Source organism: Tissierella praeacuta DSM 18095, from assembly GCF_900128955.1.
Taxonomy (GTDB): domain Bacteria; phylum Bacillota; class Clostridia; order Tissierellales; family Tissierellaceae; genus Tissierella; species Tissierella praeacuta.
Window position 1 is genome coordinate 1 of sequence record NZ_FQTY01000005.1, and the last position, 57,671, is coordinate 57,671.

Consider the following 57,671-nt stretch of genomic DNA (forward strand, 5'->3'; position numbering starts at 1 on the left):
CAACCATGGTTCATACTCTGTTTTCCCATGTCCATGAGACCTCCCCAGGTAAGAACAACAACCTTCCTCCCATGTAACCGTCACATTTACTGTAAAGAGTTCGGGTAGTATTGGACTTTGTTTTGTTAAGCAAACTCATCCTCCCTAAATCAGCCTTATGTGATTTCTGTTCGTCGGTTCAGGATTTTGCCTTCGGCTTCCTTCAGATTCCACGTCGCCATGGACACCCTTGCCTTCAGCTAACGGTTCCTACTACCAAGCCCGTAGTGGACTTTCACCACCAAGTTGTTGCCCATGCTGGGCACACTTAAAAAAGGAAGAGCCATATAAGCTCTTCCTTTTCCAAATTATTTTGCTAATAAATTGTCTATTTTTTCTTTATCGAACCCAACTATTTCTTCGCCATCAATAACTAATACTGGCACTCCCATGTGTCCCATAGCCATTAATTCTTTTCTGGCTTCCTTATCTGTTTGAACATTTTTCTCAGTATAAGATACACCTTTTTCTTTTAAATAATCCTTAGCCGAAACACAGTATGGGCAAGTACTGCTTGTATAAACTATTACATTGGACATTTTAATTCCTCCTTTAATATATTACTAATTTAGATTATACCCTATAGGGGTATATAAGTCAATAGCTTTTACGATAATATTTTACCCATAGTTCCTTTTAATAATCATAATATAGAACTTAGCTATGATAATTGTAATGGGTTTGACAACAATATTTATAAATAATATAATGATTTTTGTGCAAATTAATTTTTAAGGATGATAATTGTGATAAAAAATTATATGGAAATTTTAGTTGATGAAATCTTTCGTGAAATGAAAAATAGTTATAAAATTTGTGATGACAAAAAATGTGAACACGATATTAAGTCTATTGCTTTAAATAATCTTCCAACTGCTTATTTTAAATACGATGCAACAGAAGCAACTAAAAAAGCATTTTTATTAGAGCGTCAAAGAAGAATATCTGTATTAGCAAAGGTTGCTGAAGCATCTGATATTGTATGCTCCGAATGTACTAGAAAGCAAAAATAACCCCACAGTTTTTCTGTGGGATTTATTTATGTTTAACATGGTCTAATCCTTGTTCAAATAATCCCAATACATGTTCATCATCTAATGAATATATAACTAACTTACCTTCTTTTTTGAACTTCACCAATTTCAAATCCCTTAATATTCTAAGCTGATGGGATATTGCTGATTGGCTCATTTCAAGTATATTAGCTATATCACATACACATAAAGACGATTTAGATAATACATAGATTATCTTAAGTCTAGTGGGGTCTGACAACGCCTTGAATATATTGGACAAAAGGTAGATTTCTTCTCCAAAGTTTAAACTTATTTTTAAATCTTCAATGGTTTTCTCATCTGATAAATGTCCCATACATACTAATTTTTCTTCTGTTTCTCTCATTGTTTTACCTCCCCTTATTTCTCACTAGTTTACTGGAATCATTGGGATTACAGGTTTTATAGGTCTTCCAGTCATTGGATCTATATATAGAATCCAGTATCCTTCTATATTCTTACCTTGATACCAAGTATTAAATCCATTAGTTCCTCTATATGGGTGCTCACTTATAGTAAAACTTCCTGGAATTCCATATACAAAATATTTAACTGCTTCTCCTTCATTGTATAAACCAAATAAGTAATGTCCATATTTACTCATTAGGTGATTACAAGTAACCATATCACTATTATAATATTCTTTATTATTTCCTCCAACTATATATGAAAAATATGGAAGGAAAGCCCTATATTCATTTTCTTTATCTAATTCTACAAGCCACCAGTTATATCCTTTTATATTATGTGTAAAAGGCTCAATATATGGAAAAAATCTTAAAATGCTTAATACATAATTAGTAGTTTGATTTTTTTGATTTAATTTCTTTATATAATCTAAAGTTTTGTAATCTGGCTCCATAGAATCCTCATCTAAGACTTCGAGTTCAAACTCATTATTCTCTTTTTCTTCAATAATTTCCTCATTGTTTAATTCTATTATTTCTTCTTCATATTTTTTTACTTCAGTTTCTTGTTCTTGTAACATAGGCTCTATATCTACTTGCTGCTCCACTTCATCAATTTCTAAAATTTCCTCCAATATTTCTTCTGCTTCTACAAATTCTTGAACTTCTTCTAATTTCTCCATTTCTGGAACTTCAGTTACTTCTACCTCATCTAACTCTAGTATTTCTGGTATTGGATCAGACTCAGGTTCAGATTTAGACTCCATCTCTAAGTTCAATGGCATGGACTTTATGTATCTTTCAATACTACCATCTTCCTTAGTTAGGTAGCCTCCTAAACAAACTTGATTTTCTCTAGTTATTAAAATACCACTTATTCTGTCTATTGGAAAGTTTTTATTTTCTAGTTCTCTCTGAATAAAAGAATATTCTCCCTTTCCCCTTCCTAAATCATCTGTAAATATTTTACCCAATTCCCAAACTGGATTTGCCTTATCATCAGAGATAAATAGAACATTATAAAAGTTATCTACTTCTGCATTCTCAATGTTCACTGTAACTATCCCCTTAAGTCCTCTTATCTCTAGTTTACAATGTCCCTTTGGATTTCTTCCTGCCATAGTAGAAAACTCTTTCTTTAGTATTATAAACTTTCTGGTATATGCCAATGACATAAAACTACCCCCTTTTTACACTTTATTTAATTATATGTCTAATGGGGGCAATGTTTTACTAATCTTTATAAAATCTTCCACTGATAAGTTTTCTGCTCTTGAATCTAAGCTAATATCCAAGCTTTCTAAAACTTCTTTTATAGTTCCTTTTTCAATATTGAATCCATAGGTAGATAGTGAATTTAATATGGTTTTTCTCCTCTTAGAAAAAGCAGCCTTTACAATTTTAAAAAACTTTTCCTTGTCTACTTCTGGTAATTCTTTATTTATAGTAAGTTTTATTACGGCAGAATCTATCTTTGGCTGTGGCATAAAAACTGTCTTTGGTACTTTTAGGACTATTTCTGGTTTGCTGTAAAAATTCACAAATACAGATAAAGAGCCATATTCTTTACCACCAGAACCTGCTGCCATTCTTTCTGCAACTTCTTTCTGAACCATAACTATAATAGATTCTAGATTCAAATTATCCTCTATTAATTTAGCTATTATTGGAGTAGTTACATAATAAGGTAAATTTGCTACTACTTTAACTGGTCCACCATCTAATCTTTCTTCTATTATTTTTTGCAAATCAATTTTTAATATATCTCCATTAATTATTTCAACATTATTATATTTTCCAATTGTTTCTTCTAATATAGGTATCAAAGTATTATCAATTTCAATTGCCAATACTTTTTTCGCCTTTAATGCTAATTCTTCTGTAAGAGTACCCATACCAGGTCCTATTTCTATTACATAATCCTCCGATGTAATATTCCCATTTTCTACTATCTTCCTTACAATATTGCCATCTATTAAGAAGTTTTGACCTAAGGATTTTGAGAACTTAAATCCATGTTTTTCTAAGATTTCTTTTATATATTTTGGTGAATAAAGCCTTTTATCTTCCATGGTCTCCTTCAATCCTTTCTAGAGCTTCTTCAAATTCTTTTCTAGTTATTCCAAAATTATTTAACCTATTGAGAAATTGTTTAGAGTTTGCATATCCTATTCCTAATATTTCTCCTAGCCTTTCTCTTTTCTCTCTTGATTTTGAACCACCAGCTAATCCCAAGGCAATAAGTTCTTCCTTTGTAAATTCTTCTTTTCTTTCTATATTACTTGGTCTAGCCTTTAATATTGCCTCTAATATATCTTCCTTATTTGCATTTTCTACTCCAATATCTCCTTTTTTTAAAGCCTTACCTTGAGGTAAAAATGCGTGTTTACAATTTTTTATATGTTTAGATAAATCTCTTCTAATCTGCTCTCCAGCATAATCTGGGTCTGTAAGAATAATAACGCCTCTTTTTTCTGCTATATTTTGAAGAGTTTTAATAAATTCTTTTTTATATCCAAATCCACCAGTAGCAATAACTTCTGCCTCTAATGCTGCCTTCACAACAGTTATATCATCTTTTCCTTCTACCACTATTATTTCCTTTATCAAAATAACACCCCTTATTTTAATTGACAATTGAAAATTGACGATAGACAATAGAAACCTTAGATTCTTATACTGTCGTCCTGAATTAAATAAAGAATCTAGTTCATAATCTTTTCATCCTTTAGTCTTTTAATTGTCAATTGTACATTGTCAATTCCAACTATTTAAAATTAAACAATTTTAAATAGTTTTCTCGTGTTTCTATTAGTAGCCTTTGCTAATTCTTCAAAGGATATTCCTCTAGTTTCTGCTATGGTACCTGCTACATATCTTACAAATATAGGTTCGTTTCTTTTACCTCTATAGGGTTCGGGAGTTAAATAGGGGCTATCTGTTTCTACTAGAAGTTTATCTAAAGGAACTGCTTTAGCTACTTCTTTACTTACCTTAGAATTTTTAAATGTAACAGGTCCTGCTAAGGATATATAAAATCCCATCTTTATATATTCCATTGCCATCTCAACGCTACCAGAATAACAATGCAGCACTCCTTTTAATCTTCCATCCTGTGCATTCTTTAATATATCAAATGTATCCTGTGCCGCATCTCTAGTATGAATAATCACTGGTAAATCTACTTCTTTTGCTAATTCAAGTTGTTCTTTAAACCATTTTTTTTGTATATCTCTAGGGGAATTATCATAATAAAAGTCTAATCCTATCTCCCCTATTGCCACTACTTTATCTCTTTTAGCAAAGGTTTTCAATATTTCTATAGTTGAGTTATCCATTTCCTTTGCAGAGTGAGGATGTACTCCAACTGCTGCATATATATTATCATATTTTTCAGCTAAGGATACAGATGCAATACTTGAACCTAAATCGGCACCAATATTTATAACCATTTCTATACCATTATTTTTTAAATCCCTAATTAATACATCTCTATCGTTATCAAATCTTGAATCATCAAGATGTGCATGACTATCTATAAGCATAATTAACTCTCCTAGTTTCATTATATTTGAAATTTACGAATAGCATATCTATATTTTCCTGAAGCTGTTACTGGTATATCATCTACAAATTTTACATCTATTTTTGATTTTGGCAATAATTCCTGAACTCCAATAATAAATTTATCTATTTCTTTTACATCATAACCTTCCCTTTTAATTATCTTTAGTTCTGCTTGTAAAGGACTATATTGTATAATCTGAAACTTTTGAATTGCCTCTATGGATCGGGAGATATGATTAAATATATGACCATGAATTAATTCACCATCTACAGTTACAAACATATCATCTTCTCTACCATCAATTTTCTCTAATATGGGCAGTCCCATTTTACATTGACAATTTCTATCAGTTAAAACTGCCCTATCGCCTATTTGATATCTTAATCTAGGCATTGAAAAATTATTTAAATCTGTTACTAAGAGAATACCACTTTCTCCAAAAGCCAAAGGCTTAAATGTCTTAGGATCAACTACTTCAAGTATAGCATTTTCTGCAGTAATATGCATATTTCCACAGGGACATTGATATGCTAAAATCCCTCCATCCCTAGCACCATATTCATTTACAACTGGACAGTTAAAGGCTTCTTCTATTATTTCCCTTTGAAAATCATGTAAGGTTTCAGATGTAGAAATAATTGCCTTTAATTTTAATGGGAATTTTAGCTTTTCTTGCAGCATTAAAGATGCAAAGGCATGTAAAGCAGAAGCATAGCCATATAGATATTCAGGTTTAAATTTAATAATTTTATTTACATACTCTGCCATATTCTCTGGTTTTAAGGAGTATGCAGGTATTATTATTCTATTCTTGAGCCATTTTTCTTTCATGCGATATTTCTTCTGCTCAGCTTGGTTTAATTCCAAGGGATTTCCCCAAATCATTACACTTCTACTTCCTGGAGTAATCCCCCACCAAGAAAGTCCTCTCCATCTTGCTGCTTCATAATACTCTACAGTATATCTATCCATAAAAAACTTAACTGGCTCACTGGTTGAGCCACCAGTAATATTAGGTATCAGTTTAGATTTTGGAGTTGTATTGTTTAAAAACGTCTCCGAATTATTTCTAAATTCAACCTTATTCAATACAGGAAACTTTAAAAAGGCACTCCTTACATCAGATTCAATCTCATCTAATAGACAATCATATTTTTTATAAGCAGGAACATTCTTTATACATTCTAGTAAAAGTCTTTTAAGCTTTTCTTCTTGTAGCATTTTTAATTCTATAGTATCTAATTTTTGAGAGTTAAGAAGTTCCTTTATATTTTCTCTTATTTTATTACCATTTTTCTTTTCCATAATTGGATACAATATATTTTCAATAAAAGGTTTCACCATATCCATATTATCACCCCCATGGTAAGTTGCGGCAAGAAGATGGTTCTCCTGCTAGTTTTCTTGCAACATGAGAACCATACCCCTGTCCTATTATGATATTGTTGCTCCTGACTTTAAATCTTCTAGGGTAGACACTAGGCTAAGTTTACCGTCACTATCTTCTGCTGCTAATATCATTCCCTTTGATTCTATACCTCTTAGTTTTACAGGTTTTAAATTTGTAACTACTACTACTTTTTTACCCACTAAATCTTCTGGTGAATAATATTCTTTTATTCCTGATACTACTTGACGTTCTTCCTCACCTAACTTTAATTGTAACACATATAATTTATCTGCCTTTGGATGATTTTCACAGGAAATAACTTCTGCTACCTTTAACTTTATTTTATCAAATTCATCTATTGTAATTTCCTCTACCTTTTCTTCTACTTCCTTAACTTCTTCCACATTTACAACCTTCTTTCCTTTACTTCTTAAATCTATAAGTTTTTGATTTTCATCATTTAATTTAACTAATTCCTTTTCTATATCAAGTCTTGGGAATATAATACCTCCCCTTGCTACTTTTGTTCCTGTTTCTAGTATTCCCCAAGTTTTAGCATCATTCCATAATATATCATTTTCCAGGCCAAGTTGTTTCCTTATCTCTATTGATGTTTTTTCCATAAATGGTTTAATTAGTATAGATACAATTCTTAGGGATTCTGCCAAGTTATATAATACTGTATCTAGTCTTTCCTTATTCTCTTCCTTTGCCAAAATCCATGGAGCTGTTTCATCTACATATTTATTAGTTCTTCTAATTAATTTCCATATTTCTTCTAAGGCATTGGAAAAGTTTAATTTGTCCATATACTCTTCTACTTTAGATGCTGCTTTTATTCCTATTTCCTTTAGAGAATCATCAAACTCTCCTTCCTTCACAGGTGCTGGAATTACTCCTTCATTATATTTTTCAATCATTGTAACTGTTCTACTCACTAGATTTCCTAAATCATTAGCTAAATCTGAATTAAGTCTTTGTAGGAACTTATCCCTATGGAAAGAACCATCCTGTCCGAAGGAAAATTCTCTAAGAAGAAAATATTTGAATGCATCTATACCATATAATTGAATTATTGGCTCTGGATATATTACATTCCCCTTTGATTTAGACATTTTATCATCTTCAAATAATATCCAACCATGACCAAATACCTTTTTTGGTAATTCTAAATCCATTGCCATTAAAAGTGCTGGCCAAATTATAGTATGAAACCTTACTATTTCTTTACCTACTAGATGAACATTTGCAGGCCAAAACTCTTTAAAGTTTTTATCATCATCAGTACCATATCCTAAGGCTGTAAGATAGCAAGATAAAGCGTCTATCCATACATATACTACATGGGATGGATCAAAGGGAACCTTAATTCCCCAATCAAAGCTAGTTCTAGACACACATAAGTCCTCTAAACCATCCTTTAAGAAATTGTTTATCATTTCGTTTTTTCTTGATTCTGGTTGAATAAACTCTGGATTTTCTTCATATAATGCTAATAATTTATCTCTATATTTTGAAAGTCTAAAAAAGTAAGCTTCTTCTTCTGCAAGATGAACTTCTCTACCACAATCTGGGCATTTTCCATCCTTTAGTTGCGATTCTGACCAAAATGCTTCACATGGAGTACAGTAATGTCCTTCATATTTTGATTTATATATTTCACCTTTTTCATATAGCTTTGTAAATATTTCTTGTACTGCTTTTTCATGGTGAGAATCTGTAGTTCTTATAAAAGTATCATAATCTATCTCCAAAGTTTTCCACAATGCTTTTATATCTGCAACAATTTTATCCACATATGCCTTTGGTGTAACGCCATTTTCTTTGGCTTTCTCTTGTATTTTTTGCCCATGTTCGTCTGAGCCTGTTACAAAATATACATCATATCCTTGCATTTTCTTAAACTTTTTTATTGCATCTGCTGCTACTGTAGTATAGGTGTGTCCTATATGCAGATTATCCGATGGATAATAAATTGGTGTTGTCAAATAATATTTTTTCATCTCTATACCTCCCGTTTATTTAATTAATAAATAGTAATTTGCGTTTGACCTACATCAGCTCACTACCGTTCGCTGTGTTAGGTCATAAAAAAGCCTTCGTCTCTTATAGAGACGAAGGCTGTCTTCGCGGTACCACTCTAATTTATCTAAATCTCACGATTTAAATCTCACTAGGTTATTAAACCTTGCAGTGTAACGGCTGCTTCCGTCATAGCTTAAAATCTTCGGCTATAAAGTTCAGGGGCCATCTTCGGAATAACATTAATCACTGGTTTTCACCTAAATCCAGCTCTCTGTAGAATAACCTTAATCCTACTCTTCCCTTCAACACCTTATTGTATCTTTCCTTATTTGATATATAATTATACTCTAAGTATAGAGTCTAGTCAACTAAATAATTAATTTAGGAGATTTTTATAGCCATTGTTATCTACATGAAGATGTATTAAGTTTAAATCTTGTTTTAAACTATCTATATTTACTCAAGGGGTCCATTAACATTTATAGTATATGATCCTGTTCCTGAGTATTTATAAATATAAAGATAATATCTACTTGGTGCTGAATCATAAGAGCCTGTTAATCTCCCACCTGTTGTCGATGTTGGATACATTACATAATTTGTAAAATCTGGTGCTTTGTAAAGCATCCAACTAATTCCTAAATCACTATCTGGCATTACATTGATATCAACTTCTCCATTGGAAATTACATCAAAATAGTATACATCTACATTGTCATCCCTATCAAAACTTGCCGAAACTGTAAGATTATTCTTTATAGGTCCATTTGCATCATCAAATGTATCATTAGGTTCAGTCTCAGATGTAATACCATCACTAGGGTTAGCTCCAGGTTCACTAATTATAACCTGTGCTTCATCTGTACTTTTTGCTCCCTTATCATCGGTTACTGTCAAAGTTGCTATAAATATACCTGCTTCAGAATACATATGGCTTGGATTTTCTTCAGTACTTGTATTACCATCTCCAAAGTTCCATAAATATGATACAATTGTTCCATCATTATCTTTAGAACCTGCACTGCTAAAGCTTATTGCTGTTCCCTTTGTTCCTTCATAGGGACCATTTGCCTTTGCTACTGGAGGATTATTTACTGGTGTTGTTCCATCTCCTGTAAGTATTCCATGAAATACTACATCAAATTCTACTTCATTTGATGAGTTTACTTTATAATTTGTAAAGTAACATACTACTGTTTTATATCCACTCCAAGGATATGATGTAAGTGTCTTTAGGGATTCATTCGCCATTAAATCCATGTATTTCCAATCTTCTACACGACCTTGAGATGATGTCTTTTTATATGTTCCACGCAATGTAAATGTATTGAAGAATTGTGATTGTGATTGAGTCATTGTAACATCCCTAAGATTTATAACTGAAGTTATATCTGAATATAATGCTTCTAAGTCTTTTCTTGGATGAGTTGCTAAATAATCATCAGATACAAGAGGAATATAGTAACTGTTACTATTGTCTACTAGATATTGCATTTGATTCTGATACTCTGTATTTAAACTGGCATTATTACTATACTGACTTATTAAATTATCATATGCCCTTACATTGTTTGTTTTTACAGCATCATTTAAACTGTTGAGCATATCCATATTTTTTTCATACATATAATTATAAACAACAAAACTGTAAGTATAAAAAGTAAATCCGCTGTTATATGATGAATATAAAGTCTTAGCTAAAGAGTATCTCTCTGACTCTCTACCAATATTAGATACCATGGATTTTCTTGGCACTACACCATCCGTACGAGTAGAACCAGCAAACCATTCAGCTCCGCCTTCCTCAAACCAAGTCAATCTATCATTCTGATAAATTTCTGACTCTCCCCACATACCAGGTACTAAATATCTACCTTGTAAATAATGAGTAAATTCATGGCGGAATAACTCTTCTAATGTATATATACTATCTTCAGGAGTTCTTTCGTAAGTGTAGAAAGATCCCCAGCTCTCTATATATATACCACCATTATTAGTATCTAGCCCAAACAGATATCGATTCATACCATATTCATCAGGATTATTATAAATATAGCATTTCAATATTTCATCAGTATTATTGGCTTCAAGAGGAGTATCTCTTCCTACTGCCCTATAAAATTGTGCCCTAACTTCATATGAAGCCCAATAAAGTCTTTTAACTTTATCAATTGTAACATCATTTCCTGTATATATTATTAATTTTCCATCATCAAAAGTATAAGTTCTAGGTAAGTATTTATTTATCCCATCTTGTTTGATTTTATTAATATCTATTTTTCTGCCATAATAATCTAATCCATTATAATTATCTACTATGGATGAAGCAGCTTGGAAATACTGCTCTCCCAAATATGGATATAAATTCATTGCCTCTGTAAGAACTCTATTTCCTTCACTTGAATTACTGTGAACCTTTCCCAATGTCCCCATCCAATATAATCCATTATTTATTAGCCATCCATTATCTGAAGTAAGGTTTCCTAATAATGCTATATTTGATACCTGTGCTATATAGTTATCAATTCTGCCATACCAAATAGTTTTCGATGGTGTAACACCCTTATAAAGTTCTTCACTAATATCATATTCTATACCACCACCTAAATTATAAATAGCAGTTCCTTTTCTATTATCCTTGATATAGGTATCTATATTTGATTTGAATTGTTGAAATACAGGAATGGTACGATTAATTACATCTACATTAGTTGAAGCATTCCACATAAGAAGACCTATGGCAGATACTAAGTCGTCTTGCTGTGCTGTTCCCAGTTTGAAGTTAGGATTATTCATAACTGAAACTATTGCTGGCAAACATTTATCATGATAACTTCTATTATTAAGTTCACTTAATTGACTATTGTAAAAACCCAAATAAAAACCTGCTCTAGTTACTTCGCAAAGTGTAGGTATACCTTTGTTATCAGTGCTGGTATATTGTGTTCCACGAACATTTATTGCATCAATAAGTGCTTGCATACGACTTTGATTGGAATAAAATTCATATGCATCTTGGCTATACTGAAATAAATCTGTAATATCGCTGTACTCAATAGTAACTAGCAAATTTACTAAATCAGTATAGTTTAATGTCTTTAAATAAGCCATTGAATAGGTGTTTTTCATTGCAGCAAATGAGTTTTGGCTGCTAGATTCCAATTTTGGAGGTTCAGGTGGTTTTATTGTTAATGAATCTTCAGTAATTTTTTTTGAAAATATAGTAGTCTCTATTTTTTCTTTAGTGTCTATTTTTCCCATAGGTGATTGATATGACATTGATAATACAGGGACATTATCATCTATGGCTAAAACTAAACTACTGAAAATATTACTTAACAGCAAAGTAACAATGCATAACAAGCATATAATTTTAGATAATTTATGCCTGTTTAATAAAATCTTTGTTAGATTTTCACTAATTGTTTTTTTCATAATAGAACTCTCTCCTTTAAAATAATTTTATTTTACAAATAATTCTTTATGAAAATGCAATTATCGCCTCCTTAGAAATAATTTGTATTATAATAATCCTTGATGAAAATATAATTGTCACCTCCTGGGATAATATAGTTACAGTTCAATTGCTGCATTCTCTAACTTTGCTATATTAGGTTATAATCTTAATGTACTAATACGGGGAAGATAATATTAAATGATAGAAATTACAATATATATTCCAAGTAGTGCTGGATAATGTTTTTAATAAACCATGAACTAACTTTTTCAAAGAGTTATGCACTAAGAATTCAGTGTGAAAGATATAATTTGAAATGAAAAACCTTAAATTTTAAGAACCTATCTTACGAAGAATAAGTTCTATTCCTAATTTAAATATTGTTACAATTTCCCTAGGTCAAAAGCAATAATCATATTTAATTATTTATCTTGCAATCTTTATGCCATTTTTTTATTTTAATGAAATATAGCAATATCAATAATATTCCTTTATTGATATTAAAAAAAGTATTAAATTTAATACTTTTTTTAATTATTTTAATATTAGTACCAAATTTCATACTAAATTGAATTTTAGATTTAGGCTATCCTACATATATACCAAATTTAATAATTAATTTATTAACCAATATATATATACTGATATATTTTCTGCTGCAATACTATCTGGTAGTACAATAAAAAATAATAATTCCCATTTTCATGAATAGTTTTCCATTTATTGTATATGATATTCATATATAAATAAATGAACATAGTATGGCTGTCTGAATATTATGTATATTGTATCAAAAATTTGACAAATAATAAGTTTTTGATTACAATACAAGAATAGTTAAATTATAGGAGGTATATTATGGAAAATTTTACAGTCAATAAGACTTGGAAATTTATAGTCTTGACTGCCCTCGCTATAGCTGTAACTGTATCTTTAGGGTTTTACTTGTACCAAGGTAGTAGAGTTAATATTACCTTACAACTGGAAGATGAAGTTAGAGAAATAGCTTCACATTCCAAAACAGTGGGAGAATTACTTGAAAAAGAATCCATCCCATTTTATAAAGGTGCCTATATTAATGTAGGCTTAGACAGAGAACTTGAAGACAATATGAATATAATTATAAAGAATCCAAAGTCATACACTATTTTATCAGCAGGATTAGAATTAGATGTAGAGTCAACTTTTAATACTGTAGGTGAAATTCTAGATGACAACGGAATTGTATTAGGAGAAAAGGATTTTACCAATCCAAAACAAGGCGATACAATTACAAATGGAACAACGATTGAAATATTTAAAGTTGAGGAGGTGGTTGAAACCGTTGAAGATATTATTCCTTTTGAAAAAATTGTAAATAAAAGCAATAAAATAGATATAGGAACATCAAAAATTGTTCAAGATGGTAAAAATGGACTTAAAAAGTCTTATTTCAAAAAGGAATTTATCAATGGCAAACTTCACTCAACTGAGTTTGTAAAAGAAGAAGTAATTACCCAACCAATTTCTGAAATTATAGAAAAGGGCACTAAGGATTTAATCGTTACATCCAGAGGTAATACTAGCTACAGGAAAGCTATGACGATGACAGCCACTGCCTATGACTTATCATTTGAAAGTTGTGGAAAATCACCAGGCGATAGATATTATGGTCTTACTGCCTCAGGTACAAAGGTTAGACCTGGTGTAGTTGCTGTTGACCCTAGGGTAATACCATTAGGCACGAAACTTTATGTTCAAAGCCTTGATGGAACTAAAGATTATGGTTTTGCTATAGCAGAAGACACTGGAGGAGCAATTAAAGGAAATAAAATTGATTTATTTTTTGAAAGTTCTAGTGCAGTTAATAGATTTGGAAGAAGGAAAGTTAAAGTATATGTATTAAAATAAAATCTAGGCTCCTGTTGGGAGCCTAGATTTTATTTTAATATTGTTTTCATTTTATCCTAAGAAACTTTTCTACAAATATTTTTACTAAATTAGGATCAAATTGAGTCCCTGAATTTTTCATAAACTCTTCTAATATTTCTTCATCTGATAAAGCTTTTCTATATGCCCTGTCACTTGCCATTGCATCATAGGAATCTGCAATAGTTATAATTCTTGATATTAGAGGAATCTCTTCCCCCTTTAATCCTTTGGGATACCCTTTCCCATCATATCTTTCATGATGATAAAGTACATATTTAGCTATTTGAGACATTTCATTTACTGTACTAAGTATTCTATATCCAATTTCAGGATGCTTCTTCATTTCATGATATTCTTCATCAGTAAGGTATCCAGGTTTATCCAAAATAGCTTCATTAATTGCAATTTTACCTATATCATGTAATAATCCAGCATTTTCAATTTCCTTTAGTTTTTCTTCTTCCATACCTAAAGCATTGCCCAGCTCTTTAGAAATAATTGCTACTCTTTTAGAATGTTCTTCTTCTCTTTTATTTTTTTCATATAAGGTCATCATTATGGTTTCTATGGTCTTGCTTCTCATACTAGGACCTTCAAATAGTTTATGAGCATACATATTATCTTCTGCTTTTTTAAATATATTTGAAATATCAGTATCAAAATTATATTTAGTTCCAACTCCAAATGATACTGATAGCTCTATATTAGTTAACTTCTCATCTGAAATATTTTTTTCCTTACTTAGTTTTTTTATTCTCTTTATAATTTCTTCTGCTTCTGTTTCATCTGTCTGAGGTAGAATAATTAAAAATTCATCTCCACTTATTCTTGCTACAATATCATTTTCCCTACAACCTTCTTCTATTATATCTCCTATATCCTGAAGCAATTTATCTCCTGTTTTATGACCAAAAGAGTCATTTATGAGTTTAAGTCCATTTACATCTGCCATTACAAGGGTTAAAGGAAGATTTTCAGGTGTATCTAATCTTCTTAGCTCTTCTTCAAAGAACCTTCTATTATATAATCCTGTTAGTTGATCTCTATAAGATAACTTTATTAATTTATCTTCCATTTTCTTTTTATCCGTTATATTCCTAGTTATAGAAACTACTTCATTATCATTAAGTTTTACTATTCTAATTTCATAATTCTGAATATCTCCCGACTCCTCAAATTCATATTCAAAATTTTCCACTGTATTATTCTCTAATGCCCTTTTTATTTTCTTCATTGCAATATCCCCTATTTCAGATGTAAATACTTCTCCAACTGTTTTATTTAGAAACTCTTCTCTTGCAAAGTACAACTCCTTACTATAGGACGCTTCTGCTTCAATAAACTTTCCATCTTTATTAATTATAAATAGTATATCTGGTAAAACCTCTATTATAGCTTTATTCTTTTCTAATGCTTTCTTTAATTCCTTTTCAGATTTAATAAGCCTTTCATACTGATCTCTTATTTCTTCTTCCATGGCTGCTAGTTGTCCATATGAAGCTTCTAATTCTTCATTTTGAGCCATTATTTCTTCTGTACTTTGTTCAGTTTGTTCAAAAAAATCTTGTGTTTTACTTAATACTAAATTAATGGTCTTTCTCAGTTCTATGAAGGGATCATTTGTTTTTATTGGTATTCTATATCCAATATTTTCTTCAATATTGATTACACTAATATCCTTGTCCAAATTATGTACAGGGACTAGAAAATTTACTCTTTGTAAATAAGTAAATGAAGTAAATATAATTATGGCTATAGCTAAAGCAATCAAAAAAATTCTTAAAGCATTTCTATCTTTCCCTCTAAATTCTTCTAAAGACATGAAATTTCCAATAATCCAATCAGTTTTTTCTACAGGCTGATATGATAAGTAGCCTAAAACTCCATCTAACTCTACCTCTATTTTCCCACTCTTAGTTTCTTGTAGTTCTTCATGTATATTATCACTTATTGAATTTATATTAATTAATTCAGACTCTAGGTCATATTTATATCTAGGATGGGCAATTATATTTCCTGCATTATCTATTAAAAAAGAATATCCTAAATCTTTAATTCTAGTATCCTTCATTATTTCCATAATTCCTTCCATACTAATATCAGAAGCTACAACACCTAATAGTTCTCCATTTTTATTATATATAGGTTTTGATATGGAGACTACTAAATTTCCATCTACGGCATCTACATACGTATTTGAAAATACTAATGCTTTTTCTTCCTTTGCCTTTATATACCACTCTCTTTTTCTTGAATCATAATCATCGGGAGGAATCCAATCATTGGAGATTATAAATTTATTATTTGTATCGCCAAAATACATATATTTGATTGCTGAATTATTTTCTACAAGGGCTTTAAAATATTCTACAATTTCATTGTCTGAATAATGTCCTGTAGATATAAAGGCTGAAGCTGCAATAGTATATTGACTGTGATATTCTAAATTACTATTTATTTGAGCCCCTAAATGTTCTATAGATTTAGTCATATCCAATTCCTTATGATTAGTTATAGCCTTATTTAGATATGTATATTGAATTACTAATCCTATAGCCACAATTAAAGTAAGTATTATACCAAATAAATAAAACTTTTTCTGTATGATTTTCATATTAGCCACCTCAACATATTAATATTAAGCAGAAGTTTATTTTAATATAATTACTTATACCCAGTATTTACCTATTTCTCACTTAAATAGATAGTTTTTTCTGAATATTATATAGAAATAAAAAAGATTGTTTGATAATTCAAACAATCTTTTTTATTTCTATATTTGTTTATATCTATATCCAAATATGGTTTCTTCTTTTTTTAAATATCCCTTCTCTACCATTTGTTTTAATCTCTCTTCTAAGGATTCTATAGTCATGGTAATATTTTCTTCTTTTTCTATTTCCATAATTACATGGATTAAGTCTGTATCATTTATAGGAAATTTTTCAGCTATAATCTCCATGAATTTTTCATCATCTTCTTTTCCCTTGTTTTTCAACTCATCAAATGGATTTTCAGCATGGGGAGTAGAACTAATGGCGGCTCTAATTCTTGCAAATATTGTTCTTCCCATGGAAGCAGATGAAATAAATACATCTCCTGTTCTTAAATATGGAAGTCTTCTAGTTTCTTCCATTGTAAGGTCTGTTTCTTCCTTTATAGTCTGTATATCTGATGCTCTAACAGTTCTAAATATAAATTTAGTATTTAGCTGGGCTGTAATGGTTTCATCTAATAATGTAGGTCTTTGAGTTGCTAAAATTAGAAATGCACCATATTTTCTTCCTTCTTGAGATATTTCCTTTAATATAGATTTAGATGGGGAGTCATATCCCTTTGGTGCAAAATTATGAGCCTCATCTGTAACTACTATAAATGGTGGAAAATATTCAGCATGAGTCTTTTTATATAGTGCATCCTTATAATCTCTCCTCTTATGATAAAGATTATTTAATAAATAGGTACTAAAGACTTGTAATATTCTAGTATTCCCCTGAATTACCATTAGTTTTCCTCGTTGAAGTCCTTCCTCTATTTCACGTATATCTTTAGAAAATATGCCTTCATTATCTAATCTCTTTAATCTCCACATTATTCCTTTTACAGAATTATATGGACAAGTTTTGTCATATTTTAGATAAACTTCTTTTCTTCTCTCCCATGCCTTTTTTTCTTCATCTGAATCAGCATAATTAATTCTATTATCTATTCTATCAATAGAGCCTTCTTCTTGGGCATCTGTTAACATCTGCATTCTTGTATAAAAACTATGAAGAGAATCTTTTCTTTTAAATAATATATCTACTACATTGTTCATAGCATCAGTGAGATTTGAGGCAGCATCTAATAAATTTTTCAAATCCTGAGCATTTAAATCTTCAAATTTAACTCCCACATGATATCCTACTTGTAAGCACTTAAATTTGTCTTCAAAACTTATTGTATTTTCCTCTAAATATGGGGCTATTTGACTAAAATCCATTTCAAAATGGGGATCCAATACTATGGTAGGTATATTTTGCTTCATCAATTCCTCTAACAGCACTCTAAGTCCAAAGGATTTACCTGAACCCGATCCACCAAATACTCCTATATGAGGATAATGATGCATAGACTTTATATCTAAAATATAGGGTATCTCTCTTTGAGGACATAGTCCACTTTCTTCAAATGTATATAAAAGATTTTTATACTCATCATCCATTCCTATTGCCATATCATCTGTATTTCTAATTACTCCTAATACTAATCCTTCTTCTTTTTTAGTTCTGAGCATTAGTTCCTTTACCTCATGGAATTCTGGCAATCTAATATCTGAGCCAGTTTGTACTGGATATAAAGCTTCATTTAAAAGCCTTACCTTTGCTATATAAATGGTTTCTTCATCTATGTTATATCCTAAAGTCTTTAAGGATTCTAATACAGAAGAATCTACAAAATCTCCTGCTATATTTAGAGGTATATATCTATTGAAGGTCTTTGCCTCTACAACTTCTCCCATTAGCTCCCCTTGGTAAGGGTCTTCTATTATTAAAAACTCGTTTATTCTAAAATTTCTAGTCTTTGAACCTATGAAAACCTCTTGTTGAGTTGTAATACCTACTACTTTCATTTAATCACCCCGCTTAGTTTCTCTTTGCTCTTTCTGATATAAAAAACCTTTCATATAAATCCCTATCCATATATCTTTCCATAAGACCATTTATCATAGCATCGGATATTTTAACCTCTTTATCTACTATATCCAGCCACAGAGGTACACCTCTGCTATTTTCAGGAGTTAAAGTGAAAACTAACCTTCCCATTTCCTCTAAATATTCCTTCTGGCTATCTATGATGTCCATTCCTATAACACTAGGAGCTAGTGAAGACCTCATAAACACAGAAGAATATCCTGCTTTCTTCTTCTTGTTGGTTTCATCATCTATGATTATCATTTCACCATACTCTAATAGACCAAAAAGCAACTCTCTGTCATAGGCGTTTATATTCATTTTAGGATAAATCTCTCCTAGCTTGTCTCCTATAATAGAGGTCTTTATGTCTTTAATAACTCCAACTAAAAGGATACCTTGGCTTTCACATTCTTCCCTTAATTCTACCCATAAATCATAGGCATCTATATTATATCTAATAAGTGAACCATCCATAAGTATGGCATAGGGTTTAAATCTCTTAGCACTCTCCAGAGCAACTTCTACTTCTATACCAGCTAATAGTCTATTTCTCTTATCTAATGTTATTTTTTCCTCTTCTTCCAATATATTTTTTTCCATATCTGAAAATAAAGGAGTATATATATCTGCTTTAAATATAGGCTCATCTTTCATTATAGTTGACTTTGCTAGACCCTGAAAAACATCTACAAAATGAGGATAAGCCCCACCTTTTCTATTTGTAGAGCCATCAACTCCCACTATACCACCTTTGGCTTCATATAGAGCTAAATGATTGTTTTCTAATTTTTTCATTGATTTTATAGAACCTATATTTTCCTTTATAAATTCTCTTAATATATTCTTATCTAAAGACAATACTTCCTTGTATTTGTCTTGTATTAAATTGTTCAAATTAGATATCTTTTCTTTTAATTCATTATGTATGGTATAAATAATAATCACTCCTTAGTTTAGTGAATAGTTAATATATAATAGGAAATAACTAATAGTTGGAAAGATTAAAATGCCCCAAACCTTACTACAAACTATTCACTGATTCTAATGCTTTCTTTATATACCAAATTTTTAGGTATATTATACTCCTCTGATATCTTTTTTACTGCTTCTTTTTTTGTAAGTCCTTCATTTATATATTGATTTAACAATCCCTTTATATCAATTTCTTCAACTTCTTTTTCTTCATGATTTCCATCAACTATTAATACAAATTCACCCTTTATACCAGAGTTTTGAAATTTTTCCAAAGCTTCAGCTGCTGTACCACGAAAAGTTTCTTCATACTTTTTAGTTAGCTCCCTAGAAATAGAAATCTGTCTATCTTCTAATATCTCTTTTATATCTTCTAATAAATTTATTAGTCTATGAGGTGCTTCATATATAATTGTTGTTTTTCTATATTCCTTAATCCTTTGAAGTTCTTTTTTTCTTTCTCCTTTTTTAGAAGATAAAAATCCTTCAAAAATAAACTTATCTGTAGGCAAACCAGAAATTACTAAAGCAGTTATGGAAGCTGTAGCTCCCGGAAGACCTATTACTTCTATACCATAATCAATTGCTTGTCTTATAAGTTCTTGTCCTGGGTCAGATATGCCTGGCATCCCAGCATCTGATACCAAGGCAATGTTTTCTCCTTGATTTAATTTTTCTATTAATTCAATTCCCTTTTCCTTTATATTGTACTTATGATAGGATGTAATGGGTTTTTTAATATTATAATGATTTAATAGCTTAACAGTATGCCTTGTATCTTCAGCAGCAATTAAATCTACTTCTCCCAATATCCTAATAGTCCTAAGGGTAATATCCTCAAGATTGCCAATAGGAGTAGGACATATGTATAAAGTTCCACTTTCCATTTTATCTCTCCTTTGAATAACTTCCATATATCTTATAGATTTCATCTGTATATGTTCCATCTTCATTATATACTATTAATGGTTCGTAAAATTTCAAATCAGGTTTACCATTCTTCACTGCCTCTATTAATATTAAATTTGGTTTTTTACATATTTTAGGTTGAATAAATCTTATGTATTTTGGTTCTATATTATATTTTCTAAGTAAATAGATTATATCTACTAATCTATCTGGTCTATGTACCATATAAAATTTTCCAAGAGGCTTTAATAGATATTCTGTAACTTTGATTATATCCTCAAGAGTACAAGCTATTTCATGACGGGATATAGCAAAGTTCTCCTGTGGATTTATTAATGCTCCCCCTAACTTCATATATGGAGGATTTGTTGTAATAGTATCTACTGTATTCTTTCCAAATTTTTCTGGTAACTCCTTTAAATCCATATTTAGGATAATAATCTTTTCTTCTAGATTATTTAATTTTATGGATCTTCTTGCCATGTTTGCTACTTCCTCTTGAATTTCTACACCATAAATTATATCCACTTTATCCTTTGCATATAGCCTCAAAGGTATAATTCCCGTTCCAGTTCCTAAGTCTACTACTTTCCCCTTAGATTTTGCAAAGTGGGATAGGAATATGGCATCAGTTCCATAGGAAAACTTCTCCTTGTTTTGTATTATTTTAAAATCAGATCCTGGAATTATATCTATTCTCTCATTTTCTTTTAACATGACCTTCTCCTTTAACAAAAAAGACCCTTATGGGTCTTTTTTATAAGTACTATTCTGGTTTAGGTGCGTCTACTGGACAAACGTTAGCACATGCACCACATTCAATACATTTTTCAGGGTCTATTACATAAATATCTCCTGCAGATATAGCGTCTACTGGGCATTCTGCTTGGCAAGCGCCACATGCGATACAATCATCATGAATTTTATATGCCAATTATTTCACCCCCTTATTATGCTTGTATATTAATACGATTTCATTTTAACAGATTTCAAGGAATATTAAAAGAGGTTTTAAATTTATTTAATTTTTATTAATCTTCTAAAGACTTAATATCTATTTCTACTTCCTCTATTATTTCATTAACTGATTCTATTACTTTTTCATATGCAGCATCTATTTGTCCAGTATCTTCAATATCCTGTATGTGAAAATATAATAAATCATCTGTATTATCTTTTAATCTTACTTTCACCTTAACCTTTTCAAGTAATGTAAAGGTTTCTACAACTGTTCCCCTTCCCTCGGGAGTAATAACTATAGCACCAATTTGAGGCATTTTCACCAATAGTTCCTCATATACTTCATGCTCATATTTCAAACAACACATAAGTCTTCCGCAAAGTCCTGATATTTTAGTAGGATTTAAAGATAAGGATTGTTCTTTAGCCATTTTTATAGATACAGGCTCAAATTCTCCTAAGAACTGTCCACAACATACTACTTTACCACATGGTCCTATACCACCTACCATTTTTGCTTCATCTCGTACTCCTATTTGTCTAAGTTCTATTCTAGTTTTAAATATAGCTGCTAAATCCTTTACTAATTCTCTAAAATCCACTCTTCCATCAGCAGTAAAATAAAATATTACTTTATTATTATCAAATGTATATTCTACATCCACTAATTTCATAGATAGTCCATGTTCTTCCACTTTTTGCTGACATATTGCAATTGCTTCATTTGCCTTTTTCTTATTCTCTCTATGGATATCAAAGTCTTCATCTAAAGCTACTCTGATAACTTTTTTTAATGGAGCTACTATTTCACTCTCTTGAATTTCCTTTTGTCCTACTACTACATGACCAAATTCTACTCCCCTAGCTGTTTCTACTACTACAAAGTCATTAAATTTAACATCTATATCATCAGGGTCAAAATAATAGATTTTGCCTGCTTTCTTAAACCTCACTCCTACTACTGTTACCATAAATATAATTCCTCCTATATACTTAGAAGCATAGTTTCTATAGATAGACTAAAATTAACATTTCTTTTAATATTTATTTTAGTATCCTCTACTCTATATATTATATCATTAATTTTATTTAAATCCATAAAGGATTCCTCAGATAACATATGGAGTTTGTCTTCATTTATCAATAAGGATGTAGTACCTACTTCTTTATAAATAATTAAATCTCTAAACCAATAGATAATAATATCTAATATTTCATCTATATCTTCCTTGTTTTCATTGAAAAAGTTAATAGAGGTAAAAACCTTTGTCTTATCACCCTTTATTAAACTATCTATTACTCTTATAACTTCCTCTCTTTTATCAAAGAAACTCTTGGACTTAGCTAATTCAATAGAGTTTTCTACAGAGCCTTTTGTAAAACCTGCAATAAACTTAGCCTTAGCTTCATCAACTCCATAGTCTTTTATCAGTAGTTCTATTATCTTAGGAATAGACAATGGATAAAATTTAATTATTTGACATCTTGATAATATTGTAGGAAGTAATTTGCTACTACTAGATGTTATCAAAATAATATTTACATATTCTGGAGGTTCTTCTAAGGTTTTTAACAGGGCATTATGACTTTCTGATCTCATCATATCACAATCATCAATAACAAATACCTTTCTTTTACCTTCAAAGGGTGCAGTTGCCATTGATTTAATTAGCTTTTCAACTTCTTCTTTTTTTATAATACCTTTTTCAGGGGATAAAAGTTTAAAATCTGGATGATTGTAAGTATCAAATTTTATACATTGATTACATATGTTACATGGCTCAGCTTGTCCTTCTTTGCAAAGAAGGGTTTTAGAAAAGGCTAGGGCCAAATTTTTCTTGCCTAAGCCTTTTTCTCCTTCAAATAAATAACAGTGACTAATACTTTTATTTCTTATGGAGTTTTTTAAAGCCTCTATTTGCTTTTCATGTCCAATTATTTGTTTAAAATCCATAATATCCCTCAATCTATATCTTCATATATTTATCTATATCCATTACAAATAAGTTGGCACCCCCAACGGTTATTTCATCATTTCCAGATTTTACTTTCTTACTAGAACATTCTTTTCTTATTAATTCTACTACTTCATCTACTTTATTATCTTCTACACCTATGAAAAGTGTAGTATTTCCTGATTTTAGAAAACCACCTGTTGAGGACAGTTTTGTAGTCCTTATTTTATTTTCCATTAAAGTTCTTATAACTTTTGTAATATATTCATCCTGAATTATAGCAATAATAAGTTTCAAAGAACCCACTCCTTAAATTTTAATATGTTTATCTACGTCAAGTATAAATACTGTCGCTCCTCCAACCTTTACTTCTAAGGGGAATGGTATATAAGTATCTCCTGGCATTGTAACTGTAAGGAGAGATGTTGTAAGTTCCCTAGTCTTGCAGTTTTCCTCTATTATATTTATTGCAGAAGGTAACTCTTCTTCATCTGTTCCTATTAGAAGCGTAGTATTTCCTGATTTTAAAAATCCTCCTGTTGATGATAATTTAGTAACTCTAAATTCTTTCTCTGTTAAATCATCAATTAAAGCTCCTGCATCTTGATCCTGAACTATACATATTATGAGTTTCATCTCTTCACTCCCTTTTCTTAGTTAGTAAATCTTCAACTTCTTTAATACTTTCCCTAAGAACCTCTTCTATTGATTTAGTAGCATCTATAATCTTTATATTCTTTGGGTACATTTTCAAAAGCTCCATATAGCCTTCATAAACTGTTCTATGAAAATCATTACCTTCTTCTTCTAGCCTGTCCCCTCCATTCTGAGTTTTTCTCTCTAGGGTAATTTCTGGGTCAACATGGAAAAAAAGTATTAAATCAGGATACACTCCTTTTATTGCAAAATCATTTATACTCTTTACTTCCTCGATTCCCAAATTTCTTCCTACACCTTGATAAGCTAAACTGGATAGAACAAATCTGTCACACAGTACAATCTTCCCTGATTCTAAAGAAGGTAGTATTTTTTCATGGATATGTTGTCCTCTAGATGCTGCATAGAGTAGGGCTTCTGTTTCAGCTCCCATATTAATATTTTTCTTATCTAGAATAATATGGCGGATTTCTTCTCCTATTAAAGTACCTCCTGGTTCTCTAGTCATTACAAATTCTATGCCCTTATCTTTTAAATAATTCCCTATTAATTTTATTATTGTTGATTTACCTGAGCCATCTGGTCCTTCTAAAGCTATAAAAAGTCCTCTCACCAAATATCTTCCTTTCTTATTCCACTACAACTAATCTATCTTTATTATAGCCCATTAAGCCTACTATTTCTATACCGTTTTCCATTAAGAAAGTAATTTGTTCATATAATTCTTGAGTTATTTCCTCACCTGGCACTACTAATGGTACTCCCGGTGGATATGGAATAATGGAAGTTGCAGATACTTTTCCTATACTGTATTTTAATTCCACTTGTTTTTTACTGCTATGATATGCTTCATATATAGGCATTATAAATTGTGGAGTTGGCAGCTTGATACTAACTGGTGTTATATCTTCATAAGGAGTAGTTCTTGCCAAGTCCTCTACTGCAGCTATTAATCTTTCATAGTCCTCTTCTTCATTCATAAAAGATGTAAGGGCTAAAGCATAATAATAATCGGTCATTTCTAATCTTATATTATATTTAGAATATAATTGCTTCTTTACTTGAGAACCTCTCATACCATCTATTCTAAATAGAATTTTTGTATTATCTTTAGCAAATATTGTCTTATCATTTTCATCACCAGTAAATACAAATACTCTATCTATAGCATTAAGTCTTTTTATTGTTTCTTCACATTTATTTATATTCCACTCTAATTTTTTCCTTGCTTCTTCTGTATCCATATAGGCTGTTGCTATTTCATTTGATGCAGTGAATAAATATGATGGGGAAGTAGTGGTATACAATTGAAATCTATCCCTAAGTTTATTTAAATCCACTCTATTAGTTCCTACATGAATCATTGACGTTTGGGTAAAACTTGCCAGGGTCTTATGTGTGCTGTGAATTACTATATCTGCTCCACAGGCTAAGGCTGGTTTAGGAAGCTTTTCTGAAAATGTCATATGAGGTCCATGAGCTTCGTCAACCATTAATATTCTATTATGTTTGTGAATTATATTTGCTATAGTTTCTAAATCTGAGCATACTCCATAATAGTTGGGATATGTTATAACTACTGCTTTAATCCCTTCATCTTCAGATAAAATATTATCTATTTCATCTGGATCTAAACCAGTCATTACATTGTATTCTTCATTATAATTTGGATACATATATACTGGATTTAGTCTATTTAATATCATGGCATTATATACTGCTTTATGACAGTTTCTCTGAACTAATATTTTATCTCCAGGTTTAGTTATTGTAGCCAAAGCTATATATATGCTTCCAGTTGAACCATTTACTGCATACTGTGTATGTTTTGCACCAAAGACTTTAGATGCTAATTCTTGACTTTCATCTATAATGCTCCTTGGATCCAGCAAATTATCCATTCCTTCTGTCTCTGTTGTGTCTATATAGGGTATATAGTCACCCCAATTAATTAAAGTATTTTTACCTTTATGCCCAGGCATATGAAAAAATACACTATCTTCTTCCATCAATTTCTTTAATGCATCAAATACGGGAGTTTTCATTCCCAAACATCATCCTCCTAACAAAAATAAATTTTCTTATAACGAATAGGAAATTTCTACTTTTCTCTTTTTCATTTTAGAAATTTCCGTCAATGAGTTTCAAGAAAAACTACCTCTAGTACATTTTTAGAAGTTTTTCTTACTTATTATATATCACTTTTATCAATATATAAACCATAAATTTAAAAAACCCTGTATTAATTTACAGGGTTTAGTTGATGCTTTTCTGATATGTAATATCCTAACAAAATTCTAATCAGATTTTTATATAAATCATAGGTTTCATCAAATACAGATATGCCTGTAATTTCATCTATGCATTTTTTACAAATGCATTGGCTAAATAAACTTATCATTACATTATCACTGCCACATATTTTACAATACATATAATCAGCCCCTTACATTAGTTTCCCATTAGAATTATTGCCCTAATACTATATTTTATTCAGATTAATTTATTTCGTGCTTGGCAAGGGGTAAGTATTAAAAATAAAAAACCCATAAAGAAAACTCCTTATGGGTCATTATATTATTCTTCAGATTCAATTACATCTGGTGCTGCTTCCGTTGCCTCTGGTATATCTCCACCCTCATCTTCATCTTCTTTATTTATGGATGGTTGGCTTAGTGTACAAACTACATCATCAAGCTCTCTTAATATTGTAACTTTACTATCCTTAGCCAAACTTAAATCTTTCACCATAATTGGCGTTGTAAAATCCATGTCTGCCACGTCAACTTCTGCACCATTTGGAATATTAGAAGGTAAACATTCAATTTCAATTTGATCTAGTATTTGAGTTAGAATTGAAGGTTGAAGTTTTATATTGTCCCTATTAAGCAATACAATTGGAACAGTCATTTTTACCTTTTCATCCATATTTAATTTTTGGAAATCAACATGAAGTATTCGATTTTTTACAGGATCTCGTTGTATTTCTTTTATAATAGCTGGTATTTTTTCACCTTCTAATTCCAATCCCAATAAAGATGAACTTCCTGCTGATTTATATACTCTTAAAAATTCTGATGAGTCTACTGAAACGCTAACAGTTTCTCCACCCCTGCTATATACAACTGCAGGTATAACATTATTTTTTCTCATTTTTTTTACTGGATTTTTTCCAGAATCTGTCCTCTTCTGTATCTGCATTTTTATAGCTGTCATGTAATATACCCCCTATTCTTTTTATAGTATACCTTAATAGCATATCATATTCTGATTATTTGGGCAAATATTAACCATGTATATTTATTATATCATCATTTGAAGTACTAATAATAATATTACTCCCGGAACTCCTAGGAATCCTACTATAATAGCATTTAAGGGATTAATAACTATGCTTAGTCCAAAGTAATTTCCTATGAAATTGAAAAGTAATAATGTTATTCCTCCTAAAACTCCATTCCATATTAATTTGATTATTTTCTTAATTGGCCATACAAGTATAATTCCTACAATATATAATAAAAACAATCCCATGATATAATAAAAAATTGTACTTACTCCCATTTTCTTCCCCCCTAATTCTTATTATACTATAATTATAGAGGAATTTAAGGAAATATTACATATTTTTGTACTAGCCACTAATAGAAATATCTTCATCTTTTGATTCTTCTTGGAGTTTAGAACTCATGTCCCATTCCTTCATCTGCTTTAATAAATATATATATTTAAGTTTGGATGCTTCCATATCATATATAGCATAATCTATTAAATCTGGATCTGTAACACTTTCAAAGTAGTTTTCTTTATCTTTCCATTGTCTATGTGCCAATCTCAAATTATCTAACATTTCTTCTCTTAAATCTCTTTTTTCCTTCTTTATAAAACTTAACATAATAACACCCCCTAATATTTATCATTGACAAAAACTAGGGGGTATATACCTCTATCTCCAAACTGAAACTTTATTTCTTCCATATCTTTTGGATAAATAAAGAGCAGCATCTGCATAATTAAAGAATTCATTTATATTTATTCCATCCTTGGGAATCATACTTGTTACACCAATACTTGCAGTTTGAAATTCTCCTATTGGTGAATACTGATGCTCTATTCTGGCATTATTTATAGCTACTAAGATATTATTTCCTGCCTCTTCTGCCTTGGTAATATCCAAGTTAGGGAATAAAATCACAAACTCATCTCCCCCATATCTGCAAACATAGCCTCCATGTTTCGAGGATTCCTTTTCTAAAATTTCTCCTATGCTTTTTAACATATTGTCTCCTGCAAAATGTCCATAATTATCATTGAATTCTTTGAAATAATCTAAGTCTATAAGCATTAAAGACATATTTTGTCCATACATTTTTGCCCTTTCCCACAGTTCTATAAATATTTGATTAAATTTTCTTCTATTAAATACATGAGTAAGATCATCAATTCCAGAAAGATGTGCTTCTTTCTTTAAATCATTATGTACTTTTTTCATATAACAATACAAGGAAAAAGATAACAATCCAACCATGAAGTTTACTATTATATTAATCCTTATTACTTCCTTATATTTATCTCTTGTCTTTTTAAGTTCTTTTATGTCCATATCAATACCTATTAATCCGATATAGTTACCTTCAACTGTATAAAATGGAATATAAGCATAAATATATTCTCCCCATTTATTTTTTGCTATTTTATAAGATGGAATCTTTGTTTTTTCAACTTCCTTAAATAATCCATCAGACATATCATATCTAATTATATCATCATAATAGTTCCTATCCTTTGCTTCTTTTATTCTTGTTTCCATATTACAAACTGCATCTAGTAAATAAATAACTTCTTTACCATATTTCTTTTCATTTTCTTCTAATCGAGATATTAAATATACATATTTATAATCAGAAATATCCATTACATTTTTAAGAGTTTTTTCAAACTCTTTGTTTATTTCACTATCTAATAATTCTCTAAAGGTAATTGACTTTAAATACAGGTATTCCTCATTACTTAATTTTACTGTATTAGCAATGTATGTGCCTAAAGTAATAGCATTATTGCCTATTTCATTCTCTACATAGGAATACATTTGATAATTTGAATAGATAATTACAACTATAAATATAAAAACCCATAATGATATAAGTATTTTAAAGCAGGTTTTAATATTATCATATTTTTTCAATCTCAATTCTTCCATATTTTCACTCATCACCTTTAAATATATTAGATATAAGAGCTGACTTTAATTATACCATATCTTAGGTATTTAGTCCTATTTTTTATTTCTTTTTTGCATTAATCTGAATTTTTTACTAAATAAATTCCTCGGTTCTTATATTAACATAATCTTCACAACTGTTTTTTCATATGATATAGTATTTATGTTATAATTAAATGGACATTTATAGTTTAAAGCAGGTGGAAGATACAATGAAAAGAAAAGCAGCAATGAAAAAATCGACATTATATATTATTTATTTTGGTATAGCTACTAAAATCTTATCCTTTATTAAAGAAATCCTTACTGCATCAAAAATAGGAGCCAACTATAAGATGGACTCCTATTTATTAGCCTTTAGTACAGTTATGCTTTTCACAGGGCTTGTAAGTGATGGGATAATCATTGGAACTATACCTTTATTGCAAGAAATACAGGAACGACATGGAATAGAAAGAAAAGTAAATTATACTAATAATTTAATAAATATTACAATGCTATTTTCTTTCATTATCATTCTAATAGGATTTATAGGAGCCCCTTTTATTATTGAAGTCTTCGGTCCAGGCTTTAAGGGAGAAGAATTAAAGGATACAATTCAATTATTTAGAATAGGTCTTCCAATTATCTCTCTGTCTTGGTTAAACGCAATATTTGGTGGATTTTTGCAATCAGTACATTCTTTTAAGGGGGGTCCTAAGGGAAGGTTTGCAAGTAGTATTTTATATATAATCTATTTATTGTTTTTTGCAAAGACTTTTGCACTAAAGGGTTTTATGCTTGTTGGAACCATAGCAGGTGTCTTCCAAATATATATATTTAGAAAAGGACTTAGAGCAAATGAATTTAAATATAGTTGGCAGTTTGATTTAAAGGATAAATATATAAAGAAATTAAGATATTATCTGATTCCCATAATTGCTGGTGTTGGAATTAATGAACTAAATACCTCCATTGATAATGCAGTAGCATCTACACTTTCTGTAGGTAATATTGCTGAGCTAAGCTATGCAAAAGGAATAATGGAACTATTCTTAGGAGTGTTTATTGCTGCTATAGTTACAGTTATATTTCCTATACTATCTGAAACTTATAATAAAGATGATGAGGAAGATTTTAGAAATGAAATAAGGAATGGAATGAAACTCTTAACAATTATATCAATACCTGTATCTATTATATTGATAATTATGTCAAAACCAATAGTTAAAATCATCTTTCAAAGAGGTGCTTTTGATGTAAATGCATCAATTTTAACATCAAAGGTATTATCATATTATGGCTTTGGATTAGTAGCTATGGCGATTATCCCATTAATTGCAAGAGCTTATTATTCAATTCAAGATATGAAAACTCCTGTGATTATTGGTTTAACTGCACTGGTTATAAATACAATCCTAAATTTATCACTTGCTCCGATTATGGGGATTGGCGGAATTGCATTAGGTACGAGTATTTCTATTATAGTAGCTCTATTATATGGGGTTTTTGATTTAAATCGAAAACTATTTATTATAGAAAATGAAAATTTAAAAAACATCACACTTAAAATTGGATTTACAACCGTAATTATGGCAGGAACCGTATTCTTAACTCATATTATAATCTCAGCACTATTAGATAATTTATTTTTAGCAGATATAATAGATATAGTATTATCTACTATTATTGGAATAATTGTATATATTGGCGTATATAAAATTTTACCTTCAAAGGTATAAAAGCTAAAATATATATTTTGTATTGATCAAAAATGGACAAGACAGCTAATCCTTGTCCATTTATCTAGTTAATTCATTTGCCCAAATACTATTTTCAATTAATGAATTTAATTGCATCTCAGAGGATTTGCCAAATGAAAGCCTATCTATCATAGCATTTGCTGCGGGATGGTAATATTGTCCTCTTTCTTCCGCTTCCTTACCTGCGTTTTTAGCTTTTTCTATTATAGTTAAATCTTTTAATCGCATTTCATGTGGTATAGGATTTAATAACAATGTTCTCCCCTTTAAAGGTTGCCCATCATATTTTCCTGTAATTTTTATGGGCTTACCAGTTAACATAAAACCATCTATAGTATCTGTATCTTTTCCCCATATGCTGACATTATGTTCTAATAGCCATTTAATAGTCCCCTCTATATCTATAACATCCTTTGGTGAAGTGGCTATCAATGTTATATCCATAGTTGCTATGGCAGGTAAATCTGCACATAGTTCTTCTCCTACAATATCTCCAATTCCACCCATTCCAGCAGTTACAGCAATATGAATTCCTTTTTCCCTTGCTGCCATCATAGTCCCAGATGCAGTTAAAGCACCACTTATACCATTATTACAGGATTCCATAAAGATATCCTTATCTATACGTATCAATTCCTCAGCCCTATTTCTAAAGCCAATAAATTCTTTTATATTACCTATTATTATTTCTCCTCTATCAACCCAAGCTATACACCTATGCTCCCAGGGCCATAATTCAACAAGGGTTTCATTATCAATGGATTTTAATCCGTGGGTCAATAAAGCAGTTTCTACAAGAAATTTAGTTTCTATATTCATTAAATCTTCACTTCCTTAAACTAATATTATTGATTTGAATCCGTTATTAACTGCAATTGATTTTAATTTCTCCATTTCCTCATCATCAGGAGGCTCATGGTTTGAAAACTCCTGACGTACTCCAAAGGGGCTATATCTTGTTATCCTATATCTAATATCTTGACTTTCTAAATATGGCTGCAAAAGTTTTGTTATACTATCTATAGTTTCATAATTATTAATGCCTTTAATCACTACCGTTCTAATTTCATATAGCTTACCTAAACCAGCTAAATACTTAGCATTTTTAATAACTACATCATTATATTGTTTTGTAATATAAAAATGTTCATCCCTATCAATGGCCTTTATATCCAGAATAAATTTATCAGCTGTTTCTACTAACTCTTTTTCCTCTGATAAATCCCCCCCTCCGTTTGTATCTACAAAATTAGTTAGACCTATTTTATGAGTTTCTTTAAATAGCTCTACTAAAAACTTAGCTTGGAGAGTACATTCGCCGCCACTGGTTGTAATTCCTTTGATAAATGGTCTATTGTACTCTATTCTTTTCATAATATCTTCTACAGTCATATTATATATTTTAGGTGATGCATCATATTTACATGAAGACCATTTTTAAGTCTTTCAAGATCAGATTTTTTAACCAAATATCCACTTACTCTAACTAAATCCCCATCCTGCCTATAGGCTGAAAGATACCTTGCCCCAACTTCAAAGCCACCTTTAAATATATCTAAAATAGCCTCAGGATTATTTATTGCAGTACTGTCACCGGATAATTGCTAAAGGACGGTACATGATGATAAAATATTAGCAGTGAATTTATTGCTTCCGTTAAAGTCTCAGCTGGCTTTAACCTTAGAAAATCACAACCTTCCTCTAAAAGTTTTTCATAATTTGGCAGTATATATCGGGGAGTAAATGTGGCATGTCCTTCTCAAATAATTCAAAGTATTCTTCATCAACCCCTTCTGGATATGGAAGTTGATTTTCTGCTATTTTTGCTAATCTTGATACTATCTGTTCATAGGTTAAGCTAGGGTTTTTTATCTCCTTTAGAACATCTGCTTTTGTTTCATCTATATTTTTATATATCAATATCTACACCTCCATCTATTGATTATCTATTATAGGCTTCCTGCTAAAATTCTTTAAATTGCTAATTATTAATACTAAAATGACTACTACAAATGGCATCATCTGCAATAACTGAGTAGGTACTCCAAATGATGTCAATGTAAGGGTTATTGCATTTGTATAAGCAAACAACATACCTATAAGGGCAGCTTTTAATGGATTTCCCTTCCCCACAAGTATAGCAGCAAAGGCTAAAAAACCACGACCTGCTGTCATATTTTCAGAAAACATACTTAATCCTGATAAGGGCATATATGCCCCTCCTAATCCTGACATTACACCCATAATAATCAATGCTAACCATCTATACTTTAATATATTTACTCCAGAGGTCTGAGCTCCTACCTCGTTAATTCCAATACCTCTAAGTCTTAGACCAAAGGGAGTCTTATACATGATTATAGTTCCAATTAATATGGAGATATAAGCTATATATACAAGTATAATTTGATTGTTTAAGACCTTATTGACGTATGGGATTAATCTTAAAACAGGTATATCTATAGGTTGAAAATTTACAATTTGAGGACTATGAAAGAAACCCCTTACTTTAAATATTTTAGTTAATAACAAGGTAGTCATTGCCCATGACCCAAAATTAAGTGCTATACTTACAATCATTGGATTTGCATTAAAATGAAGGACAAATATACCAAAAACTGCAGCAAGAATTACCCCCGCAAGAATAGCAAGAAAAGTACCTATATATGGACTTCCCCATAAATAACTTCCCCATGCAGCAAAAAATGCTGCTGAAAGCATAAAACATTCAAAGGCAATACAAAATGTTCCCGTTTGCTTACTAAATGAGCCACCTATACTGGTCAATATAATTGGAGTACTCAATCTAAATGTAGCTGACCATGTTACAGTTCCAAATAAGATCTCCATTATAGTCAACATATTGAAGAGCCTCCTTTATAATTAATTTTCTTTGACTTTATCTTCTCTTTCCATTTATTAAATAAATTATCATAATCAATAGAAACAAATAATACAAATAACATTTGAATTATAATGACTACAAGTCTATTTAATGTAGTCATTCGTTCCATATGCAATGCTCCTTGTTTAAGAGCCCCCCATATAATTGATACAATTATTACTGCTATTGGGTTGTTATTTGCTACACGGGTTATCATTATCCCATCCCAACCTAAATTATTACTGAAATTAGGTGTAAATCTATAATAGGAACCAGTTACCTCTATACCTCCACCCATTCCAGATATTAACCCTGATATTAAAAAAACAAGTATAAATGATTTGTTAATATTTACTCCACCCATTCTTGCAAAATTTATATTATGTCCTATTTGAGTAAATTCATATCCTTCTAAGGTATATTTATAAATAAATGCTATTAATACCAAAATCCCCAAAGCTATAAATATTCCTGTATTGGCAGTAGTACCTTTAATGATTGTAGACAGTCTGGCAGTCTTAAATATCTGAGGCGTTGTTATAGATGCAGAGCCATTAGCAGATTGCTGACCTCCCATTATGACCCACATGGTTATATATTCCGTTAAATATTTTGCTATGAAATTAAGTATTAGAGTTGTTACAAGTTCATTGATTTTAAAATACATTCGGATCAATGCTGGTATTAACGCATATAACATTCCCACTATAGATGCAGCTAACAAACACGCTATTATATGTAATCCATGAGGTAATTCCAAGGAATATCCAATTATTGCCGCTGATAAGGCTCCCATATATAGCTGTCCTTCAATACCTAAGTTGGAAACCCCTGATTTAAAGGCAACTGTAGCCGCTCCTCCTACCATTAGGCTAGATATAACCCATCGAATTGTATTCCCTATATTTATCTTGCTTCCAAAGGCACCTTCTATAATATATCCTACGGCTTCCAGAGGATTTTCTCCTTGGACAGCAATTAGAATACATCCAAATAAAAGTGTTAATATAATAGATATACTATATCTAAATATAGTTCCATTCACTTCCCGACTCATCTTAAATTTCATAGACTTCACCACCTAGCATCATAAGACCTATCTGCTCTTCTGTTAAGGCTCTGCTGTTTTTATGTTCAATTATTGATCCATTATACATTACTAATATCCTATCAGAAAGCTGCATTACTTCATTGAGTTCATGACTAATTAATAATATCCCCACTCCTTCTTTTGCCATCTCAATTATTCTCTTCCATATAAATTCAACTGAACCAACATCAATTCCTCTAGTGGGGTCTTCAATAATCAGTATCTTCTGCTCCTGTAAAAATTCACGTCCCACTAAAAGTTTCTGTACATTACCTCCAGAAAGGATTTTTACCTTATCCTCTATACTTTGAACTTTTACTGCATAGTCATCAATTATTTGGTTGGTAAATATATTTATATCTTTATAATCAAGTAAATGCTTAGTCTTAAAACCTTTGGCTCTATGGTAACCCATTATTGCATTTTCCCATATAGTCCCTTCTTTATTAGTACCTACAGAAGATCTGTCTTGAGCAATATAACCCATTCCCATCTTACGCCTTTTAGCTATTGTATTATCTATTACATTTTCTCTACAAAATAGTATTTCTCCATCTTTATTATAGTTTGATAGACCAACCAATGCTGATACTAGCTCTGTTTGCCCTGAACCAGCTATTCCAGATATACCTACTATCTCTCCTTCATGTACATTAAAACTCACATTTTTAACTCTTGTTACTCCTGAAGAATCTTTAACTGATAAATTTCTAACCTCTAGCACTGTATCTCCAATTTTAGGTTCTGGTTTATCAACTTGCAATATGACTTCTCTGCCAACCATAAGTCTGGCTAATTCTAATTCATTTGTATCCTTGGCTGACAAAGTCCCTGTCACTCGACCATTTTTTAAAACTGTAATATCATCGGCAATTTCCAGTACCTCTTTCAATTTATGGGTTATGAGTATTATCGTTTTCCCTTGAGCAATTAAAAATCTTACGGCATTAAATAGGCCTTCTACTCCCTGTGGGGTTAATACAGATGTCGGTTCATCTAATATTATAATATCTGCATTTCTATATAAAACCTTTATAATCTCTACCTGCTGTAAAGAAGCAACTGGTAATTCATCGACCTTCGCATCAATAGAGATATTGAATTTATATTTTTTACATATCTCTTCCACTCTTCTTCTAGATTTCTTATAATCTATAAAGATTCCTTTTTTCTCTTCAAATCCCATTATTATATTATTCAGAACTGTCATCTCAGGAAAAACCATAAACTCCTGATATACCATTCCTATTCCATGTCGAACTGCATCTAAAGGATTCTTAAAATTTACCAACTCTCCATGAACATATATCTGTCCGCTGTCGGGACTTTGAATATTGGTTAAGATATTCATCAAAGTACTTTTCCCAGCACCATTTTCTCCAATTAATGCATGTACTGTACCTTGTCTGACTTTAAAGGTAATATTGTCATTAGCCTGCAAATCCTTAAATTTTTTATTAATATTATGCATTTCCAATACAAATTTATCTTTATTCATATCCCTATCTCCTTGATATGCAAATATAGGAACGATTAAACGTTCCTATATTTAAAAAATATTATTAATAATTTAGTCTATATTGTTCAAATCCCTCATAAACGTCTATCTTACCACTCTTAATATCATCAATTAATTGTTTAACTCTTGCTAATAATTCCTCTGGAATATTCTTTTCATCTCTTTCATCATAAACAGAGCCACCTGAACTTAGGTCGAAATCCACTGATGTTTCGAACTCTTTTCCTGCCCCATGATCTTCAGCTAATGATATAACTGCAACATCCATTGATTTAACTGCTGACCAAAATACAGCTGGGTCTATATCTCCTTGCCAGTCATCAACACCGATGACTTTGATACCTGCTTCTGCACAGGCAGATATTACTCCAGGTCCTCCTAAATATGCACTTTGATATATAATATCTACATCATTGTTTTGAATCATTGTTTTAGCTGTTTCTTGTCCTTTAACTGGGTCAAATGGATCTCCTGTAAAGGCAGAGATTACGGATTTACCATTGTTAGCATAGTTAACACCTGCTGTATATCCATCACGGAATCTCTGAACCTTTAGAGTATCCTTATGTCCAATCCAACCAACTATGTCTTTTTCAGTCATATTTGCAGCTACATAGCCTGCTACAAAGGATGATTCAAATGGGTCAACAGATACACTTGTTGCATTTTTCTTATCATGTTCCATATAAGTATCTAACATAAATATATGAAGATCTGGATAGTTTTCTGCTAATTCATCAGAAAGCTCCAGTGCTACATTGCTCAACTCATCAAACATAGTAAACATAGCTGTATATCCTTGAGCTGCCATTGCTCTAATTTGTTCGGGATATTCAGATGCTTCTGACACTTCAATTGCCTTAACTTCCCAGCCTTTTTTCTCTAATTCTTGAAATCCGCTCCAGATTAAATCTGTAAAATCATTTCCCAATGGTGTTGTTGTTATTAAACATGCTTTTTTAGCAATTCCATCTTTACTTTCTTCACCATTTTCTTCTCCTGTAGTTTCTGGTTTTCCTTGATCTACAACTGCTGGTTCTGCATCTTTTTTTGTACATGCTGTCATTGTGACTACCATCATAATTGCCATAATTAAACTAAGTAATCTTTTCACTTGTATCTCCCTTTCTTTTTAACTTAATAATCTAATCTTTAAAAGGATTTTTTAGATAAAGTATAAGCAAACCTTACTTATCTGATTTAATTAGTAATTCATTTACTAATTAAATTTTATCTGCATATCCTTATATAAAGCTTTTCTTATCTTCATAAAAATAATCCTCAACATTTTGTCGAGGTTATATTTTTATAACTTTGATTATTGAAAATTTATTTATACAAAAATATCTATAAATCTATTATCTAGAACAAGTGGATTTTCCTCCACATCCCCAATTCTCACTTGGATGTTCTTCAATGATTACAGTAGTCTTAGTATAATAATCTTTAATTCAATATAAAATCTATACATACTATGTATTTCACATATATTTCGACATATTTCGATAATTTCATAATAGCATATGATATTTCTATAGTACAATTAAATATATCTATTGGAACAGTTTATTTATAGCTTTTATCTATATGTTTCTACCTATTCCTCACTTAATAGCAATTCTTCATTAATAGGATAATGTCCATATATTCTCGCAGCATCAACTAATGCCTGAATATTTTCTATTGGTGTATTCATAGGAATTTGACATCTAATTAAAAAGCAGAGAACAGTAATCTCTTTATTACTGTTCTCTGCTTTTTATCAACTTTACAAGTTTATTTATCAGAATAAATAAATTAACTTGTGAAAAATTCTTCTGACAATCTTTTAATTTACATTTTCCTAAGAGTTAAAAATTTCTACTGCTTTAATGATGATGAAATATACTCATAGATAATGCCATAACTGCCATTCCTGCAATGGCTCCATATACAGATATATGATGATCCTCATATTTTTGGGATGATGGTAACAATTCATCTAAGGATACAAATATCATAATACCTGCCACTATGGAAAAAAGAATTCCAAATACTAAATCATTGAAAAGTTTTGATAAAATTAAATACCCTATTATTGCACCCAAAGGCTGACACAATCCTACTAATAGGGAATAAACAAATGCCTTTTTCTTGCTCCCAGTAGAATAATAAATCGGCACTGATATAGCAATGCTCAATGGTATATTGTGAAGAATTACGGCTGCTGCTAAAGGAATTGCTAGAGATATATCCTTCAATCCTGCAGTAAATATAGCTAATCCTTCAGGTAAATTGTGTATAGCTATTGCAACTGCCGACATAAGTCCTAACTTAGATAAATGTTCTCCGTTTTCTTCATGATGATATTCATGTTCATCATGTCCATGATAATGCCCTCCATATTTATGGACTATTTTTTCTATTATAGCAGTAATAAGCATACCTCCAAAAAATCCACCTAAAGCTATAAAATTGCTATGCTCTCCAAAATATGTTTCTATTAGTTCCATGCCCTCTGGTAAAATTGCCATAAAAGACACATATATCATTATTCCTGCTGAAAAACTCAAGGCTATGGCTAAAAATCTTTTATTAGTTTCCTTTACAAAGAAAGATAATAAACTTCCAATTCCCATTGATAACCCTACTATAGTTGTAAGTCCCAACGATAATATTACTTCTTTATTCATTTTTTATATCTTCTCCTCTTACTTTTTTAGTCAATACACTAGCTATTATTGCTGTGATTGGAATAGTCAGTACAAGTCCAATACTTCCTGATAATGACCTGATAACTTCCGTAGCTATTACATCTAAATTCATAATCTTAATTAAGGATGTTTCATATGCCATAAATAATAATAAAAGAGGAATAGATGAGCCAGTATATGCAAGTATTAAGGTATTGGTCATAGTTCCCATTACATCCTTACCTACATTCATACCCGATTTAAATAATTCTTTTCTTGAAAGATTGTTATTTGCACTATGTATCTCCTCTATGGATGAGGCTATGGACATTCCCACATCCATTACTGCTCCCAAGGAGCCTAATATTATACCTGCGAAAAGTAAGTTTTTAAAATCAAACTCTATTTCTTGTGGAATATACATTAACATTGTAGCTTCCTCTGCACTTAACCCTGTTAAATGTATCTTTGATCCTACATAATATGATATTATCCCTGCTATAATAACCCCTGAAGAAGTACCTAATATTGCTGCTATACTCTTATTATTGACACCAGATACTAAAAATATAGTTATTATTGTAACTCCTATTGAAATCAATATAGATATAGGTACAGGATTTGCTCCTTTTAATATTTGAGGTAATAATATATAAAATACAGCTCCTATGGTTAAAGACAATGATATAATGGACTTTAGTCCTTTCATTCTCCCAACTATAAGAATTAAAGCAACAAATAAAATAATTAAATATAATATAAAATCAGCTCTTTGATAATCTGCAATATTTATATTATATTCTCCATCTGCTATTTCCTCAATAGCTATTACTACTTTGTCCCCTTCTTTCACAAAAATATTATATGCCATATTATCTGATAAATCATTTTCTATATCTACTATTTTATCTTTATATTTACCACTGGTAATCTTCAATGTAACTTTTTGTGTTTGGACATATTCTCCAAATTCATCTTTTTCTTGTGCTTCTCCTGCCTCAAGAACAATAGCCTTTTCCATTATTGGCTCTATATGTTCCTCTGCTAAAACTGTGGTGTTAATTATAATTAACATTAATATAATAATTGATAAAATTTTCTTCATAAATATCCTCCTCAACTATATTAATAAAAATATTATATCACAACAAATATGTAATTGAAAAAAATTGCCAAGAGAATATCTCATGACAATTTCTAAAAAACCTATAAAATTATATGTTATACCTTAAATTCTTTTATTAGACTATTTAATCTATCTGCTATGGTAGCTTGATTTTCCGTCGCCATTACAATTTGCTCTAATGCCTCCTTAGTTTCATTCATCCCTATTCTAATTTTATCTGAATTCTCATGGGCATTGTTCATATTTCCTGCAATATTCAAGATTACAGATGATATTTCCTCAGTTGATGCATTTAGTTCTTCTGACATAGCTGCTGTATCTTGAGATATATTGTTTACAAAGACTGCATCTTTCTCATAGTTTATTCCTGTTGATACCAAAAGATCATAGTCTTTAGTCACACTATGATTTATAAACTCCAAGATATCCTTAGAATTCTTAGATAAATTTGTAAAAGCAATATCTACATTTGCAACTACAGACTGAATTCTTGATACATATTCCTCAGATTCTTCTGCCAATTTTCTAATTTCATCTGCCACTATAGCAAACCCTCTGCCACTATCACCTGCTCTTGCTGCCTCTATTGCTGCATTAAGTGCCAATAGATTGGTTTGAGTGGATATTTCTGCTATAGAATCAGCTATAACAGATATTTCATTTACTACTTTTCCAGCTTCTATAGCATTTATTATAGCTTTTTCTTTTTCCTGTAATAATTTATCTGCAATTTTCTTGGACTCTTGTCCTTGTAGCCTAATTGACATAGCCCTTTCTTTTATTTTAGCAGATTCATTGCTTCCGTCAAATGCACTAGTTGCAAGTTGTGTAACTCCAGAATTTACTTCTTCAATGGAATTAGTTAGTTCTCCTGTTGCAAAATTTACACTTTGTATATCCTCTATTATACTCATGGTTCTATTAGATATTATATTGAAAGTATTATTGATTTCTTGTGTTATTGCAGATAACTCTTCAGATGAATCTGATACTTCCTTGGAGCCTTGAGAAATCTCCACTATGATTGCCCTCATCCTAGCTTGAGCTTCCTTTAATGAATTAACTAATTTACCTATTTCATCTGTTGTATCTGTATTTATCTCATATGTTAAATCTCCATTACCTAATGCTTCTGCAAATTTTACACCTTTATTTAAGGACTTTGAAATATATGATGACATAAAAAGTCCAGCAATTATAGCAATGGCAAATCCACCTAGAATAAAAATCATCATATCGGCAGATGCCTTTTTATATCTTTCCAAACTACTTTTATTCTCCATTTCAGCCATTGATTCATTGATATCTATAAGTTCTCCAATACGTCTGAACATTATTTCACTGGCAGTTGTTACATCCTTTAATATATTTGTGTCATTTAACTCTCCATCTTTAAGTATGATTTCAATCAGATTATCTCTTTTATCACTATAGGATTTAAGATTTTCAAGAAAGATGTTCCAAGTCTGATTTGTTTCCACTGATAATTCCTTTTTACTATAGGATTCTATTAAAGCTTGATTTTTATCTCTATCATTTTCCATAATATCAACTATTGAAGAAATTCTTTCAATTTCCTTTGTATTAACTAATTCGTTAAGTACCGCTCTAGTATTTAAAAGATTTTCTCGTATTTCATGCAACTCATTAATTCCTTTAAGATTGTGACTATACATTCTATCCCCTGCATTATAGATTTCTTTCATATTAAACCTACCTATTATACATACAATCCCTAATAATATGGTTATTGATATAAAAACTATTAGAAGCTTTACTTTGATTGAAATACTTCTCATACTATCATTCCCCCCATATATAATCCCTATTTTCTATATCATACTCTATTAATAATTTAACTTCAATGGTTTTTATAATATTCTGTAAGTTTTGAATAGGCAATGTATACACAGTTAATTTATCTAGTATATTGATAAATATAATATTTTATGATAATATATTGTGGAATAAATAAGGGCGGTTAACTCAGCTGGTAGAGTGTCATCTTGACGTGGTGAAAGTCGTAGGTTCGAGTCCTATACCGCCCACCAGTGTTTAATTAAGAATTAAGGTATTCAAGTTGACTTGAAAAGTTATTTGACAGTAATAAATTTACTGTCTTTTTTATATGTTTTATTTTAATTATTTTTGGTATAATTAGAGTGTCTAAATAAATTAGAATGGGGTGTTTAATTTGAAGATATTAGTTGGTACAGGCGGAGAAGTAGAAATTCTTTTAGTATTTAAAGAAACAGAGAAATTAAATAAGGCACAAGAATTATATGATTATCTAAAGAAAAAGGAGATTTTCAAGGGTAATTGCGGAGAGGTATATTCAGATATTTCACCTAAAGGAAATAACGTAATAATACTGGGGCTAGGAGAAAGAGAAAAGATATCATTTGAATCTCTTAGAAAAGCTTTCTATAAATTAGGTAAAGAATTAATGAAGTTTAAAGTAGAATCTGCAGAAGTAACAGTTCCTAAGTTTGAAAATCTTTGTTATACAAAGACTAATATGGCAATAGCAGAAGGTCTGCTTCAATCAGAATATGCCTTTGAAAAATATTTATCAGAAAAGAAAATAAAGCCTACAGTTAAGGAATTTTTCTTAAATATATTAGAAGATAAAAAAGATAAGGTAGAAGAAGGAATTAAGGAAATCAATAATCTTATAGAAGGAATATTTTTAGCAAGAGATTTAGTTAATGAGCCTGCTATGGAAATGACTCCTGTTGAACTTGCTAAAAGAGCAAAGGAAGAGTTAGAGGTTCTAGGAGTTGAGGTAAAGATTTATGATAGAGATAAAATAGAAGATTTGGGAATGAAAGCTTTTCTAGCTGTTTCTAAAGGTTCAGCTATTCCACCTCAATTTATAGTGATGAAATGGAATGGAGACAGTTCATCTGAAGAAAAACTTGCTCTTGTTGGTAAGGGGCTTACCTATGATTCAGGTGGATATTCTATAAAACCTGGTGATAGTATGGTGAATATGTATAGCGATATGGGTGGTTCTGCTTCTGTAATCGGTGCTATGAAAGCTATTGCTAAATCTAAGCTAAATAAAAATGTTATTGGGATTATAGCTGCTTGTGAAAACTTAATTTCTGGTGAAGCATATAAGCCTGGAGATGTAATTGGCTCTATGGCAGGTAAAACCATAGAAGTATGGAGTACCGATGCAGAAGGCAGATTGACTTTAGCAGATGCATTATGGTATGCTGCAACTGTTGAAAAGGCTAATAAAATCATTGATATAGCTACCCTTACAGGTGCTTGTATTGTAGCATTGGGTAATGTAAATACTGGTGCTATAACTAATGACGAAAACTTAATGAATAAAGTAAAAAATGCTTCTGAGTTAGCAGGTGAACCAGTATGGCAACTACCTTCAAATGATGAATATAGAGATTTAATAAAGGGAACTGTTGGTGATTTAAAAAATACTGGGGGTAGAGGAGGCGGTACAATAACTGCTGGACTTTTCCTAGAAGAATTTGTAAATAAAACTCCTTGGGTCCATTTAGATATAGCAGGAACAGCCTTCCTTTCTGGAGAAATGGGATATTTACCTAAGGGAGCTACGGGAGTTCCTGTGAAAACCTTATATCATTTAGCTAAGGAAATATAGAAAAAATCTACAATTGTTAAAGAACCATTATAATTAAACCTATAATTAGGTAAAAAACAAATGCTCTTTTCTGAGAAAAATCGAATCAGAAAGGAGCATTTCTATTAGAATTTTATCTCTTATAAACATATAAACAAATATCTTATTGCCTAATATTATATGACTTTTAGACAAAGATAAATTTATTTATGGATTACTATGGTTTTTATGAATATTCTTATGAAGATTATGGGATTTGTTTATGAAGTTCATTAATAATCCCAATATTGTAACTATTTTGTATCTCCTTATTTATCAAATTATTGTATAATTTAGTAAAAGGAGATGATAATGGTGAAAAATAAAAAGTTATTTTTTATAGTAAGTTTAATTTTATCTTTTTCTTTAATATTTTCAGGTTGCGGTGCAAAAAACTCTGAGTCATATGATATGGCTACTGAAGATATGGCTCCAACTGAACAATGGCGGGAAATGGATAATAATAAGAATGAAGAATCTAAAGGGAAATATGGTGCAACGGAACCTGAAAAGATTATTACTACAATATCAATTTCTATGCAAACTAAGGAATTTGTAGATACTACTAATAAACTAACTGCAATTATAGAAAAACATAAAGGATATGTTGAGAACTCTAATATCTTTCATAATAATTATTATAACTCTACTAGACCAAAATACTCTGAATATACTATAAGAATTCCAAAGGAAAATTTAAATCAGTTTGTTATAGATTTAAAAGAAATTGGAAATATTATCTCTGAAAATACTTCTAAAGTAGATATTACTAAACAATATAAAGATACTGAGTCCAGATTAAAAGTCTTGGAAATTAAGGAAGGAAGAATACTTGATTTACTAAAGAAAGCTGAAAAGATGGAAGATATTATAGCCCTTGAAGACCAATTAAGTAATATAATCTATGAAAAAGAAAATTTAACTGCTAATATAATAGATATGGATGATAAAGTGGATTATAGTACCGTTCAATTTCAGCTTGAGGAAGTAGCAAAATTAATCCCTAGCGAAAATATAAAAACTCCATTCTGGACTAAGATAAGAAATGCCTTTAAAAATTCAATGTATTTTTTCACTGATAATATTGAAAATCTTATTATATCTTTTATATATTTCCTTCCTTATGGACTAATTATAGGCGTATTGGTTTATTTGGTATGGAGATTTATAAAGAAAAAAAGAAATAATATACCTAAGGAATAGAAAAAAGCAAGGACTTGTCCTTGCTTTTTCTAAATACATTAAAAGTGAATTTATATAGTCTTACTTATTATCTTACGATAGAAAAAGCAAAATCAATTACGAATATGCATATACAGACTTATATCCATGGTTTATTATTGACTAATCAAAATATTACCTGCCAAATTTAATAATCCTTAGGATATTTTAAACTTTCTTACCATATCATTAAGACTTTCTGCTAATTTAGCTTGATTTACGGCAGTCATAGCTATTTGTTCTGTTCCTAAAGCTATTTCATCCATCCCCTCAGATATATATACTGTATTGTCACTTGAATCTTCAGCATTTTTAGCTAAACCTTCTACTACTTGACTTAATTCATTCATAGTAGCTGTTATTTCTTGTGTCATTGCAGCAATATCCTCAGACATATTACTTATAAAGTTTGAATCCTCTACATTATTATCCAATGTAGTAAAAAATGCATCATAATCTTTCATTACTGTATCATCTATAAACTCCAATATCTCCTCAGCATTATCAGATAAATTCTTAGTGGCTTCTTGAACCCTTAAAATTGTACTTTCTATTATTTGAACAGTTTCTGATGATTGCTCCGCTAATTTCCTTACTTCTTCTACAACTACTGCAAATCCCCTACCATTCTCACCTGCCCTAGCTGCTTCTATAGCTGCATTTAAAGCCAGTAAATTTGTCTGCTCAGCAATGGATGATATTATTTCTGCCATAGTTTTTATTTCCTCTACTACCCTAACATCTTCAATGGCCTTTAAAATACTTCTTTCTTTTTCATTATATAATCTTACGGCTATATCTCTAGATTCACCACTTATATTTTTAGTCTTTATAGCCTTATCTTTTATTTCATATGCCTTATTATTTCCATCAGAAGCACTTGAAGCAAGCATCTCCATTCTTGAAGTTACCTCTTCCAAAGAAGCTGACATTTCTTCAGTTGAAGCACTTGTATCTTGCATTCCTTGTGCTATCCCAGTTGTAGAATCGTTTATCTCAATGAACTTTGCACTAAGCTCTTCAATTGTAGCTGAAAGTTCTTGACTTGAAGCACTTAAATCCTGTGATTTACCCATTACAATTCTGATAATATCTTTTAAGTTATCTTGTATATTTTTCATAGCTCTTATTGTAATGCCAAACTCATCTTTTCTACTATCATTAATATCCTGAGTAAGATCATAACTTGCTAAAGCTTCTGAATAATTTTGTATTCTTTTTAGTACAGTTACTACACTTTCTGACATATATATGCCCATAAAAATAGTTACCATTAAAGAAATAATAAGTATTACATTAACCATATGTTTAGAATTATTAAAAATTTCTTCATTTTTCATCTTAATTTCTTCTGAACTATTTTGATTCATATTAGTAATTTTGTGCAACTCATTTATTACTATATCTTTAATTTGTATACTCTCCTTATATTGTCGCTGAGCAATTTCATGTTTTTCTCCTCGTCTTGATTCAATTATAGAATCTGCACTTCCCTTATACAGATTATAGTTAGCTTTTAAAACATTAAAAATCTCTTCTTCTCCTTCAAGATAATCAAATTCACTATTCTCATATTCAAAAATTAATCTATCACTATCCTTAAATAATGACTCAATATTTTCAGAATACTTCTCATTTGCTTGAAAACCTACATCATATGCTATAGCTTGTAAATCACCTCGAACTTCCAATAAGTTCTTCTCCAAATTACCTAATCTTATTAATTCTTCTATATTATGATCACTTATTTTTTGATTCTCATTTATTACCTTTAATTTACTTAAAGATAAATAATTCGAACTAGCTGATATTAGAATTATAATTAAAAATGCAATCAAAAATTTAACCCTTACTTTAACATCTTTTAACATTTACAACACATCCTTATCTTTAGTTTTTTTATTAATTTTAAATTATAATAATTTGCCATTTAAATTGATACTCTAAAAAGTATCATAATTGCAATTAATTTAATTGTTTATTAATATGTTCGACAAAATTCGAGTTTTCTTTAGTTAATTTCTCATTTATGCCATATTAAATAATAAATTAGCTTATAAATGTTTCCAATTTTATCTTCTAACTTCTTAAGGATATTGAAGGAATAAAAAAAGCAAGGACTCATCCTTGCTTTTTTTTATTCCTTTTTACTATTCTACAGATATAATAGATTTAATCTTATTTAAAATATCAGTCATTTCCTTGCTCTTATTTCTTGCTTCATTTAAGTACATTAAGGCCCCATCTTTATCCTCATCTTTTATTGCTCTTATTACATCATCACCTCTACTATGAAACTCATGATGGATGCTATCTATTCTTTTCCATATGTCTTTTATTTTTGGATCACTAACTATAATACTATTATAATAATGACCAAATGCACATCTATTACCATCAGTTTGTATTGGTAAAACTTCCATATCATCTACCATTCCACTAAGTTTTGCTATCCAATTTTGATGAGAATTTAAAGCATTATTTACTATCTTTAATATTTCTTCATTATTTAATGCATTTTTACCTCCAGATAAGGCTTGCATCATATCTTTAGTTGTTGTAGATAATTTATTATCTATATTAGCTATTGTAGTTGCATAATCCTTGCTTTTTAAAGCATATTCATTTATTTTAATTGTCATTGAGCTTAGTTCTTCAGCATCTCTACTTGAAGCATCCATTGCTGCATTTATTTCATTAGCAGAAATCTTAATTCCTTTCATAGAAGAAGTTATTTCTTTTATATCTTCTAAAGAATGGTTTAGCATGTCCACATTTTCTTCGATTGTACCCTTAACACTATCTATTTGTGAACTCATTTTCTGTGTAGAATTTATTGTACTATCCATACTATTCTTTCCATCGTTAGCTGTCCTTTGAATATTTCCAACAAATAAATTCATGCCGTCTAAATTCTTCTTAGTATCATCTGCCAATTTCCGAATTTCCTCTGCAACTACTGCAAAGCCTCTACCATGTTCTCCTGCTCGTGCTGCTTCAATAGATGCATTTAATGCTAACAAATTAGTTTGATCTGCTATTTTACTTACTCCCTCTACTATCTCATAGATTTTATTAGTCATCTCAACTAGCTTGTCTATTTGCTGCTTCATTTCATGGGCATCATTCATTACATTTTCTTTAAGTTCCACTACTTCCATTAATTGTTTAAGTCCATCATGATTGCTACTTAACAGCTTTTCAGACTGCGTTGATAAATCAGATAATACATTTGTAGCATCATTTATTGTTTCATTAACTTCATTCATACTAGCATTTGTTTCTTGAACTATTGCAACGTTGGATTCACTCAGGCTCGCCATCTCATTAGAAAATTCTACTAGATTTTCAGCTATATAAGCCATATTCATATCGAAATCGCTAATTGAAGCTGCTACGTCTAAAATATCCTTAGCAGAAACAGCCATTTGCCTTTCATTATTTAATAAGGAATTTATAGCCTTTAGTAATCTTTGATGAATTGGATAGTCTACCGTTGGCTCTATGGATTCATTTCCCGAAATTATATTTTCAATATGGGATATAATACATTCGGCCTCGTGACAGGGTCTTGATTTTTTTAATACAAACATATTTGTGCTCCTTTCAAAATATAAATTTATACACTTGCTTTATACATTAGTAAATATTTTATGATTAAATTATATCCAAATATAATGGAAGATTCATAGCTATAGATACCCTGTTCCAAACATTTTAACCTGAGATATATTAAAATAGCAAGGTCATTCCTTGCTATTTTAATACTGTTTTTTTAATTTATATTCTTTTATCATCCTAGCTCCTTCATAGCATTCATCTCATTATTTAAGTTAATCATTGGAATGGATTGCGAATATCCTTCCTTTGGATTTAATGGTTTTAGGAATATAGTATTGTTACCCTTTAATATATAATCATAATTTATATTTCCTTTACTAACTCTATGTTTTCTTGGCATAAGAAACTCTCCTTTCGATAACTGGCTACCATCTTATTTCTAAGGAAGGTCCTTTAGTTTTGCGTCTTTAGTTTTCACTAAATTTGCCTTTATCAGTGGAAAGCACCAATAAAATATTTTTATTTTTTTATTATACCACATTATTCTAATTTTTGCATAACCATTACTATTATTGTAAATTTATCCTTACATACAAATTCCTCCTATAAATTATATCCCAATTACTATGGTTTCTTTATAATTAAAGAATTAATTCCCGTTATAATTTCCCTTTGACTAATAACTTTAAGTCATTTTAAAATATATGGTTATCTCTAAATATAAATTTTAATATATTTTATAATTAATATCTATACCTATATTGCTAAACCATATATCATTATTTGTTATTTTTTTATCCCTTTATGATAAATGACAAGCCACCATATGACCCGTTTCCTTCTCAATTAACTCTGGTTCTATTTCATAACATTGTTTCATAGCATATTTACATCTAGTAACAAACTTGCAGCCTAATGGTGGATTAAGGGGGCTAGGTACATCCCCTTCTAATACTTTGATTGAGTTTTCTCTGACTATTCTAGGATCAGGCTCAAGAGCTGATGATAAAAGGGCTTGAGTATAAGGATGAAGTGAATTGTTATAGATTTCGTCACTCTTTCCTATTTCTATTAATTTTCCTAGATACATTACCCCTATTCTATGGGAGATATGTCTTACCATAGATAGATCATGGGCAATAAATAAATATGTTAATCCCATTTCATTTTGTAAGTCCTCCAACATATTAACTACTTGTGCTTGAATAGATACATCAAGGGCTGATATAGGTTCATCACATAATATAAATTCTGGATTAATAGATAATGCCCTTGCTATGCCTATTCTCTGCCTTTGTCCCCCACTGAACTCATGTGGGTATCTATCTAGATGGTTCTTTCCTAGTCCTACCTTTTCCAATAATTCTAAAGTTTTCTCCTGTCGTTCCTTTTTAGTACCTATATGGTAAACATCTAAAGGCTCTGAGATTATATCCTTTACAGTTAAGGTTGGATTAAGGGATGAATAGGGGTCTTGAAATATTACCTGCATTTTTCTTCTATAAAATCTTAAATCTGACTCCTTTAATTTAGCTATATCCTTTCCTCTATAGAGTATTTCACCATCAGTTATATCAAAAAGTCTAATAATACTTCTGCCTGTAGTAGATTTACCACAACCAGATTCCCCTACTATCCCCAATGTTTCTCCTTCATTTATATAAAAGCTTACATCATCAACAGCCTTTAAATATTGAACTTTCCTTAGTAAAGATGAACTTTTTACTGGAAAATACTTCTTTAAATTATTCACTTCTATTAACTTCTCTTTTTCTCTATTCTCCATAGTTTTCATCTCCCTTATCTAAAAGCCAGCACATGGCTTTATGGCTTTTTTCTCCATAGTATTTAGGTCGTTGTTCTTTACATATATTCATCATATAAGGACAACGTTGTGCAAAAGGACATCCTTTAATTTTTTTAGATAAATCTGGCGGATTCCCCTTTATGGGAACAAGCCTTTGTCTTCCTTTACTGTCTTTCTTTGGTAAAGATTGAAGTAATCCTTTTGTATATGGATGCATTGGATTATGGAATATATCATCTACAGTTCCTTCCTCCATAATAAGTCCTCCATACATAACTATTACTCTAGAGCATGTATTGGCTACTACTCCTAAATCGTGAGTTATCAAGATAATAGAAGTATCCATCTTTTCCTTTAAATCCATTAATAATTTAAGTATCTGTACTTGAATTGTGACGTCTAAAGCTGTAGTAGGTTCATCTGCTATAAGCAGCTCAGGTTCACAGCTTAATGCCATGGCAATAATAGCCCTTTGCCTCATACCTCCACTAAACTCATGGGGATAGTTGTTATATCTTTCCTCTGGAGAAGGAATTCCCACCATTCTTAACATCTCTATAGTTTTATTTTTAGCATCAGATTTACTTAATCCTTGATGCCTTCTTATTACATCGGATATTTGAGTTCCCACTGTAAAGACTGGATTAAGTGAAGTCATAGGGTCTTGAAATATCATTGCTATATCATTGCCACGAATTTTCATCATTTCCTTTTCTGTCTTATTTACTAGGTTTTCTCCTTTGTAAATAATTTCTCCATTTGTAATTTTTCCTGTTCCTTTAAGTAATTTCATTATAGACATAGAAGTAACTGACTTTCCACTTCCAGATTCCCCAACTACTCCAAGTACTTCTCCCTTTTCCAAATTAAATGAAACTCTGCGAACTACTTTAATTTCACCGCTATTATTAAAAAAAGAAACCTCTAAATCATTTAAACTTAATAAGGGCTCTTTCATGTTAAATCTCTCCTTTTCATTACCTAATCACTATTTGCCTTAGGCTCAAATGCAACTCTAAATACATCTCCTAAAATGTTAAAACTAAGTACCGTAAGCAATATCAATATGCCAGGAAATAAAGCTAAATATGGTGCATCACCAATATATCCTTGAGCATATTTAAGCATACTGCCCCAAGATGAATCTGGTTGGCGTACCCCTAACCCTAAAAAGGATAGAGATGATTCAGTCAAAATTGCATTTGCAATATTTAAAGTTGATGCTACTATGACTGTTGGTAAGATATTTGGTATAATATGTTTTAGTATAATGATATTAGGTTTTTCTCCAATTACCTTTGAATATAGTACATATTCTCTTTCCTTAACTGTTAAAGTTTCTGCCCTGACAATTCTTGCTATTCCCATCCAGCTGAATAGTCCTATTATAATTATAATATTTTGGATTCCAGGTTTTAAATAAGCATTTAATATGAGTATCAGAAAAAATGTAGGTATACTCATAAGTATGTCTATACACCTCATAATTAAACTATCAACTCTACCTCCAAAGTAACCACTAATGGTTCCAACTATAGTTCCTATTACTGTGGAGATTAACATAGAAAGAAATCCAACTATAAGAGATACTCTCCCCCCATATAATGAACGAGCAAAATAATCTCTCCCCATTTCATCTGTACCAAATATATGCTCTTTACTAGGGAAACTTAAACTATTCATTACATCTATTTTATTGGGATCATAAGTAGATAAAAAGGCGAAAATAGATGTAAGTATTAATATAGATATTATTATTAATGCTATAATTCCTAATTTATTTTGTTTTAGCTGATATTTTAAATTTACCTTTAATCTATTATTCATTTTTAATTCAACTCCTTAATCCTTGGATCTACAATGCCATATAATATATCTGATATTAAGTTCCCTATAATCAATATAAAGGATGAAAACATAGTAATTGCCATTATAAGTGGATAGTCATAACTAAATATTGACTTTATCCCTAATTGTCCCATGCCTGGCCATCCAAAGATAGATTCTGTAATAAATGCTCCTGATACCAATCCTGGTAAAGACATCCCTAAAATTGTAATTACAGGCAAAATTGCATTTTTTAAAACGTATTTATATAATACTTCTCTTTTACTAGCTCCTGATGCATATTCAACTATTACATAATCCTCTTTTAACTGAGATATTGTACTTGACCTAATGTACCTAGTAATTACAGCTATGTTTTGTAAACTTAAAACAATTGTAGGCATTATACCATGCCTTATTAAATCCCAATTGCTGTGTACTCCTATGGTTCTCATTCCTATACTTGGTAAAAGCTTTAATTTTAAAGATAGTACATATACTAGCATCATTGCAAACCAAAAACTTGGTATAGAGATACCAAGATAAGAAGTAAAAGTAACTATATTATCAAATATTTTATTTTGATTTGCCGCTGAAATAAGACCCATTATAACTCCCAAAATCATAGAAATCACTAAAGAAGCTCCCATAAGTCCTAGTGTTGCAGGAAGTCTTTCAATTATTTGTGTTGCTACAGGTCTGTGATTTACTAAAGAGTATCCTAAATCACCCTTTAATGCAGACTTTAACCATTTTATATATTGTATATGTATAGGACTATTAAGTCCCATACTTTCCCTTATACTTTCTATTTGAACTGGCCCCATTTCAGGAGTTATATAAGCTTGTACTGGATCACCTGGTGCCAATTTTATAAGAAGAAATGAAACTATAGATATGGCAATCATCATGGGTATTGATTGAATCATTCTTTTTATAATCATTTTTACCACATAAATTCCTCCTAATATAATTACAAAAGTAAACTGAAATTCAGTTTACTTTTGAGTTTAATTTAAATTATTCCATAATATAAAGCTTAGATAAATCTCTAAACATAAAGATTGGAGCTGGTTTAGCTTCTTCTATTCCTCCATATTTTTTATTTACAGCAACAATTGAATTAGGATAAGCTATTGGATATACTACCATATCTTCTATTAATTGTTTTTGAATGGTTTCATAGATTTCTGCTCTTTTAGCTTTATCTGTTTCCATCACTCCTTCTTCCCATTTTTTATCTAACTCCTTATTTACATAACCCATAAAGTTATTATAATCCTTTTCTTTAAATAATGGCTTATATCCATTTGGTTCTACACCCATCACATAACCATTAAATGCTAAATCAAAATCTGTATTAGAAGCATCCAGTAATTTATCATAAAATGCTCCTCTTTCCATTGGTAAAAGTTCTAATTCAATCCCAATTTCTTTTAATTGTTGTTGCATAATAAGAGCAAATCCTTCATTTTCTTTACTTGAATTAATATATGCTAATCTTAATTTTAGATTTTCAACTCCTGCATTTTTAAGCAGTTCTTTTGCTCTTTCTACATTATAATCATATTTTTCTACATCATCTGTGTAAAATTGCGTACTTGGTACAAATACTGAGTATGCCTTTTCGGCGTATTCTGCTGATTTATAAACCCCTGTTATCAACTCATCTTTATTTATTCCATAAGCTATTGCTTTTCTTACATCTTTGTTTTGTAAACTTTTATTAGTTAATCTAAATACCATATTATTTAGCATACCTTCTTTATAAAGAACTACATTGAAATTTTCATCTGCCTTGAATTTATCTACATCTGCAGTAGTTATATATCTAGCAGATAATTCACCGTTTAATAATGCTGTATTTGCTGCATTTGGATCAGCTATTACTCTAAATACTATTGATTCAAGGTTTGCTTTTCCATCAAAGTATTCATCAAATCTAACTAATTCTACTTTTTCACCACTTTTCATTTCCTTAAACTTAAATGGTCCTGAACCTATTGGCTCTAAATTTTTTGTACTCTTTGCTAAATCTTCCTCTCCCTTAAATATATGCTCAGGAATTGGACGAAGTTCACCTAAAACATCTATAAATGGAACAGAAACCTTTGGTAGTATAATTTCTACTGTTAAATCATCTATTTTCTTAGGTTCTACAGGTTTCCCATCTATTATAAAAGAGCCTCTTGCATTTGCCCTTTGCTTTTCATCTGTAATAGAGTTAATTGTAAATACAATATCATCAGCATTTAAATCTTCTCCATCATGCCATTTAAGACCTGATTTTAACTTTAAAGTATAAGTCAAATAATCTTCTGAAGGGGTTATACTTTCAGCCAAGTAAAAATGTGTGCCTTCTTCGTCAATAACGTATAAAGGTGAAAATATTGCATTGTTTATTGTCATTGTAACCCTATCCCCTGCATATAATGGATTCATTACATTTGGGTCACTACCAATTCCAAGCATAAAGATTCCACCATCTACTTTTTGTGGAACTGCTGGTTCTTGTGCTACATCTTTAGATGTATCTGAAGATGATGGTTCTTCTATTGTTTTCTTATTTCCACAAGCTGTTGATGATAAAATAACTAATGCAAGTAATAGTATTAACCATTTTCTATTCCTCATTTTAATCCTCCTAATATATTTGTTGATTTAAAAATACTTTCAAATCTATAGCTATTGTATAATTACTTTATATCTGAATCAAATTGATTATTTCTATATAAGTTGATTGTAGTATAATCTAATTTAATAGATTGAATAAAGGTTTTTTATATTAAATAAAAATAATACTTCATCAATTTCTTTTTCCTTAACAAATCCTTCTATTTCCATATTAAAATATCTAGGATCTATAACTACTATTTTTTCATAATGATTGGTAAGAAATGGAACAAAGCTATTTGCAAAAGAATCTTTAATTACCAGTAAAGTCTTTTTATTTTTCACTGATGTTTCTATTTCTATTAATGATTTATCTCCACCTAAGAAATAAGAATACTTATCGGTTTTATTTAAATAGTTTTCATCATAAAGGCTATGAACTTCTTCTTTATTATTAATTTTAATATTATACTTTACATTATCTTTTGGCTCATAAATATATATATCATCTGGTTTTCCTAAATAAAAATTGGCTTTTCTATAATTAGTTCCAAAAAATTGGTTTGATACTGTTCTTATTATAAAATCCTCTTCTTTTAACGAATTTTCTCCGATTACTTCCATATAATATTCATAAGAATAAAAGGCTCCTTTAGTAGTCCAATGGTGATCAGTCCTATAATATATATCTTCATTAGATTTTTCACTTAGAACCTTTACTAAATTTATTATTTCCATTTTCTCATTAAATGAAGATTCTAATTTATCTACAATATGGCTTTCATCAATTACAGGTGCATATAAAGGCAATTGATGATTTAAAACCGTAGACTTACTAGGTACTAATAGAGAAGTAACAGGAATATTATGTTTATTCATTTTATCTAAAAACATATTGATATTTTGTATATTCTTATCTAATTGTCCCTTATCTGCCTTTTTATCCATATCAAATAAATAATCTTCTTTTCCAAAATAGACTCTCCCATTATCTTTCTTTAATAGGGACAAATCTGCAATTGTTTTTAATCCTATCCAGTTATCCCTATAGATAAATTGGTCTGTTGTATAGGTTTCAAAATCCTTACTAAACTTACCAGATATTATATTATCTAAACTAATCTTTGGAAACTCTTGAAGATATCTATTTTCCTTACTTGAAAACACCCTTTTAGGTGATAAGATATTGCTTATGGATAAACATAGTATTAATGTAGTAAATATTATAACCCTTATCTTTTCTTTCATATATATCCTCCTAAAAACGAAAATATAAAAATGGATTATAGGATTGATCTACTAAATAGGCTATTGATAATCCTAATACTAATAATAAAAATATATTTTCTATAATCCATGATTTATTATTAAATCTATTACTCATATATTTCCACAGTCTTTTAGGTATATCTGTTGAGCCAATTATAAGGATTAGAAATAATAATATATTTGTATATAGCAAATATAAAGATGTATGATTAAAAATAGGATTGTTTCCAAATCCAAATAAGATTTTAATATAATTTAGTCCATCTTTTATTGAGTCAAAAGCAAATATTACCCAAGACATAAGGACTAAAGATAAAGTATAAATTCTTGTAAGATAATGAGGTAGCTTTTCCAATAAATTGAGAAGGAACAACTTTTCTATAATTAATGTAACTCCAAAGAATAATCCCCATAAAGCAAAATTCCAACTGGCACCATGCCATATTCCAGTTAAAATCCAAACTATTAATATATTTCTAATATGCTTAACCCTTCCTTTTCTATTGCCCCCTAAGGGAATATATAAATATTCTCTAAACCACGTACCTAAGGATATATGCCATCTCCTCCAAAACTCCGTAATGCTTTTAGACATATAGGGATAATTAAAATTTTCTAAAAAGTTAAATCCAAATATCTTCCCAAGACCAATAGCCATGTCTGAATATCCAGAGAAATCAAAGTATATTTGAAAACTAAAGCCCAATATACCAAGCCAAGCAGTTAGTACTGAAATATCCCATGTATTTAAGCTAGATATGTTCTTCCAAAGAAGCCCTATATTATTAGCTAGTAAAACTTTTTTTCCTAATCCTAAAATAAACCTCTTTATACCTTCACTAAACAAATCATAGGACTCTATCCTATTATTTATTTCTTCTGCTACAGTTTGGTATCTAACAATGGGCCCTGCTATAAGTTGTGGAAATAAAGTTACATAGGTACCAAAGGAAATAATATTATTTTGTACCTTTGTATCACCCCTATAAACATCTATTGTATAGGACATGGTTTGAAAAGTATAAAAGGATATTCCTATGGGTAAAGTAAGGTTCAACAGAGAGATATTAAAGCCAAAAATATTATTTATATTAGATATAAAAAAATCAGAGTATTTAAAAAATCCTAATAACCCTAAATTAGTAAATATAGATACTCCCAACCATAACCTTGCTTTATTTACATCTTTATTATCCTTGTAACGGTAAACTAATCTACCACAGGTATAATCAAGGATTGTTGAAAAAAGCATAATCCATATATACTTAGGCTCTCCCCAACTATAAAATAGAAGGCTTGATAAAAACAAAATAAAATTCCTATATTTTTTAGGTGATATAAAATATATAGTTAAAACAACTGGTAAAAAATAAAATAAAAATAATATACTACTAAAAACCATAGTTTCCTCCATTAAAAAATATCTAGCCTGATAAAACCAGACTAGATTATAATTTATTCAAAAAATTTATTGATGACATCTTCTACC

55 protein-coding genes, 1 tRNA gene, 1 riboswitch and 1 other annotated feature (1 of these 58 running past the window's edge) are annotated in these 57,671 nt (G+C 30.2%); of the genes, 6 read left to right on the forward strand and 50 right to left on the reverse strand.

The window, feature by feature from the left end:
* Window positions 1–347: 347 nt before the first annotated feature.
* Entirely contained in the window at window positions 348–578 is a 231-nt protein-coding gene (locus tag BUB33_RS07040) for a glutaredoxin family protein (RefSeq protein ID WP_072974818.1), read from the reverse strand.
* Between the two features lie 207 nt (window positions 579–785).
* On the opposite strand from BUB33_RS07040, the gene BUB33_RS07045 reads away from it, so the two are divergent.
* Window positions 786–1,052 (forward strand): late competence development ComFB family protein, encoded by a 267-nt coding sequence (locus BUB33_RS07045; RefSeq protein ID WP_072974820.1) that lies wholly within the window; start codon window positions 786–788, stop codon window positions 1,050–1,052.
* A gap of 22 nt (window positions 1,053–1,074) precedes the next feature.
* On the opposite strand, the gene BUB33_RS07050 is transcribed toward BUB33_RS07045, so the two are convergent.
* From BUB33_RS07050 to BUB33_RS07085, 8 genes are all read right to left on the reverse strand, one after another.
* Window positions 1,075–1,440: an ArsR/SmtB family transcription factor gene (locus BUB33_RS07050; protein ID WP_072974822.1), complete on the reverse strand. Its 366-nt coding sequence runs from the start codon at window positions 1,438–1,440 to the stop codon at window positions 1,075–1,077.
* Window positions 1,441–1,464: 24 nt separating this feature from the next.
* Window positions 1,465–2,676, reverse strand: coding sequence for a hypothetical protein (locus tag BUB33_RS07055; protein WP_072974824.1), 1,212 nt, complete (start codon window positions 2,674–2,676; stop codon window positions 1,465–1,467).
* Window positions 2,677–2,706: 30 nt separating this feature from the next.
* Entirely contained in the window at window positions 2,707–3,573 is an 867-nt protein-coding gene (rsmA, locus tag BUB33_RS07060; RefSeq protein ID WP_072974826.1) for a 16S rRNA (adenine(1518)-N(6)/adenine(1519)-N(6))-dimethyltransferase RsmA, read from the reverse strand.
* Window positions 3,563–4,111, reverse strand: a complete 549-nt coding sequence (gene rnmV, locus BUB33_RS07065) for a ribonuclease M5 (RefSeq protein WP_072974828.1) — start codon at window positions 4,109–4,111, stop codon at window positions 3,563–3,565. The genes rsmA and rnmV overlap by 11 nt, the downstream gene beginning before the upstream one ends.
* Window positions 4,112–4,278: 167 nt before the next feature.
* Window positions 4,279–5,046 (reverse strand): TatD family hydrolase, encoded by a 768-nt coding sequence (locus BUB33_RS07070; protein ID WP_072974830.1) that lies wholly within the window; start codon window positions 5,044–5,046, stop codon window positions 4,279–4,281.
* 20 nt (window positions 5,047–5,066) lie between these two features.
* On the reverse strand, window positions 5,067–6,419 hold the full coding sequence (locus tag BUB33_RS07075; protein WP_072974833.1) for a phenylacetate--CoA ligase family protein: 1,353 nt from the start codon (window positions 6,417–6,419) through the stop codon (window positions 5,067–5,069).
* An 84-nt stretch (window positions 6,420–6,503) separates the two neighbouring features.
* Window positions 6,504–8,462, reverse strand: a complete 1,959-nt coding sequence (metG, locus tag BUB33_RS07080) for a methionine--tRNA ligase (RefSeq protein ID WP_072974835.1) — start codon at window positions 8,460–8,462, stop codon at window positions 6,504–6,506.
* A gap of 104 nt (window positions 8,463–8,566) precedes the next feature.
* Window positions 8,567–8,799: a binding site (T-box leader), on the reverse strand.
* A gap of 141 nt (window positions 8,800–8,940) precedes the next feature.
* Entirely contained in the window at window positions 8,941–11,919 is a 2,979-nt protein-coding gene (locus BUB33_RS07085; protein WP_084725254.1) for a collagenase, read from the reverse strand.
* Between the two features lie 880 nt (window positions 11,920–12,799).
* On the opposite strand from BUB33_RS07085, the gene BUB33_RS07090 reads away from it, so the two are divergent.
* Complete coding sequence (locus tag BUB33_RS07090; protein ID WP_072974837.1) at window positions 12,800–13,831, forward strand: 3D domain-containing protein; 1,032 nt, start codon at window positions 12,800–12,802, stop codon at window positions 13,829–13,831.
* Between the two features lie 46 nt (window positions 13,832–13,877).
* Here BUB33_RS07090 and BUB33_RS07095 read toward each other — a convergent pair whose 3' ends face one another.
* The 17 genes from BUB33_RS07095 to BUB33_RS07175 all read right to left on the reverse strand — a co-directional run bounded on the left by BUB33_RS07095 (window position 13,878) and on the right by BUB33_RS07175 (window position 29,193).
* Window positions 13,878–16,466, reverse strand: coding sequence for an HD domain-containing phosphohydrolase (locus BUB33_RS07095; RefSeq protein WP_072974840.1), 2,589 nt, complete (start codon window positions 16,464–16,466; stop codon window positions 13,878–13,880).
* Window positions 16,467–16,625: 159 nt separating this feature from the next.
* Window positions 16,626–18,464 carry an ATP-binding protein gene (locus BUB33_RS07100; protein WP_072974842.1) on the reverse strand — a complete coding sequence of 613 codons (1,839 nt, stop codon included), beginning with the start codon at window positions 18,462–18,464 and terminating at the stop codon, window positions 16,626–16,628.
* A 13-nt stretch (window positions 18,465–18,477) separates the two neighbouring features.
* On the reverse strand, window positions 18,478–19,422 hold the full coding sequence (locus tag BUB33_RS07105) for a DNA double-strand break repair nuclease NurA (RefSeq protein WP_234950011.1): 945 nt from the start codon (window positions 19,420–19,422) through the stop codon (window positions 18,478–18,480).
* Between the two features lie 134 nt (window positions 19,423–19,556).
* Complete coding sequence (gene rsmI / locus BUB33_RS07110; RefSeq protein WP_072974845.1) at window positions 19,557–20,387, reverse strand: 16S rRNA (cytidine(1402)-2'-O)-methyltransferase; 831 nt, start codon at window positions 20,385–20,387, stop codon at window positions 19,557–19,559.
* Between the two features lies 1 nt (window position 20,388).
* A complete protein-coding gene (locus tag BUB33_RS07115) occupies window positions 20,389–21,126 on the reverse strand; it encodes a tRNA1(Val) (adenine(37)-N6)-methyltransferase (protein ID WP_072974847.1) in 738 nt (245 codons plus the stop codon).
* Window positions 21,127–21,175: 49 nt separating this feature from the next.
* A complete protein-coding gene (locus BUB33_RS07120; RefSeq protein ID WP_072974850.1) occupies window positions 21,176–21,343 on the reverse strand; it encodes a DUF362 domain-containing protein in 168 nt (55 codons plus the stop codon).
* A gap of 97 nt (window positions 21,344–21,440) precedes the next feature.
* Complete coding sequence (locus BUB33_RS07125; RefSeq protein ID WP_072974851.1) at window positions 21,441–22,340, reverse strand: PSP1 domain-containing protein; 900 nt, start codon at window positions 22,338–22,340, stop codon at window positions 21,441–21,443.
* Window positions 22,341–22,354: 14 nt separating this feature from the next.
* Complete coding sequence (holB, locus tag BUB33_RS07130; RefSeq protein WP_072974854.1) at window positions 22,355–23,323, reverse strand: DNA polymerase III subunit delta'; 969 nt, start codon at window positions 23,321–23,323, stop codon at window positions 22,355–22,357.
* A 13-nt stretch (window positions 23,324–23,336) separates the two neighbouring features.
* Entirely contained in the window at window positions 23,337–23,621 is a 285-nt protein-coding gene (locus tag BUB33_RS07135; protein ID WP_072974857.1) for a cyclic-di-AMP receptor, read from the reverse strand.
* A gap of 12 nt (window positions 23,622–23,633) precedes the next feature.
* On the reverse strand, window positions 23,634–23,960 hold the full coding sequence (locus BUB33_RS07140; protein WP_072974860.1) for a cyclic-di-AMP receptor: 327 nt from the start codon (window positions 23,958–23,960) through the stop codon (window positions 23,634–23,636).
* 4 nt (window positions 23,961–23,964) lie between these two features.
* Window positions 23,965–24,594, reverse strand: coding sequence for a dTMP kinase (gene tmk / locus BUB33_RS07145; RefSeq protein ID WP_200778155.1), 630 nt, complete (start codon window positions 24,592–24,594; stop codon window positions 23,965–23,967).
* A 16-nt stretch (window positions 24,595–24,610) separates the two neighbouring features.
* A complete protein-coding gene (locus BUB33_RS07150; RefSeq protein ID WP_072975215.1) occupies window positions 24,611–26,026 on the reverse strand; it encodes an aminotransferase class I/II-fold pyridoxal phosphate-dependent enzyme in 1,416 nt (471 codons plus the stop codon).
* 197 nt (window positions 26,027–26,223) lie between these two features.
* Window positions 26,224–26,415, reverse strand: coding sequence for a sigma factor G inhibitor Gin (locus BUB33_RS07155; RefSeq protein WP_072974864.1), 192 nt, complete (start codon window positions 26,413–26,415; stop codon window positions 26,224–26,226).
* Between the two features lie 143 nt (window positions 26,416–26,558).
* Complete coding sequence (locus BUB33_RS07160) at window positions 26,559–27,197, reverse strand: 50S ribosomal protein L25 (RefSeq protein WP_072974866.1); 639 nt, start codon at window positions 27,195–27,197, stop codon at window positions 26,559–26,561.
* An 87-nt stretch (window positions 27,198–27,284) separates the two neighbouring features.
* Window positions 27,285–27,545 carry a pro-sigmaK processing inhibitor BofA family protein gene (locus tag BUB33_RS07165; RefSeq protein ID WP_072974869.1) on the reverse strand — a complete coding sequence of 87 codons (261 nt, stop codon included), beginning with the start codon at window positions 27,543–27,545 and terminating at the stop codon, window positions 27,285–27,287.
* 70 nt (window positions 27,546–27,615) lie between these two features.
* A complete protein-coding gene (locus BUB33_RS07170) occupies window positions 27,616–27,876 on the reverse strand; it encodes a DUF2508 family protein (protein WP_072974871.1) in 261 nt (86 codons plus the stop codon).
* A gap of 51 nt (window positions 27,877–27,927) precedes the next feature.
* Window positions 27,928–29,193, reverse strand: a complete 1,266-nt coding sequence (locus tag BUB33_RS07175) for a GGDEF domain-containing protein (protein ID WP_115322111.1) — start codon at window positions 29,191–29,193, stop codon at window positions 27,928–27,930.
* Window positions 29,194–29,414: 221 nt separating this feature from the next.
* Here BUB33_RS07175 and murJ point away from each other — a divergent pair, with 221 nt between their 5' ends.
* Window positions 29,415–30,923, forward strand: coding sequence for a murein biosynthesis integral membrane protein MurJ (gene murJ / locus BUB33_RS07180; protein ID WP_072974875.1), 1,509 nt, complete (start codon window positions 29,415–29,417; stop codon window positions 30,921–30,923).
* A gap of 60 nt (window positions 30,924–30,983) precedes the next feature.
* Here the strand turns inward: murJ and BUB33_RS07185 are convergent, their stop codons facing one another.
* The 13 genes from BUB33_RS07185 to BUB33_RS07240 form a co-directional block, all read right to left on the reverse strand.
* Window positions 30,984–31,763 (reverse strand): pseudouridine-5'-phosphate glycosidase, encoded by a 780-nt coding sequence (locus BUB33_RS07185; protein WP_072974877.1) that lies wholly within the window; start codon window positions 31,761–31,763, stop codon window positions 30,984–30,986.
* A gap of 15 nt (window positions 31,764–31,778) precedes the next feature.
* Window positions 31,779–32,345, reverse strand: coding sequence for a radical SAM protein (locus BUB33_RS07190; RefSeq protein ID WP_268807672.1), 567 nt, complete (start codon window positions 32,343–32,345; stop codon window positions 31,779–31,781).
* Window positions 32,333–32,524, reverse strand: a complete 192-nt coding sequence (locus tag BUB33_RS16895) for a glycyl radical enzyme domain-containing protein (RefSeq protein ID WP_084725258.1) — start codon at window positions 32,522–32,524, stop codon at window positions 32,333–32,335. The genes BUB33_RS07190 and BUB33_RS16895 overlap by 13 nt, the downstream gene beginning before the upstream one ends.
* Entirely contained in the window at window positions 32,521–32,673 is a 153-nt protein-coding gene (locus tag BUB33_RS16580) for a glycyl radical enzyme domain-containing protein (protein WP_084725284.1), read from the reverse strand. Before BUB33_RS16580 ends, BUB33_RS16895 begins: the two co-directional genes overlap by 4 nt.
* On the reverse strand, window positions 32,646–32,864 hold the full coding sequence (locus BUB33_RS16585) for a hypothetical protein (protein WP_072974881.1): 219 nt from the start codon (window positions 32,862–32,864) through the stop codon (window positions 32,646–32,648). The genes BUB33_RS16580 and BUB33_RS16585 overlap by 28 nt, the downstream gene beginning before the upstream one ends.
* 15 nt (window positions 32,865–32,879) lie before the next feature.
* Window positions 32,880–33,806 carry an ABC transporter permease gene (locus BUB33_RS07210; RefSeq protein ID WP_084725260.1) on the reverse strand — a complete coding sequence of 309 codons (927 nt, stop codon included), beginning with the start codon at window positions 33,804–33,806 and terminating at the stop codon, window positions 32,880–32,882.
* Window positions 33,800–34,897 (reverse strand): ABC transporter permease, encoded by a 1,098-nt coding sequence (locus tag BUB33_RS07215; protein ID WP_072974883.1) that lies wholly within the window; start codon window positions 34,895–34,897, stop codon window positions 33,800–33,802. The genes BUB33_RS07210 and BUB33_RS07215 overlap by 7 nt, the downstream gene beginning before the upstream one ends.
* Window positions 34,887–36,416: an ABC transporter ATP-binding protein gene (locus BUB33_RS07220; protein ID WP_072974885.1), complete on the reverse strand. Its 1,530-nt coding sequence runs from the start codon at window positions 36,414–36,416 to the stop codon at window positions 34,887–34,889. The genes BUB33_RS07215 and BUB33_RS07220 overlap by 11 nt, the downstream gene beginning before the upstream one ends.
* Window positions 36,417–36,480: 64 nt before the next feature.
* Entirely contained in the window at window positions 36,481–37,551 is a 1,071-nt protein-coding gene (locus BUB33_RS07225; RefSeq protein WP_072974887.1) for a BMP family ABC transporter substrate-binding protein, read from the reverse strand.
* A 244-nt stretch (window positions 37,552–37,795) separates the two neighbouring features.
* A complete protein-coding gene (locus BUB33_RS16900) occupies window positions 37,796–37,888 on the reverse strand; it encodes a tautomerase family protein (protein ID WP_084725286.1) in 93 nt (30 codons plus the stop codon).
* 417 nt (window positions 37,889–38,305) lie between these two features.
* Window positions 38,306–39,109: a zinc transporter ZupT gene (gene zupT / locus BUB33_RS07230; protein ID WP_072974889.1), complete on the reverse strand. Its 804-nt coding sequence runs from the start codon at window positions 39,107–39,109 to the stop codon at window positions 38,306–38,308.
* A complete protein-coding gene (locus tag BUB33_RS07235) occupies window positions 39,102–40,214 on the reverse strand; it encodes a YibE/F family protein (RefSeq protein WP_072974891.1) in 1,113 nt (370 codons plus the stop codon). Before BUB33_RS07235 ends, zupT begins: the two co-directional genes overlap by 8 nt.
* Window positions 40,215–40,330: 116 nt before the next feature.
* Window positions 40,331–42,034: a methyl-accepting chemotaxis protein gene (locus tag BUB33_RS07240; RefSeq protein ID WP_072974893.1), complete on the reverse strand. Its 1,704-nt coding sequence runs from the start codon at window positions 42,032–42,034 to the stop codon at window positions 40,331–40,333.
* 176 nt (window positions 42,035–42,210) lie between these two features.
* Here BUB33_RS07240 and BUB33_RS07245 point away from each other — a divergent pair.
* From BUB33_RS07245 to BUB33_RS07255, 3 genes are all read left to right on the forward strand, one after another.
* Window positions 42,211–42,286, forward strand: a tRNA-Val gene (locus BUB33_RS07245).
* 134 nt (window positions 42,287–42,420) lie between these two features.
* Window positions 42,421–43,866 (forward strand): leucyl aminopeptidase, encoded by a 1,446-nt coding sequence (locus BUB33_RS07250; RefSeq protein WP_422821948.1) that lies wholly within the window; start codon window positions 42,421–42,423, stop codon window positions 43,864–43,866.
* Window positions 43,867–44,199: 333 nt separating this feature from the next.
* Entirely contained in the window at window positions 44,200–45,087 is an 888-nt protein-coding gene (locus tag BUB33_RS07255; protein WP_159429172.1) for a DUF4349 domain-containing protein, read from the forward strand.
* Between the two features lie 176 nt (window positions 45,088–45,263).
* Here BUB33_RS07255 and BUB33_RS07260 read toward each other — a convergent pair whose 3' ends face one another.
* The 11 genes from BUB33_RS07260 to BUB33_RS07305 form a co-directional block, all read right to left on the reverse strand.
* Window positions 45,264–46,976: a methyl-accepting chemotaxis protein gene (locus BUB33_RS07260; RefSeq protein WP_072974899.1), complete on the reverse strand. Its 1,713-nt coding sequence runs from the start codon at window positions 46,974–46,976 to the stop codon at window positions 45,264–45,266.
* 279 nt (window positions 46,977–47,255) lie between these two features.
* Window positions 47,256–48,698: a methyl-accepting chemotaxis protein gene (locus BUB33_RS07265; protein WP_072974902.1), complete on the reverse strand. Its 1,443-nt coding sequence runs from the start codon at window positions 48,696–48,698 to the stop codon at window positions 47,256–47,258.
* Between the two features lie 200 nt (window positions 48,699–48,898).
* A complete protein-coding gene (locus BUB33_RS16030; RefSeq protein WP_159429173.1) occupies window positions 48,899–49,066 on the reverse strand; it encodes a hypothetical protein in 168 nt (55 codons plus the stop codon).
* Window positions 49,067–49,079: 13 nt separating this feature from the next.
* Window positions 49,080–49,164, reverse strand: a riboswitch (cyclic di-GMP riboswitch).
* 304 nt (window positions 49,165–49,468) lie between these two features.
* Window positions 49,469–50,452: an ABC transporter ATP-binding protein gene (locus BUB33_RS07270; RefSeq protein WP_072974905.1), complete on the reverse strand. Its 984-nt coding sequence runs from the start codon at window positions 50,450–50,452 to the stop codon at window positions 49,469–49,471.
* Window positions 50,442–51,431 carry an ABC transporter ATP-binding protein gene (locus BUB33_RS07275; protein WP_072974908.1) on the reverse strand — a complete coding sequence of 330 codons (990 nt, stop codon included), beginning with the start codon at window positions 51,429–51,431 and terminating at the stop codon, window positions 50,442–50,444. The genes BUB33_RS07270 and BUB33_RS07275 overlap by 11 nt, the downstream gene beginning before the upstream one ends.
* 23 nt (window positions 51,432–51,454) lie before the next feature.
* Complete coding sequence (locus BUB33_RS07280) at window positions 51,455–52,300, reverse strand: ABC transporter permease (RefSeq protein WP_072974910.1); 846 nt, start codon at window positions 52,298–52,300, stop codon at window positions 51,455–51,457.
* Window positions 52,301–52,302: 2 nt separating this feature from the next.
* Complete coding sequence (locus BUB33_RS07285; protein WP_234950019.1) at window positions 52,303–53,244, reverse strand: ABC transporter permease; 942 nt, start codon at window positions 53,242–53,244, stop codon at window positions 52,303–52,305.
* A 76-nt stretch (window positions 53,245–53,320) separates the two neighbouring features.
* A complete protein-coding gene (locus BUB33_RS07290; protein WP_072974914.1) occupies window positions 53,321–54,934 on the reverse strand; it encodes an ABC transporter substrate-binding protein in 1,614 nt (537 codons plus the stop codon).
* Window positions 54,935–55,057: 123 nt separating this feature from the next.
* Window positions 55,058–56,161 (reverse strand): DHHW family protein, encoded by a 1,104-nt coding sequence (locus BUB33_RS07295; RefSeq protein ID WP_072974915.1) that lies wholly within the window; start codon window positions 56,159–56,161, stop codon window positions 55,058–55,060.
* Window positions 56,162–56,171: 10 nt separating this feature from the next.
* The gene (locus BUB33_RS07300; RefSeq protein ID WP_072974916.1) at window positions 56,172–57,584 is read right to left on the reverse strand and encodes an MBOAT family O-acyltransferase; all 1,413 of its coding nucleotides are present in this window, start codon (window positions 57,582–57,584) and stop codon (window positions 56,172–56,174) included.
* Window positions 57,585–57,637: 53 nt separating this feature from the next.
* A protein-coding gene (locus tag BUB33_RS07305) for a DUF4358 domain-containing protein (protein ID WP_115322110.1) crosses the window boundary here: on the reverse strand, window positions 57,638–57,671 show its 3' portion. The gene runs 497 nt beyond the window's last position; the window shows 34 of its 531 coding nt (coding positions 498–531); its start codon lies beyond the right edge, outside the window; the stop codon is at window positions 57,638–57,640.

What these genes read in the sequence shown, in the direction of transcription:
- BUB33_RS07090 (WP_072974837.1), top strand. Translation starts at nt 12,800, where the DNA reads ATGGAAAATTTTACAGTCAATAAGACTTGGAAATTTATAGTCTTGACT.
- metG (WP_072974835.1), bottom strand. Translation starts at nt 8,462, where the DNA reads ATGAAAAAATATTATTTGACAACACCAATTTATTATCCATCGGATAAT.
- BUB33_RS07260 (WP_072974899.1), bottom strand. Translation starts at nt 46,976, where the DNA reads ATGTTAAAAGATGTTAAAGTAAGGGTTAAATTTTTGATTGCATTTTTA.
- murJ (WP_072974875.1), top strand. Translation starts at nt 29,415, where the DNA reads ATGAAAAGAAAAGCAGCAATGAAAAAATCGACATTATATATTATTTAT.
- BUB33_RS07300 (WP_072974916.1), bottom strand. Translation starts at nt 57,584, where the DNA reads ATGGTTTTTAGTAGTATATTATTTTTATTTTATTTTTTACCAGTTGTT.
- zupT (WP_072974889.1), bottom strand. Translation starts at nt 39,109, where the DNA reads ATGAATAAAGAAGTAATATTATCGTTGGGACTTACAACTATAGTAGGG.
- BUB33_RS07055 (WP_072974824.1), bottom strand. Translation starts at nt 2,676, where the DNA reads ATGTCATTGGCATATACCAGAAAGTTTATAATACTAAAGAAAGAGTTT.
- BUB33_RS07160 (WP_072974866.1), bottom strand. Translation starts at nt 27,197, where the DNA reads ATGACAGCTATAAAAATGCAGATACAGAAGAGGACAGATTCTGGAAAA.
- BUB33_RS07290 (WP_072974914.1), bottom strand. Translation starts at nt 54,934, where the DNA reads ATGAGGAATAGAAAATGGTTAATACTATTACTTGCATTAGTTATTTTA.
- BUB33_RS07100 (WP_072974842.1), bottom strand. Translation starts at nt 18,464, where the DNA reads ATGAAAGTAGTAGGTATTACAACTCAACAAGAGGTTTTCATAGGTTCA.
- BUB33_RS07175 (WP_115322111.1), bottom strand. Translation starts at nt 29,193, where the DNA reads ATGAGTGAAAATATGGAAGAATTGAGATTGAAAAAATATGATAATATT.
- BUB33_RS07140 (WP_072974860.1), bottom strand. Translation starts at nt 23,960, where the DNA reads ATGAAACTCATAATATGTATAGTTCAGGATCAAGATGCAGGAGCTTTA.
- BUB33_RS16030 (WP_159429173.1), bottom strand. Translation starts at nt 49,066, where the DNA reads ATGCCAAGAAAACATAGAGTTAGTAAAGGAAATATAAATTATGATTAT.
- BUB33_RS07220 (WP_072974885.1), bottom strand. Translation starts at nt 36,416, where the DNA reads ATGAATAAAGATAAATTTGTATTGGAAATGCATAATATTAATAAAAAA.
- BUB33_RS07095 (WP_072974840.1), bottom strand. Translation starts at nt 16,466, where the DNA reads ATGAAAATCATACAGAAAAAGTTTTATTTATTTGGTATAATACTTACT.
- BUB33_RS07155 (WP_072974864.1), bottom strand. Translation starts at nt 26,415, where the DNA reads ATGTATTGTAAAATATGTGGCAGTGATAATGTAATGATAAGTTTATTT.
- rsmA (WP_072974826.1), bottom strand. Translation starts at nt 3,573, where the DNA reads ATGGAAGATAAAAGGCTTTATTCACCAAAATATATAAAAGAAATCTTA.
- BUB33_RS07275 (WP_072974908.1), bottom strand. Translation starts at nt 51,431, where the DNA reads ATGAAAGAGCCCTTATTAAGTTTAAATGATTTAGAGGTTTCTTTTTTT.
- BUB33_RS07215 (WP_072974883.1), bottom strand. Translation starts at nt 34,897, where the DNA reads ATGAAATTTAAGATGAGTCGGGAAGTGAATGGAACTATATTTAGATAT.
- BUB33_RS07285 (WP_234950019.1), bottom strand. Translation starts at nt 53,244, where the DNA reads ATGATTATAAAAAGAATGATTCAATCAATACCCATGATGATTGCCATA.
- BUB33_RS07075 (WP_072974833.1), bottom strand. Translation starts at nt 6,419, where the DNA reads ATGGATATGGTGAAACCTTTTATTGAAAATATATTGTATCCAATTATG.
- rsmI (WP_072974845.1), bottom strand. Translation starts at nt 20,387, where the DNA reads ATGGAAAGTGGAACTTTATACATATGTCCTACTCCTATTGGCAATCTT.
- BUB33_RS07115 (WP_072974847.1), bottom strand. Translation starts at nt 21,126, where the DNA reads ATGTTAAAAGAAAATGAGAGAATAGATATAATTCCAGGATCTGATTTT.
- BUB33_RS07240 (WP_072974893.1), bottom strand. Translation starts at nt 42,034, where the DNA reads ATGAGAAGTATTTCAATCAAAGTAAAGCTTCTAATAGTTTTTATATCA.
- BUB33_RS07125 (WP_072974851.1), bottom strand. Translation starts at nt 22,340, where the DNA reads ATGGTAACAGTAGTAGGAGTGAGGTTTAAGAAAGCAGGCAAAATCTAT.
- BUB33_RS07040 (WP_072974818.1), bottom strand. Translation starts at nt 578, where the DNA reads ATGTCCAATGTAATAGTTTATACAAGCAGTACTTGCCCATACTGTGTT.
- BUB33_RS07270 (WP_072974905.1), bottom strand. Translation starts at nt 50,452, where the DNA reads ATGGAGAATAGAGAAAAAGAGAAGTTAATAGAAGTGAATAATTTAAAG.
- BUB33_RS07280 (WP_072974910.1), bottom strand. Translation starts at nt 52,300, where the DNA reads ATGAATAATAGATTAAAGGTAAATTTAAAATATCAGCTAAAACAAAAT.
- holB (WP_072974854.1), bottom strand. Translation starts at nt 23,323, where the DNA reads ATGGATTTTAAACAAATAATTGGACATGAAAAGCAAATAGAGGCTTTA.
- BUB33_RS07265 (WP_072974902.1), bottom strand. Translation starts at nt 48,698, where the DNA reads ATGTTTGTATTAAAAAAATCAAGACCCTGTCACGAGGCCGAATGTATT.
- BUB33_RS07295 (WP_072974915.1), bottom strand. Translation starts at nt 56,161, where the DNA reads ATGAAAGAAAAGATAAGGGTTATAATATTTACTACATTAATACTATGT.
- BUB33_RS07185 (WP_072974877.1), bottom strand. Translation starts at nt 31,763, where the DNA reads ATGAATATAGAAACTAAATTTCTTGTAGAAACTGCTTTATTGACCCAC.
- BUB33_RS07235 (WP_072974891.1), bottom strand. Translation starts at nt 40,214, where the DNA reads ATGAAGAAAATTTTATCAATTATTATATTAATGTTAATTATAATTAAC.
- BUB33_RS07085 (WP_084725254.1), bottom strand. Translation starts at nt 11,919, where the DNA reads ATGAAAAAAACAATTAGTGAAAATCTAACAAAGATTTTATTAAACAGG.
- BUB33_RS07210 (WP_084725260.1), bottom strand. Translation starts at nt 33,806, where the DNA reads ATGTTGACTATAATGGAGATCTTATTTGGAACTGTAACATGGTCAGCT.
- BUB33_RS07070 (WP_072974830.1), bottom strand. Translation starts at nt 5,046, where the DNA reads ATGCTTATAGATAGTCATGCACATCTTGATGATTCAAGATTTGATAAC.
- BUB33_RS07150 (WP_072975215.1), bottom strand. Translation starts at nt 26,026, where the DNA reads ATGAAAACTCCCGTATTTGATGCATTAAAGAAATTGATGGAAGAAGAT.
- BUB33_RS07170 (WP_072974871.1), bottom strand. Translation starts at nt 27,876, where the DNA reads ATGTTAAGTTTTATAAAGAAGGAAAAAAGAGATTTAAGAGAAGAAATG.
- BUB33_RS07050 (WP_072974822.1), bottom strand. Translation starts at nt 1,440, where the DNA reads ATGAGAGAAACAGAAGAAAAATTAGTATGTATGGGACATTTATCAGAT.
- BUB33_RS07165 (WP_072974869.1), bottom strand. Translation starts at nt 27,545, where the DNA reads ATGGGAGTAAGTACAATTTTTTATTATATCATGGGATTGTTTTTATTA.